This is a genomic window from Paraburkholderia sp. JHI2823 (assembly GCF_038900695.1).
Lineage (GTDB): Bacteria > Pseudomonadota > Gammaproteobacteria > Burkholderiales > Burkholderiaceae > Paraburkholderia > Paraburkholderia mimosarum.
In genome coordinates, this window is record NZ_JAYMRY010000002.1 from 225,511 (window position 1) to 283,181 (window position 57,671).

General features: G+C 66.0%; 47 protein-coding genes and 1 pseudogene (2 of these 48 only partly in view). 17 read left to right on the forward strand and 31 right to left on the reverse strand.

What is annotated here, in order from left to right; all coding sequences use genetic code 11:
* On the reverse strand, positions 1 to 740 hold the 5' portion of the coding sequence (locus VSR34_RS03575; protein WP_342961875.1) for a MurR/RpiR family transcriptional regulator. Its footprint begins 175 nt before the window's first position; 740 of the gene's 915 nt are visible here — the first part of the coding sequence; its start codon is at positions 738 to 740; the stop codon falls past the left edge of the window.
* 127 nt (positions 741 to 867) lie between these two features.
* Here VSR34_RS03575 and VSR34_RS03580 point away from each other — a divergent pair, with 127 nt between their 5' ends.
* Positions 868 to 2,148: an amino acid deaminase gene (locus VSR34_RS03580; RefSeq protein WP_342961876.1), complete on the forward strand. Its 1,281-nt coding sequence runs from the start codon at positions 868 to 870 to the stop codon at positions 2,146 to 2,148.
* Positions 2,149 to 2,245: 97 nt separating this feature from the next.
* Here the strand turns inward: VSR34_RS03580 and VSR34_RS03585 are convergent, their stop codons facing one another.
* Entirely contained in the window at positions 2,246 to 2,731 is a 486-nt protein-coding gene (locus VSR34_RS03585) for a MarR family transcriptional regulator (protein WP_028209371.1), read from the reverse strand.
* 65 nt (positions 2,732 to 2,796) lie between these two features.
* A complete protein-coding gene (locus VSR34_RS03590; protein ID WP_342961877.1) occupies positions 2,797 to 4,392 on the reverse strand; it encodes an MDR family MFS transporter in 1,596 nt (531 codons plus the stop codon).
* A 130-nt stretch (positions 4,393 to 4,522) separates the two neighbouring features.
* On the opposite strand from VSR34_RS03590, the gene VSR34_RS03595 reads away from it, so the two are divergent.
* On the forward strand, positions 4,523 to 5,410 hold the full coding sequence (locus tag VSR34_RS03595) for an EcsC family protein (RefSeq protein ID WP_342961878.1): 888 nt from the start codon (positions 4,523 to 4,525) through the stop codon (positions 5,408 to 5,410).
* Here the strand turns inward: VSR34_RS03595 and VSR34_RS03600 are convergent.
* The 3 genes from VSR34_RS03600 to VSR34_RS03610 all read right to left on the reverse strand — a co-directional run bounded on the left by VSR34_RS03600 (position 5,380) and on the right by VSR34_RS03610 (position 8,312).
* Positions 5,380 to 6,348, reverse strand: a complete 969-nt coding sequence (locus VSR34_RS03600) for an alpha/beta hydrolase (protein ID WP_342961879.1) — start codon at positions 6,346 to 6,348, stop codon at positions 5,380 to 5,382. The genes VSR34_RS03595 and VSR34_RS03600 overlap by 31 nt on opposite strands.
* A gap of 141 nt (positions 6,349 to 6,489) precedes the next feature.
* On the reverse strand, positions 6,490 to 6,924 hold the full coding sequence (locus tag VSR34_RS03605) for a CHRD domain-containing protein (protein ID WP_028209367.1): 435 nt from the start codon (positions 6,922 to 6,924) through the stop codon (positions 6,490 to 6,492).
* Between the two features lie 242 nt (positions 6,925 to 7,166).
* Positions 7,167 to 8,312 carry a porin gene (locus tag VSR34_RS03610; protein ID WP_342961880.1) on the reverse strand — a complete coding sequence of 382 codons (1,146 nt, stop codon included), beginning with the start codon at positions 8,310 to 8,312 and terminating at the stop codon, positions 7,167 to 7,169.
* 449 nt (positions 8,313 to 8,761) lie between these two features.
* Between VSR34_RS03610 and VSR34_RS03615 the strand changes: the two genes are divergently transcribed.
* Positions 8,762 to 9,706 (forward strand): LysR family transcriptional regulator, encoded by a 945-nt coding sequence (locus tag VSR34_RS03615; protein ID WP_342961881.1) that lies wholly within the window; start codon positions 8,762 to 8,764, stop codon positions 9,704 to 9,706.
* A 160-nt stretch (positions 9,707 to 9,866) separates the two neighbouring features.
* Here the strand turns inward: VSR34_RS03615 and VSR34_RS03620 are convergent, their stop codons facing one another.
* The 6 genes from VSR34_RS03620 to VSR34_RS03645 all read right to left on the reverse strand — a co-directional run bounded on the left by VSR34_RS03620 (position 9,867) and on the right by VSR34_RS03645 (position 18,832).
* Positions 9,867 to 14,414 carry a transporter substrate-binding domain-containing protein gene (locus tag VSR34_RS03620; protein ID WP_342961882.1) on the reverse strand — a complete coding sequence of 1,516 codons (4,548 nt, stop codon included), beginning with the start codon at positions 14,412 to 14,414 and terminating at the stop codon, positions 9,867 to 9,869.
* Between the two features lie 27 nt (positions 14,415 to 14,441).
* A complete protein-coding gene (locus VSR34_RS03625; RefSeq protein ID WP_342961883.1) occupies positions 14,442 to 15,161 on the reverse strand; it encodes an aquaporin in 720 nt (239 codons plus the stop codon).
* A 269-nt stretch (positions 15,162 to 15,430) separates the two neighbouring features.
* Positions 15,431 to 15,571, reverse strand: a complete 141-nt coding sequence (locus VSR34_RS03630) for a hypothetical protein (RefSeq protein WP_342961884.1) — start codon at positions 15,569 to 15,571, stop codon at positions 15,431 to 15,433.
* A 258-nt stretch (positions 15,572 to 15,829) separates the two neighbouring features.
* Positions 15,830 to 16,633, reverse strand: coding sequence for a response regulator transcription factor (locus VSR34_RS03635; RefSeq protein WP_342961885.1), 804 nt, complete (start codon positions 16,631 to 16,633; stop codon positions 15,830 to 15,832).
* On the reverse strand, positions 16,630 to 17,271 hold the full coding sequence (locus tag VSR34_RS03640) for a response regulator transcription factor (RefSeq protein WP_342961886.1): 642 nt from the start codon (positions 17,269 to 17,271) through the stop codon (positions 16,630 to 16,632). Before VSR34_RS03640 ends, VSR34_RS03635 begins: the two co-directional genes overlap by 4 nt.
* A gap of 238 nt (positions 17,272 to 17,509) precedes the next feature.
* A complete protein-coding gene (locus VSR34_RS03645; protein WP_342961887.1) occupies positions 17,510 to 18,832 on the reverse strand; it encodes an MFS transporter in 1,323 nt (440 codons plus the stop codon).
* Between the two features lie 126 nt (positions 18,833 to 18,958).
* On the opposite strand from VSR34_RS03645, the gene VSR34_RS03650 reads away from it, so the two are divergent.
* Positions 18,959 to 19,843 carry a LysR family transcriptional regulator gene (locus tag VSR34_RS03650; RefSeq protein WP_342961888.1) on the forward strand — a complete coding sequence of 295 codons (885 nt, stop codon included), beginning with the start codon at positions 18,959 to 18,961 and terminating at the stop codon, positions 19,841 to 19,843.
* 155 nt (positions 19,844 to 19,998) lie between these two features.
* On the opposite strand, the gene VSR34_RS03655 is transcribed toward VSR34_RS03650, so the two are convergent.
* From VSR34_RS03655 to hcp, 4 genes are all read right to left on the reverse strand, one after another.
* On the reverse strand, positions 19,999 to 20,970 hold the full coding sequence (locus tag VSR34_RS03655) for a threo-3-hydroxy-L-aspartate ammonia-lyase (RefSeq protein WP_342961889.1): 972 nt from the start codon (positions 20,968 to 20,970) through the stop codon (positions 19,999 to 20,001).
* Complete coding sequence (locus tag VSR34_RS03660) at positions 20,967 to 21,635, reverse strand: PAS domain-containing protein (protein ID WP_342961890.1); 669 nt, start codon at positions 21,633 to 21,635, stop codon at positions 20,967 to 20,969. The genes VSR34_RS03655 and VSR34_RS03660 overlap by 4 nt, the downstream gene beginning before the upstream one ends.
* 167 nt (positions 21,636 to 21,802) lie before the next feature.
* The gene (locus VSR34_RS03665) at positions 21,803 to 22,825 is read right to left on the reverse strand and encodes a 2Fe-2S iron-sulfur cluster binding domain-containing protein (protein ID WP_342961961.1); all 1,023 of its coding nucleotides are present in this window, start codon (positions 22,823 to 22,825) and stop codon (positions 21,803 to 21,805) included.
* A 17-nt stretch (positions 22,826 to 22,842) separates the two neighbouring features.
* Positions 22,843 to 24,510, reverse strand: a complete 1,668-nt coding sequence (gene hcp / locus VSR34_RS03670) for a hydroxylamine reductase (RefSeq protein ID WP_342961891.1) — start codon at positions 24,508 to 24,510, stop codon at positions 22,843 to 22,845.
* Between the two features lie 322 nt (positions 24,511 to 24,832).
* Between hcp and VSR34_RS03675 the strand changes: the two genes are divergently transcribed.
* Both VSR34_RS03675 and VSR34_RS03680 read left to right on the forward strand, forming a co-directional pair.
* Entirely contained in the window at positions 24,833 to 25,135 is a 303-nt protein-coding gene (locus tag VSR34_RS03675; RefSeq protein ID WP_028209360.1) for a type II toxin-antitoxin system HigB family toxin, read from the forward strand.
* Positions 25,136 to 25,140: 5 nt separating this feature from the next.
* On the forward strand, positions 25,141 to 25,545 hold the full coding sequence (locus VSR34_RS03680; RefSeq protein ID WP_042288227.1) for a transcriptional regulator: 405 nt from the start codon (positions 25,141 to 25,143) through the stop codon (positions 25,543 to 25,545).
* Positions 25,546 to 25,628: 83 nt separating this feature from the next.
* Here VSR34_RS03680 and VSR34_RS03685 read toward each other — a convergent pair whose 3' ends face one another.
* Positions 25,629 to 26,159, reverse strand: coding sequence for a single-stranded DNA-binding protein (locus VSR34_RS03685; protein ID WP_028209359.1), 531 nt, complete (start codon positions 26,157 to 26,159; stop codon positions 25,629 to 25,631).
* A 176-nt stretch (positions 26,160 to 26,335) separates the two neighbouring features.
* A complete protein-coding gene (locus VSR34_RS03690; protein WP_342961892.1) occupies positions 26,336 to 27,529 on the reverse strand; it encodes an MFS transporter in 1,194 nt (397 codons plus the stop codon).
* A gap of 228 nt (positions 27,530 to 27,757) precedes the next feature.
* On the opposite strand from VSR34_RS03690, the gene uvrA reads away from it, so the two are divergent.
* On the forward strand, positions 27,758 to 30,649 hold the full coding sequence (uvrA, locus tag VSR34_RS03695) for an excinuclease ABC subunit UvrA (protein ID WP_342961893.1): 2,892 nt from the start codon (positions 27,758 to 27,760) through the stop codon (positions 30,647 to 30,649).
* Between the two features lie 113 nt (positions 30,650 to 30,762).
* Entirely contained in the window at positions 30,763 to 31,848 is a 1,086-nt protein-coding gene (locus tag VSR34_RS03700; RefSeq protein WP_028209356.1) for an AI-2E family transporter, read from the forward strand.
* A gap of 30 nt (positions 31,849 to 31,878) precedes the next feature.
* Here VSR34_RS03700 and VSR34_RS03705 read toward each other — a convergent pair whose 3' ends face one another.
* From VSR34_RS03705 to VSR34_RS03765, 13 genes and pseudogenes are all read right to left on the reverse strand, one after another.
* Positions 31,879 to 32,601 (reverse strand): response regulator transcription factor, encoded by a 723-nt coding sequence (locus VSR34_RS03705; protein WP_342961894.1) that lies wholly within the window; start codon positions 32,599 to 32,601, stop codon positions 31,879 to 31,881.
* Positions 32,602 to 32,669: 68 nt separating this feature from the next.
* The gene (locus tag VSR34_RS03710) at positions 32,670 to 34,652 is read right to left on the reverse strand and encodes a type IV pili methyl-accepting chemotaxis transducer N-terminal domain-containing protein (protein ID WP_342961895.1); all 1,983 of its coding nucleotides are present in this window, start codon (positions 34,650 to 34,652) and stop codon (positions 32,670 to 32,672) included.
* Positions 34,653 to 34,959: 307 nt separating this feature from the next.
* Positions 34,960 to 35,643, reverse strand: a complete 684-nt coding sequence (narI, locus tag VSR34_RS03715; protein WP_342961896.1) for a respiratory nitrate reductase subunit gamma — start codon at positions 35,641 to 35,643, stop codon at positions 34,960 to 34,962.
* Entirely contained in the window at positions 35,640 to 36,362 is a 723-nt protein-coding gene (gene narJ, locus VSR34_RS03720; protein WP_342961897.1) for a nitrate reductase molybdenum cofactor assembly chaperone, read from the reverse strand. The genes narI and narJ overlap by 4 nt, the downstream gene beginning before the upstream one ends.
* Before the next feature lie 17 nt (positions 36,363 to 36,379).
* Complete coding sequence (gene narH / locus VSR34_RS03725) at positions 36,380 to 37,933, reverse strand: nitrate reductase subunit beta (RefSeq protein WP_342961898.1); 1,554 nt, start codon at positions 37,931 to 37,933, stop codon at positions 36,380 to 36,382.
* Positions 37,930 to 41,667 (reverse strand): nitrate reductase subunit alpha, encoded by a 3,738-nt coding sequence (locus VSR34_RS03730; RefSeq protein WP_028230032.1) that lies wholly within the window; start codon positions 41,665 to 41,667, stop codon positions 37,930 to 37,932. Before VSR34_RS03730 ends, narH begins: the two co-directional genes overlap by 4 nt.
* Before the next feature lie 216 nt (positions 41,668 to 41,883).
* Positions 41,884 to 43,258, reverse strand: a pseudogene (locus VSR34_RS03735) (NarK family nitrate/nitrite MFS transporter).
* Between the two features lie 64 nt (positions 43,259 to 43,322).
* The gene (locus VSR34_RS03740; protein WP_042288233.1) at positions 43,323 to 44,654 is read right to left on the reverse strand and encodes a nitrate/nitrite transporter; all 1,332 of its coding nucleotides are present in this window, start codon (positions 44,652 to 44,654) and stop codon (positions 43,323 to 43,325) included.
* Between the two features lie 238 nt (positions 44,655 to 44,892).
* A complete protein-coding gene (gene purU, locus VSR34_RS03745; RefSeq protein ID WP_028209355.1) occupies positions 44,893 to 45,762 on the reverse strand; it encodes a formyltetrahydrofolate deformylase in 870 nt (289 codons plus the stop codon).
* A 74-nt stretch (positions 45,763 to 45,836) separates the two neighbouring features.
* Positions 45,837 to 46,706: an NUDIX hydrolase family protein gene (locus VSR34_RS03750; protein ID WP_028230029.1), complete on the reverse strand. Its 870-nt coding sequence runs from the start codon at positions 46,704 to 46,706 to the stop codon at positions 45,837 to 45,839.
* An 18-nt stretch (positions 46,707 to 46,724) separates the two neighbouring features.
* Positions 46,725 to 47,339, reverse strand: a complete 615-nt coding sequence (locus tag VSR34_RS03755; protein WP_028230028.1) for a LysE family translocator — start codon at positions 47,337 to 47,339, stop codon at positions 46,725 to 46,727.
* A gap of 32 nt (positions 47,340 to 47,371) precedes the next feature.
* Complete coding sequence (locus VSR34_RS03760; RefSeq protein WP_028209352.1) at positions 47,372 to 47,938, reverse strand: adenine phosphoribosyltransferase; 567 nt, start codon at positions 47,936 to 47,938, stop codon at positions 47,372 to 47,374.
* A 99-nt stretch (positions 47,939 to 48,037) separates the two neighbouring features.
* On the reverse strand, positions 48,038 to 50,053 hold the full coding sequence (locus tag VSR34_RS03765; RefSeq protein ID WP_342961899.1) for a cation:proton antiporter: 2,016 nt from the start codon (positions 50,051 to 50,053) through the stop codon (positions 48,038 to 48,040).
* 197 nt (positions 50,054 to 50,250) lie between these two features.
* On the opposite strand from VSR34_RS03765, the gene kdsD reads away from it, so the two are divergent.
* From kdsD to hprK, 9 genes are all read left to right on the forward strand, one after another.
* Complete coding sequence (kdsD, locus tag VSR34_RS03770) at positions 50,251 to 51,237, forward strand: arabinose 5-phosphate isomerase KdsD (protein ID WP_028209350.1); 987 nt, start codon at positions 50,251 to 50,253, stop codon at positions 51,235 to 51,237.
* Positions 51,237 to 51,791, forward strand: coding sequence for an HAD family hydrolase (locus tag VSR34_RS03775; RefSeq protein WP_028230026.1), 555 nt, complete (start codon positions 51,237 to 51,239; stop codon positions 51,789 to 51,791). The genes kdsD and VSR34_RS03775 overlap by 1 nt, the downstream gene beginning before the upstream one ends.
* Positions 51,788 to 52,387 (forward strand): LPS export ABC transporter periplasmic protein LptC, encoded by a 600-nt coding sequence (lptC, locus tag VSR34_RS03780; protein WP_028209348.1) that lies wholly within the window; start codon positions 51,788 to 51,790, stop codon positions 52,385 to 52,387. Before VSR34_RS03775 ends, lptC begins: the two co-directional genes overlap by 4 nt.
* A gap of 31 nt (positions 52,388 to 52,418) precedes the next feature.
* On the forward strand, positions 52,419 to 53,114 hold the full coding sequence (gene lptA, locus VSR34_RS03785) for a lipopolysaccharide transport periplasmic protein LptA (protein WP_028230025.1): 696 nt from the start codon (positions 52,419 to 52,421) through the stop codon (positions 53,112 to 53,114).
* Between the two features lie 20 nt (positions 53,115 to 53,134).
* Positions 53,135 to 53,902, forward strand: coding sequence for an LPS export ABC transporter ATP-binding protein (gene lptB, locus VSR34_RS03790; RefSeq protein WP_154671141.1), 768 nt, complete (start codon positions 53,135 to 53,137; stop codon positions 53,900 to 53,902).
* Between the two features lie 285 nt (positions 53,903 to 54,187).
* Positions 54,188 to 55,705 (forward strand): RNA polymerase factor sigma-54, encoded by a 1,518-nt coding sequence (locus tag VSR34_RS03795; protein ID WP_028230024.1) that lies wholly within the window; start codon positions 54,188 to 54,190, stop codon positions 55,703 to 55,705.
* Between the two features lie 173 nt (positions 55,706 to 55,878).
* The gene (gene raiA / locus VSR34_RS03800; protein WP_028209344.1) at positions 55,879 to 56,235 is read left to right on the forward strand and encodes a ribosome-associated translation inhibitor RaiA; all 357 of its coding nucleotides are present in this window, start codon (positions 55,879 to 55,881) and stop codon (positions 56,233 to 56,235) included.
* A 341-nt stretch (positions 56,236 to 56,576) separates the two neighbouring features.
* Positions 56,577 to 57,032, forward strand: coding sequence for a PTS IIA-like nitrogen regulatory protein PtsN (gene ptsN / locus VSR34_RS03805; protein WP_028201860.1), 456 nt, complete (start codon positions 56,577 to 56,579; stop codon positions 57,030 to 57,032).
* A gap of 195 nt (positions 57,033 to 57,227) precedes the next feature.
* A protein-coding gene (gene hprK, locus VSR34_RS03810; RefSeq protein WP_028209343.1) for an HPr(Ser) kinase/phosphatase crosses the window boundary here: on the forward strand, positions 57,228 to 57,671 show its 5' end (the start). 525 nt of this gene lie beyond the right edge of the window; the window shows 444 of its 969 coding nt (coding positions 1-444); it begins with the start codon at positions 57,228 to 57,230; the stop codon falls past the right edge of the window.

Consider the following 57,671-nt stretch of genomic DNA (forward strand, 5'->3'; position numbering starts at 1 on the left):
GTCTCGCTCGCGACGATCGGCACGAGCCAGTCGGCGAGCGCGGCGAGCGGCGAGGCGGGCGCGGTGAGCGCGACGAGCTTCGCGCCGTAGTCGCGCGCGATGCGGCAGGCGTCGAGCAGCTCGGGCACGCGCCCTGTTACGGATAGCGCGACGACCACGCTCTCAGGTGACACCGTGCTCGCCACCATGCGCTGCAGCAGGCTGTCCTGGTAGGACGCCACCGGACGACCGAGGCGCACGAGGCGAAAGCGCATTTCGTCGGCGAGCGCGCTGGACCCGCCGCCCATGCCGAATACGTAGATCATGCGCGCGGCGCCAAGCGCTGCGGCGACCTGCGCCAACGGCGCCTGGCGCAGCAGTTCGTGGTTGCGCGCGAGCGCAGCCTCGATTTCGTCATAGACGCGCGTCGCCAGCGGCTCCGGGGCTGCGTGCGCGGCGCCCGCGCCTTGCGTGGAATCCGGGCCGCCGCGAAGGAAGCGCTCGCCCACCGTGGCCGCCTGGGCAAGCCGCAGCTTCAGTTCGCGCACGTCGTGGCAGCCCACCGCCTTCGCAAAACGCGTGACGGAGGCGACGCTCACGCCCGCGCGCTGCGCCAGCTCGCCGATGCTCGCGCGCGCGGCGCGGGCAAGATCGTCGAGGATGAGCGCGGCCACGTCGCGCTCGGCCGGACGCAGATCCGGCACGCGTTGCGCGATACGCGCGACGATGTCGAAGCGGACCGGATCGGCGGCGGTATTCATCGCAGGGAGTCTGTTAATAAATAACAATTCACGTGGCGATGTTACTTTGTGTACTATCTCCGAGTCAACGCTGGTCGCGTGAGTGCCGGCGCAGCGGAGCCGCATGACGCAAATGGAGCAAAGGGAAATGAAAGTTACAAACTATCAGAGTGCGACGATCGACCCCAACAGCAAAGGCCTCGGCAATGTGCCGGGCGCAAGCGTGCCGCTCGGGGATGCCGGACGCCTCGAATGGAATCTGCTCGAAGAGGACGTGAGCCTGCCGGCGGCGGTGCTCTACGCCGATCGCGTCGAGCACAACCTCAAGTGGATGCAGGACTTCGTCACGCGCTATGGGGTGAAGCTCGCCCCGCACGGCAAGACGACGATGGCGCCGCAGCTCTTTCGCCGCCAGATCGAAACGGGCGCGTGGGGCATCACGCTCGCCACGGCGCACCAGACGCGCGCCGCTTACCGCGGCGGCATCTCGCGCGTGCTGATGGCGAACCAGCTGGTGGGGCGCCGCAACATGGCGATCATCGCGGAACTGCTGAGCGATGCGACCTTCGAGTTCTTCTGCCTCGTCGATTCCGTGGACGGCGTGGAGCAGCTGGGCGAGTTCTTCCGCGCGTCGGGCCGCACGCTGCAGGTGCTGCTCGAACTGGGCGTGCCGCGCGGCCGCACGGGCGTGCGCGACGCCGATACGCGCAACGCCGTGCTCGCCGCCATCGCGCGCTACCCCGACTCGCTCAAGCTGACGGGCGTCGAGATCTATGAGGGCATTCTCAAGGAAGAGAGCGAGGTGCGCACTTTCCTGCGCGACGCGCTGAACGTCACCCAGGAGCTGGCCGCTGCGGGACGCTTCGCGCGCGCGCCCGCGCTGCTGTCGGGCGCCGGATCGGCCTGGTACGACATCGTCGCGGAGGAGTTCGCGCCGGCCACGCAGGCGGGCACGATCGACGTGGTGCTGCGCCCCGGGTGCTATGTGACGCACGACGTGGGCGTCTACAAGCAGGCCCAGTCACAGATCCTCACGCGCAACCCCGTGGCGCGCGAGATGGGCGTGGCGCTGCTGCCCGCGCTGCAGCTGTGGGCCTATGTGCAGTCGATTCCGGAACCCGGCCGCGCCATCATCGGTTTCGGCAAGCGCGATGCCGCCTTCGATGCGGGTTTTCCGGAGCCGTCGCGCCACTATCGCCCCGCGAACGGCGGCATGCCGCGCGAAGTGGCGGCAAGCGAAGGCTGGGAAGTGTTCCAGATGATGGATCAGCACGCCTACCTCAAGATACCGGCGGGCGCGGACCTCAAGGTCGGCGACATGATCGCCTTCGACATCTCGCACCCCTGCCTCACGTTCGACAAGTGGCGCCAGGTGCTCATGCTCGATGCGAAGTATCGCGTGACGGAAGTGATCGAGACGTTCTTCTGAGCGCGGCGCGCGCCGGCCGTCTCGTGAATGCTGTGCGGCGGCGATGTCGTGAACGTCGCACGCCGCCGCGCGCATCGACGACGCTCAGGCCGCCTGTTCAGCCCGCTTCGGGTTCGGCTTCCTGAGGCTGTGCGGGCGCGACGGCAACGGTCGCCGCAGTCGCCGCCTCGCCGAGGCGCTCCTCCATCATCTTCAATGCGCCCGATAGCGCCGCGAGCGCGTCGTCGGGCAGCGACATCGTCATGTTCAGGAACGCGTTGCGGCGCGGCAGCCCTTCTTCGATGACTGCGCGGCCCGCCGCGCTCAGGGTCACGTTGGTGATGCGGTTATCGCGCTCGTCGGCACGGCGTGCGATCCAGCCGAGCGACTCCAGCGCCTTCAATTGCCGCGTGAGCGCGCCCGGATCCACGCGCAGCCGCTCGACGAGCCGCTTTTGCGACGACTCGCCGTTCTGGTCATAAAGCGCGAGCAGGATGCGCCAGCGCGGCAGCGGATGCCCGACCTGCGCCTCGAACGCCGACATGAACGCGCGATAGGTCCGTCCAAACTGCTGCACGATGGCGATGCGATCCTGAATTTCCATGTTTTGTTTTCCTGCAGGCCTCATTGCCGCCTTCATGACCCGTATCTGCCGCGCGCCGGAGCGACTCAATCCGCGTGAATCACGGGCTCCATCTTGCGATGCAGCTTGACCGGCGGCACGCGCCGGGTTTGCCAGACCGCCACCACAGCGATCACAGCCGCCACGGCAATGCCCAGATGAATCGCCCCCACCAGCGCCTCGCGGGCGGCTTCGAGCAGCGGCGCGCCATTATGCCCGGCGTGCGTGAGATCGGCGATGAGCGCAGCCTGCGCGTCGCGGTTGATGAGGATCTGCGGATCGGCAAGCTGCGGCAGCCAGTGCGTGGCGTGATCGGCCTCGAGCGCGCGCTGCACACCGCTCGCATAACGCTGCGTGACCATCGTCCCGGTCAGCGCCGTGCCGATCATGCCGCCGATCATCCGCAGTGACTGCAGGAGCGCCGTGGCGATGCCCAGGTGTTCGCGCCCGGCGGTCTGCTGCGCGAACACGGTGAGATTGGGCATGACGAAGCCAAGGCCGATGCCCGCCGTGATCATGAGCGCCATTAGCAGGCCCCGTGGAGTCCCGCGCGTGGCGATCGCAACGGCGAAGCATGCCGCCGCGAGCATCGCGAAGCCGATGTAGAGCATCAGGTTCGGATTGCGGATGCGCGAGACGATGCGCCCGTTCGCGATGCTCCCGATCGTGATGAACACGACGAGCGGCGTGATGACGACGCCCGCTTCCTTCGGCGTCATGCCGAAGCCGCCCTGGAACAGCAGCGGTGCGTAAAAGAGCAGCGAGAACATCGTGAAGCCGCCCAGCACGGCGAGCGTGAAGAGCGCGTTCAGGCTCGCGTTGCGGAACATGTCGACGGGCAGGATGGCCTGCGGGAAGCGCCGCTCCCATTGCCAGAGCGCCCAGCCAGCCGCGAGCGCGAGCGCGAGCAGGCCGATGGCCGAGGCGCTCAGGCCATGCCCCGGCAAACGCTCGACGAAGAGCTGCAAGCTGCCCAGCGACACCGCAATGAGCAGCGCGCCGGGCCAGTCGAGCCGCATGCGCGCCTCGTGCGCGACGTGGCGCAGATGCGGCAGATACTTCCAGACAAAAAACAGCGACAGCATGCCGACGGGCAGATTCACATAGAACACCGAGCGCCAGCCGCAGTACTGCGTGAGAAAGCCGCCGAGCGAAGGCCCGACCGCGTTGGCGATGCCGAACGCGGAACTCATCAGCACCTGCCAGCGCAGGCGCACTACGGAATCGGGAAAGAGATCGGGAATGCAGGCGAACGCCGTGCCGACCAGCATGCCGCCACCAATGCCTTGCAGCCCGCGCGCGATCACGAGGAACAGCATGCTGTGGGCCGCGCCACACAGCACGGAAGCGCCCGTGAAGACGACGATCGACGCGATCACGAAGGGCTTGCGGCCGTAATAGTCGCCGAGCCGCCCGAAAATGGGGACGGTGATGACGGACGTGAGCAGATAGGACGTGGCGACCCACGCATACAGCTCGAAGCCGCGCAGTTCGGAGACGATGGTCGGCAGCGCGGTGCCCACGACGGTCTGGTCGAGCGCGACGAGCATCGTCACGAATGAGATACCGAGCATCGCGAGGAGCGATTCCCGGAACGGCAGAACCTGCCCGCTCGAGTGGTGGGCGGCGGTATGAACGGCCATTTTTGATCCAGCAACGGTTGACGCGTCAAAGATTAGCATCTTAGCACGGCGCGATCCACTACACTGGGGCGTCGAACGGTGGCGATGCCGCCTTTGCTGGAAACCGACGTCGCCGAAATTCGGGAGCGCAATGAAACCCACAATCGCAGATCCTGCCCACGAGGATGCCGCAGCGCCCTTCACCGAAGCGGATTGGGACGCGCTGCGGCGCGCCAAACATCAGCTCGAAACGCCACCGCTCGGCATCAAGCTCGCGGCGATCGTGGGCGCGCCGGTGGAAAAGCTGATAGCGCGGCTGCCCGGCGTCGCGAACGACAAGGTGACCGACGCGACGCAAATCGCACTGCGCAAGTGCCTGCAGCTCGCGTTGAAGACGCTCGGCAAACCCGGGGCGCCTGGCGCGAGCGATGGCGCTGAGCCCATGCGCGGCGCGTTGCGCGAACGCGCGAGGCCGAGCAATCTGCTGCACAAGTTCGCGGTGGCGACCACCGGCGCCGCGGGTGGCGCGTTCGGCCTTTTCGCGTTGCCAGTCGAGCTGCCCGTCACGACCACGCTGATGTTCCGCTCGATCTGCGACATCGCGCGCAGCGAAGGCGAGAATCTGTCCAGCACCGACACGCAGCTGCACTGCCTGACGGTGTTCGGCATGGGGGGCCGCTCGGCCGCCGACGACGAAGCCGATTTCGGCTACTTCATCGTCCGCGGGGCGCTCGCGAAGGCCGTGTCGACAGCTTCGTCGGAGATGGCGACGAAAGGCTTCGCCGCGCATGGCTCGACCGCGCTACTCAAGCTCATGCAAACCGTGGCCGCGCGATTCTCCGTACAGGTGAGCGAGCAGGTGGCGGCGAAGTCGATTCCGGCCATCGGCGCGGTGCTCGGCGCAATGGTCAACACGGTCTTCATCGACCACTTCCAGCAGGTGGCGCATGGGCACTTCACCGTGCGCCGGCTCGAGCGCCAATACGGCGAGGCCGCCGTGCACGCCGCTTACGAGGCAATCGACGTCGCGCTCGATTGAGGCGGCTCGGGTCTCTCGCCGCCGCGCCCCGCCGCGGCGGTCACGCTGCGCACGAAGCCCGCGGCGACGTCGAGTGTGCTGCGCGCTTCGGGCATGAAAGGCGCGTAGATCGGCCAGATATGCGGCATGCCGCGCGCGATTTCGCACTCCACCGCCACGCCGGCGGCGCGCGCGCGTTCGGCTACGCGGCGCGTGTCGTCGAGCAGCGTCTCAGTGCTTCCCACGAAAAGGCTCAGCGGCGGCAGGCCGTGAAAGTCGGCGTAGAGCGGCGACACGTACGGATCGGTCGCGCTCGCCGAACCGACGTAGAACGGTGCGATGCGCGCGAACACTTCGCCGCAGAACATCGGATCGCGCCCGTCGTTCTCGCGTATCGAGGCCCCCGTGACCGCGAGATCGGTCCACGGGGAAAACAGGACGGCGCCGGCCGGAAGCGGGTCGCCCGCGTCGCGCAACGCCACGAGCGCGGCAAGCGCGAGGCCGCCGCCCGCCGAATCGCCGGCAATCACAATGGAGTTCGCCCGCCTTCCGCTTGCCAGCATGTGGCGGTAAGCAGCCAGCGCGTCTTCGAGCGCCGCGGGAAACGGATGCTCGGGCGCCAGGCGATAGTCGAGCGAAAACACATCGGCGTCCGCACGCTTGCCAAGACCAAAAGAGATCGCGCGCTGCGAACGCGGCGAGCAGAAGTAATACCCGCCGCCGTGCAGATAAAGGAGCGCGCGCTGCGCGCTCGAGCGCTCGCGGACGAGCCACTCGCCGCGCATCGGGGAATCGGTGGTGCCGTACTGTTCGCGCAGGCGCCAGCCCACTGGGACGCCTGGCGTCCAGATGCGCCGCGCTGTCAGCATGCGCACCCGCGCGACGTTGATCTTCCTGCGCGTTTGGGGCAGAAAGGTGCGGCGCAAAAACCTGCAGATCAGCGTGCTTTGCCAGCTCATCGGCTCCCCCATCGCGGCGATTCATCGCCGGGCAATCAGCGCTCGGCCGGCGCGCCAGCGAGCGCGTCCCGCAATCCGACCGCGACTGCGGGCAAGGCCGGCACGCTCAAGACCACGAATCAGGCCGACGACCCGCGCCGCTCAGTTGGCGGGCAGCACCTGGCCGCGAATCTCGCCCGACGGGTTCTGCGCCGTATGAATGTTGAAGTACCACTGGCCGCCCATCAACTGGGTGACCTGCTGCTCGTTGAGCGTGGCAGAACCCTTGATGGGGCTCGCCAGCTCGCTCTTCGGAATCGGCACCTGCGGGTTCGCGTTCTGGCCGACCGGAGCGGGGCCGTGGAAGTGCGCGGCAACAGCCGGGCCCGAGAGGCCTTCGTAGGTGACGGTCCAGTTCAGCGTTTTCGTGGATGTATCGAACGTCGCGTTGAGCATGCCGTGGCCCTGGCTCACTCGCGGCGGCACTTCGCTGGAGGGTTCGAGATCGGCCTTCAGCGCGACGGTGTCGGCGAAGGCGGCGCTGGAGGCGACCATGCAGAAAGCGAGGACGAGTTGCAACGGACGAATCACATTCATGGGATTTCTCCTGTTCTTGTGGCGCGCGGCACCAGAAGGCGGCCGTGCTCCCACATGCTAGAGCAAATCCGTCGGGCGTGTCCGTTGCCGCAATGTCGGCGCAACGTGAACTGCATGCAACAAAAAAGGACGCCGCAAGCGGCGCCCCTCAACCCAGGTACTCCCTTCTTGCCATTCGGTTCTGCGCGCTCCCGTTCGCGACGCCCTGGCGGATCGAAACCGGGAACGCGATGCCCGAATTCCTAGAATCGGTGACGGACACCCGTCGTAACGATGCCCTGGTTCTTGCTCGACGAGAAGTTGTTGCTGCCCTGGAAGCCCACTTGCGTGATGCCCACGGCGTTCTGACCGGCGCCCCACATGCCGACGCCTTCGAGGTACACGTCGGTACGCTTCGAGAGCGAATAGTCGGCTTGCAGCGCGAACTGATGCCAGTGCGCCGAGTTGCTGCCGCCCGCGTCGAGCATCGAATTCGAGCCGTTCACGTTCGTGTACGTGTACATCGCGCCGATGCCGAGCGCCGGCGTGAGGTTGTAGCGCAAGTTGCCTTCGATGTTGTTGAAGCGCACGGCGTTGCCCGACGTGTCGTCGATACGCGACTGCGTGAACACCACGCCACCGATCATCGGCCCGAAGGCGTAGCTTGCGCCTGCGCCCCAGTTGCGCTGACGGCTCTCCGCGCCAAACGCACCCACCGCACCCGGTGCGCCGAACGTGCTCACGAGCGGCGAACCCTGGACGGCGCCGCTGGCGTTGGCATTCACGCCATTGATTTGCGTGTAGGCCGCGCCAAAGCGCAGACCCTGGTTCGCATAGCTCAAACCGGCGCTATACGCACGGTTGACCGCGAAGCCCGATGCCTGGTTCGAAAATGCGTACAGGCCGCTGAACTGCAAGCCGGAGAAGTTCGGGCTGGTGTACTTGACCGCGTTGTTGAGCGAGAACGTGCCGTTGAGGTCGTCGTTGTCGATGATGTGCGCCATATAGGTGCCGCCCCAGCTGCCGACGGCGGTGAGCGGACCGACGTAATCCATCATCGAGTCGAACTGACGGCCGAACGTGATCGTGCCGAACTGGTGTTGCGTCAGGCCGACGAACGACTGGCGATTGAACAGGCCGCCGTTCTGCTTGCCGTTCGTGACGTCAAAACCGCTTTCGAGGGTGAAAATCGTCTTCAGGCCACCGCCGAGATCCTCGACACCGCGCAGACCCCAACGGCTTGCCTGGATATTGCCGCTCGTCAGCGCGTAGTTGGCGTTACCGTTCACGTTCGTCGTATACGTAAAACCGGCATCGACGATACCGTAGAGCGTGACGCTGCTTTGCGCGTACGATGCCGATGCAAAAGTCGCGGCGACGGCCGCCGCGATAGCCAGTTTCATTTTCATATGCTTCCTTCGATGCAAGGCCTTTCGGCAGATGTGAGCGCCGTTGCCGGCCTCACGCCGGCATTGCGTTTCCATGGCGCGGTGAACGCGGCACGGCATTGATTTGCATCGCGAAGTTTATGGGTGTCGCCTTTTGAGCGACCACCCGGAAGCTGTACAAAAACGTTTTCGAATAAATCGAATTCTCCGGCAGTCAAGCCTGAAACGCTTGCCCCGCAATGTCCGCGACTTATCTCGCTTTTTCTCGAAAAACGCGACTCGTCAGGTATCCCAATAAAGCGTTGTCACAAGGCAACAGATCCGATTCGGGACACGCCGTCGATTCGGACGATTCCCATTCCGCCTGACCGACCCTCGTCGGTACTATCCGACAGGCACGCGTTAGCGCCCCTCCTTCCTTGTCCCATCTTTTCGCCCCGATCCGCTCCATGCCCTCGCGCCCGAAAAACATGAATCAGCTCCAGGCCATGCGCGTGTTCGTGAGCGTGGCGGACCACGGCTCGTTCGGCCGCGCGGCGACCAGCCTGAACATGTCGAACGCCGTAGTCACACGCTACGTGGCACTGCTCGAAGCCCATCTTGAAACGCGTCTCATCAACCGCAACACGTGCAGCACGTCGCTAACCGAAGCCGGCGCCGAGTACGCACGGGGCTGCCGCCAGCTGCTCGACGATCTGGCGCGCATCGAAGCGCGCATCACGCATGGCGTTTCGGTGCCGTCGGGCACGTTGCGCGTCGTTGCCCATGCGTCGTTTTCGTTGCACGACCTCACGCCGATGCTCAAGCAGTATCTCGACGCGTTCCCGAAAGTCCGTCTCTCACTCACGCTGCTGCACCGCCCCGTCGACCTGATCGAAGAGGGCTTCGACGCGGGCATCGTCGCGCCGCGCCAGGTGAGCGGCGGCACGCTCATCCGCCGGCCCCTCGTGAGCATCGCGCCGATTGCGGTCGCCTCGCCCGCCTACCTCGCCTGTCATCCGGCGCCGCAACGCCCCGCCGATCTCGCGCGGCACACGCTGCTTACGCCCACCGCCGATATCCACGGCAACGAATGGCACTTCCAGAGCCCCGGCGGCGCGAGCGAGCCGGTGCTGATCGAGCCTGCGTACGCTGTGAATAACTCAATGATGCTGCGCCAGGCTGCGATCGCGAGCATGGGCATCACGATCCTGCCGGCGAACCAGGTGGCTGCGGATCTCGCAATGGGTCTGCTCACACGCGTGCTCGGCGAGTGGGACATCCGCGATGCCGACAATGCGCTATCGCTCGTCTATCCCGGCCGCCGCCACGTGCCAGCAAAAACACGCTCGTTCGTGGATTTCACCGTCGAATGGTTTCGCAAGCACGACGCCGCAACGGCGAGGGCGATTACGAGAACTTCGTGCAACAGTTAATTGATCGAATTTATCTCGATTTCTTTTTGCGCGCCGACTAAGCTTTCCTATGCGAGAAGTGACTCTTCATCGAAGGGTCTCCAAGCTTGAACGCGGCTTCGGCCGCGTTTTTTTTCGCCTGTTCTCCCGGCGCGCCAGACGTTTTCCTGATGCGCATCGTTCATGCGAGCAGCGCGGCCTGCTGCTCGATTCCGCCAAGCATCGCCTGGCAGGTGCGTATAAGCGCGTAGCCCTCCTCGCGCAACTGCTCCGCTGTATGACTGTTCATGTGACGCCTGAACGTCTCGAGCTCGGCGAGCAGCGCCGGATATTGCAGCACGCCCACCGCCCCGGCGAGCCGGTGATGCCACTCGCGCAGCCGCGCGACATCCGCTTGTTCGAGGAGCGGCGGCAATGCGTCGAGGTCGTCCCGCATTGCCGAGACGAAGGAGCCGAGCAGCGTCTTCACGGTCGCCTCGCCGCCCCACACCCGGATCATCTGCGCGAGATCGAGCGGTTCGAAAGTCCGTGCTTTCCCGGGCCTCGGGGGGAGCATTTGCGCATCCCCAACCTCGGCGGAAGCGGCGCCCCTTGACCTGGGCCCGATGTCCTCGCCTGCCGCTGCGGCCGCCCGACCGGGCTCGTGCTGCGCGGTGCGTTGCATGCCCTCTGCGCCGAACCAGCGCGCGAGATGCTCGCGCAGCGTGGCCACGCGCGTCGGCTTGATGAGGCAGTCGTCCATCCCCGCCTCGCGGCATTGGCTCATATTCTCGGGCGCCGTGTTGGCCGTGATGCCGAGTATCGGCAACCGGCGGCCACCGCCCGCTTTCTGCTCCGCCTCGCGCACGCGCCGCGCGAGATCGTAGCCCGATACATTCGGCATATGACAATCGGTAATCAGGCAGCCGTATTCGCGTAGGCGAAGCGCATCGAGCGCCTGCGCGCCGTCGTCGACGACGTCGCAGGCGAAACCGATCAGCGCAAGCTGATGACGGATCAACTCCTGATTCACCGGATGGTCCTCCGCCACGAGAACGAGCCGGCCGGCGGCGAGCTCCTGTTCGCGATCCGGTGCCGGAACCATGTTCGCCACATCGGCGGCGGGTCGCGACTGGCTCGCGGCCTTGGGCGGCAGGCCCTCCAGGGCCGTGACACAAGCGGCGCTCAAGCCGCGCCAGGACAACGGATTGACGCTCACGCGCACGCCGCTTTCCGCGACGCGATAGCCACTCGGTTTGGGATTTTCCGTCAGGCGGATCACTGGCGCCCCAAGCTTGCGCAGCCGCCCGGCAAGCGCCTCTGACGCAAACACGAGGTCCACCTTGCCCACGCCTGCCGCGTGCGCAAAATCCGCTGGCGCGACGCGGCGCATCTGCATGCCGAGCGCGGCGCCAAAGTGGATGAGTGCGGCGGCGGCGCTCGCGTCGCTGCAAGCAACGAGGGCTCGCTTGCCGCGCAACGCGTTCGCCGGGCAGTCGCGCACCTCCACGGGCAATTCGATGTGCAGCGCGAGGCAGGTTCCATGGCCGGGCTCGCTCTGCAACGCCAGCGTGCCGCCCATCAGCGCCGCCAGCTTGCGGCAGATCGTCAGACCGAGCCCCGTGCCGCCAAAGCGCCGCGTCGTGGAGGTCTCTGCCTGCACGAATGGCTCGAAGAGCTGCGCATGCGCCTCCGGCGCGATGCCGATGCCGGTGTCTGCCACCGAGATCGTGAGCCGCTGGCGCGCGCTCGCGTTGCTACCGCCCGCAAGGTCGAGCGCGCGTACGTGCACGCTCACCTCGCCCTCCAGCGTGAACTTGATCGCGTTGCTGAGCAGGTTGAACAGAATCTGCCGTAGCCGCACGCTGTCGCCGCGCAACAGCGCCGCGACCTCCGGCTCGACATCCACGCGCACCTTGAGCCCCTTCTCGTGCGCCCGGGCAGCCAGCAATCCGACCGCATTGTCGACGAGCTGGCGCACGTCGAACGGCTGCGAGTCGATAACCAGGTGGCCGGCCTGGATCTTCGAGTAGTCGAGCAGATCGTCGAGGATCTGGAGCAGCGCCCCGGCCGATTCGTGCACCATGCCGACCATCTGCGCCTGGTCGGCATTGAGCGGCGTGCGCTCGAGCACTTCGACGAGACCGAGCACACCGCTCATCGGCGTGCGGATCTCGTGGCTCATCATGGCGAGAAAATCGTCCTTGGCGCGGGAGGCCGCCTCGGCGATGTCGCGCGCGTTCTCCAGCTCCTTCGCGCGCGCGTGCTCGACGTTCGCGTCCACCGCGTAGCCGCTCCAGACGATCGCACCGGCTTCGGCGCGGCGCGGCGCAAGCTCGGCACGCACCCATACGAGCCCGGCGGCACCCTGAAAGCGGAATTCGGCGTGCACCGGTGCAAAGCGGCGCGCGGAGCGTTCGAGCCGCGAGACGAGGCGCGCGCGATCCTGGCGCGACACGCGCGAGAGGTCGACGGAGCTGGACAGTCGAAGCGCGTCGACGGTCGTGCCCAGTAGGCGCTGCGTGTCGCCGCCGATGTACGGCAACGAATAGCGGCCGTCTGGCGCGCGGCGCAACTGGAAGACGATTGCCGGCACCGAACCCGTGACTTCCGAGAGCAGCCGTTCCGACTCGCGGGCGCGCAGCTCGGCGCGGCGTATGACGGTGACGTCGATCATCGTGCCGAGCACGCAGAACGGCGCGCCCTGCGGGTCGCGGCACAGGCGCGTCCAGAAAATGCCGTGACGGGCCTCGCCCGCGGCATTCTCGAAGATCAGCTCGACGCGCTGGCTCTCGCCTTCGGTGATCGTGAGCCGGTAGAGCTCGTCCATGCGGCGGCTGTTTTCCGGCCCCCATGCCACGACGGCCGCGCCCGTGCGCCCGATCACCTGGGCGCGCTGGCGGCCCGTCGCCTCCTCGTAGGCGCGATTGACGGCGAGGTAACGGTCCTCGAGATCCCGCGCGCAAAGCGGATACGGGATCATTTCCATCATCGTGTTCTGCAGTTCCACCTGGCGCGCAAGCACCTGCTCGGCGCGCCGCCGCCTGCGCATCTCGCGTTGCAGCAGCACGTATGCGCGCATCGTGACGAGAAGCAGCACGCCGAACACGATCAGGAGCGGCAAAAGCCGCAGCGCGTTGACGCTCCATCCGCCGGTGCGGGTCGAAGCGGCTGCGGTCCAGCGGTTGCGCAGACGTTGCTGCTCGACCGGCGACATCGCGCTGAGCGCGCGATCGATGAGCCGCGCGAGCGGCACGAGGTCGCATCGTACGGCGTAGGCCGTCGAATCGTCGACGCCGACCGCGCCCACGACTTTCAGCGTGTCGAGATAAGCGCCGCTGAGCGGCGCATCGAGCGCGGCTGCGTTGCCTACCAGCACATCGGCTTCGTGGCCGGCAACCATCGCGAGCCCCGCATCGAGGCTCGCGGCGCGCACGACCTGCGCCCCCGGCAATCCGGCCAGTTCCGGGGTGTGAGGCGCCAGCACGATGCGGCGCCCCGCGAAATCGGCGAGCGAGCGCGCCATCGGCTCCTCGAGGCGCCCGACCATCACGAGCGGATAGTGTTCGAAAGCGTCCGTATAGAGCACGTCCGAACCGAGCGCGCCGTCGTTGACGGAGGTCTCCGCGAGCGCAATCTCGCCCCGCCGCATGGCGTCTGCCACGTTTGCCCAAGGGGAAATCGGCACACGCTCGAAGGTGATGCCGAGTACGCGGCCGAGATAGTCGAGGTAGTCGTTGGCGATGCCCGACGCCACTCGAGCCTGGTTCTTGAAGCTGAACGGAAGCCAACTGCTGTCGTAGCCCACTTTCAGCGGCGGCAGAGCGGCGAGCCATGCACGCTCGTCGGCGCTCAGACTGAACGCAGGCGACGACGCGTCGCCGTTCACGCCGCCATCGAGCCAGCGCGCGCGCACGGCCGCCGCCGCGGCCGGCCGCACGCCAGCAAGCAGCAGATCGAGACGATCGCGCAACACCGCTTTCGCGAGCGGCACGGCAAAACGCAGCTCGCTCATGCGAACGCGCTCCGCGAAGGCGACGCGCAGATCGCCGAATCCGCCGAGCGTGAGCTGATAGTTGGCCACCGGCGCGAAGCCGGCATAGACGTCGGCCTTGCCCTCAGCAACGGCGCGCAGCGCCGCGGCGGTATTCGCGAACGTTTCGAATCGCGCCTGCGCAAAGCGCTTGCGCAACTCGGAATCGAGCAGATACCCGCGCTCGACGGCGAACTTCGCGTGCGCGAGGCTCCCTGGCCCGGTCGCCAGCAGCGCCTCCCCGGCACGCGTGACGAATGCCGTGGCGCCGGTCAGGTAAGGCACCGTGAAAGCCAGGCAGCGCTCGCGCGACGGCGTGCGGGCAAGGCTCATCACGATATCGATCTCGCCCGCGCAGGCGGCCGCGAGCAACGCCGGCATGTCCGGGAAAACGCGCGGCTCGAGCCGCACGCCCGCGCCGGCAATGAGATGCAGATAATCGGCGCTGAAACCGGTGAGTGTTGCGCCGTCCACGATTTCGAGCGGCGCCCAGCCCCCCGCCACGACGCCCACGACGAGGCGCGGCGGCAACGCCGAGGCGCCCTCGCGCGAAAGGTCGGCGGCCTCGCTGGGCGGCGCGCACGCCGGAACGGCGCTCGCGGCCGCCGTCGAACACGCGAGCGCCACGGCGAGCGCGAGCACGCACGCGAACCCGCGCAGGAGGCAGGAAGCCGCAAGGCGCGCGCACAAACCGGAAATGCGGAGAATCGACGTCATCGCCAGGCGGCATACCCGGTGCGGGACCTACGCGCTGTCGCCAGGGTCCGGGCGGCGGCGGCCCATGAGGCGATAGACGATGCCGGCCGCGGCGCCCCCTGACAGCGGCGCCGCCCAGAAGAGCCAAAGCTGGTCGAGCGCCCACTCGCCGACAAAAATCGCGGGAGCGGTCGAGCGCGCCGGATTCGCGCCGCCGTTGCTCACGGGAATGGCGATGAGATAGATCGAGGCGAGGCATGCCCCGACGACCAGCGCCGCCGCCTTGCGCCGAGCGGCCGTGCTGGACATCAGCAGGTGGACGAAGACGAACGCGAACGATGCGGCCAGTTCGAGCGTGAATACTGCGGAGAGGATGTATTCGCTTGGCGAATGCTCGTCGTAGCCGTTGCTGGCGAAGTCGGACACCGCGACGGAAAAGCCCGGACGGCCGCTCGCCACCCGGACGAGCAAGGCCGCGCCGAGAATTGCCCCGATGGTTTGCGCCGCGATGTACGGCCCGACGTCGCGCACGGGAAAGCGTCCGGAGACCGCATAGCCGATCGTCACGGCAGGATTGAAGTGGGCACTCGCTGCCCGGGCAGCGGCATAGCTTGCCACCGTGAGTGCGAAACCGAACGCCGCAGCCATTTCGAACACATTGCAGCCCTGCGAGGGAGGGCTCGCGTTGAGCGCCGTGGCTGCGCAACCGGCGAATACGAGCCACGCGGTGCCCGCGCCCTCGATCGCCAAACGCCTACCGAGCTTCATCGTTTTGGTCTCCTGTCCACAGGGAATTCGCACATGAGCTGTCGGAGCGCCGCACAGCTTCCTGGACCGATTCCCACTGGGCCGCCCATCATTCGCATCACCACATCAGCAACAATCTGACGGCCCATGCTTCGAGCTTGGGATTATGAGGAGACGTACTTCGCAATCAGATAGGACAATTCTTAAAACGCGCTAGGCATCGCAGTGGAAAAACAGGACGAATTCCGACAGACACAGAGAGAATTCCAAGGCCGGTGTCCCGCGATGCATCAGGTCAGTCCCGACGGCGTCGCGAAGTCGATACGATCCCGCTCCGTGACGAGACCCTGCTTGCGCATCGTGCTGTGCTTAAGTGTGCTGACCGTCTTGCGGCTACGCTGAAACCGACAGGCGATCTGACGGACAGACATGCCCTAACGCCTGGAGCTGGGAGACTTCCCATGCGTGCGCGCCTGGCTCGTCGCGAGCCGGCTGGCGAGCGTTAGCGTGTAACAGGCTTCGCCGACAACACTGGCGCGCCCCCGCGGTGTGCAACAGCTTCGCCCCGCCGAGCCGGACGCACGCAGGGTCGTCGGCAACGATCACGCGCAGCGGCCTGCCCACGCGAGGGATGCCGTTCTGAACGACGCGGCTCTCTTGCATGGGAGTTCGTGCGCGCGCAGGCCCGTTCAGACCGGGTCCGCCCGCGTCACGCCGCATTCGAGCGCGAAGCGATAGAGCTCGATATCGTTGGTGAGCGCGAGCTTCTTCATGGCCGCGCACTTTTGCGCGCTGATCGTCTTGACGCTGCGTCCAAGCAGGCTGGCGATTTCGGTCACGCCGAGCCCCGTTGCATAGTGAGTAATCACCTCGAATTCGCGCCGCGTGAGGATGCGATGCACCTCTTCGCGCCGCTCGGCGCGCTCGGCCTGCGCCAGCAGGTCGCGCACGACGGGGCCGACGTAGTGCTCGCGCGCCATCGCCGACACGATCGCAACGGGGATCAGATCGAGGCGGTCTCGCTTGCTCAACACCGCCCCCACGTCGAGATTGATGGCCTTGCGCAACACCGAGGCTTCGCTTTCCATCGTGAGCACGACCACGGCCTTGTGCAGGAACTCGCCGCGAAAGGCGCGGATGGCTTCCGGACCATCCAGTTCGCCGGGCAACGCCATGTACAGATCCATCAGGACGAGATCGAACGGGTGCTGCGCCGCGACCTCGAACAGTTCAGGCACGCTCCGCGCACGCGCGACGACGTGCAGGTTCGGGTGGTTGGCGAGCAGGCTTTCCAGGGCATAGAGCACGACCGGATGATCGTCGGCGATGATTACGCGCACCGGCGACGCGGTGTCGGCGAGGTCGGCCTTGTTGGGCGCCGCCCTGGCCGCGCCGGACAGGGCGACGCGCGGATCGCCGCGCCCGCTTGCGGCAGGGCGATGAGCCGCTGCCGTTACGGCGCCATCCGCCAGCGGCAAAGAAGACAGATTCATAGGAGTCCGTGCGCTCTAACAAAAGCGAAGAGGCCAGCGTCGCTGCTCACGCCGAGCTTCGCCATGGCCTCGCGCTTTTGACTGCTCACCGTGCGCACGTCGCGGCCAAGGGCGCGCGCAATTTCCGTAATCGAGTTGCCGCTTGCAAACTTGCGAATCACCTCGGACTCGCGCGGTGTCAAACGCGGAACGCACAGGAAAAGTGAGTCATCCGCAGCCGCGACCTCCCGCTCGATCGACGGGCTGATATGGGCACGCCCCTGCGAGGCGCCCCGCACGATCGCCGCGAGATCGTCCAGCGGCTCGCGCTTGCGCAGCATGGCGGTCACGCCCGCGTGCGCCACCGCGCGCAGAATGGTCGCGTTCGCCATGCTCGTCAGGACGACTACGCGAATGGCGGGCCAATCACGACGCAAACGCTGCACGAGACGCAAACCATCTTCGGCGATGCCGGATGCGGCTGGCATGCTCAAGTCCGTCACCACGACGTCGCATGAAACCGTTTCAAGCGTTTCGAACAGTTCGCTAGCGCTGCATGCTTCACCGACGATCTCGACATCGCCTTCAGCCGCGAGTGCGGAGCGAACGCCCAGCAAAACGAACGGATGATCGTCCGCCAGGACGACACGTAACTTCACAGTGACTCTCCTTCGAGGTGGATCCGCGATGACGCACTGCGCGGCTGAGGCCGGGCCATCCGCAAGGTCATTTATCTGACCATTGAAATCCTGCCGTCGAAATCGGAGATTTCCGAAACGTTAAATAATTCTGAATGCAGGTTTCCGCGATAATCATGCGAAATTCAGTGGGAATCAGAGAAGAAATCCTACGTGACATCCGTCCCCTTGAGAGGAATCTGATTCGCGCGCGTCCGAGTCAAGCCGCGGCACGAGAGCGCGCTCGTTTCCCGCTGTCACTGGCACGCTCGCTGCTGCCATGCGCGCGCGGAACCGCGAAGGCAGGCCAGGCCATGGCTGCGCAAAGCGCAGCCGCAACCCAGACGCCGGGCCATCCGAACCATGACAGCAATAGCGGGATCGCCGACGGCGCGACGAAGAACGCGATGAATGCCCCGGTGTTACCCATTGCGAGCGCGGTTCCTGCACGGCCCGGGCCAGCCAGCGTCGCGAGTTCGGTGAATGCGACGCCATGCCATGCGGAAGCGGCAATGCCGCCGAGTACGATCACCGAGGCAAGCAGCACGACGAATGCGCTACTTGCACGATGCGTTTGGGGCACGAGTGCGGTCAGCATGGCGAGCACGGAGAAAATGGCGACGGTGAGCGCCGTACAGCCGCGCAACCAGACGCGCCGGTCACCGTGCCGATCGGTCCAGCGACCGCCGTAGACACGCATGAATGCCGCGCCGCCTTGCACGGCGGCAAGCGTCGCACTGACAGCCGCCGTGCCCGCATGTCCGACGTCATGCAGGAAGATGCTGGCGAACGAAAGCACGGCCACCTGGGGAATGCATAAGACGCCGATGCCCGTCACCGTGCGCCACACCGTCATCGAGCGCAGCGGCGATAACGCGCGTTCGCTCAGCGCGCCGGGCTCGCGCGAGGCAAGCGGCGCGGGCGCGGCATCGTACTCGTGCTCCGGCTCGCGCAGCCAGACGATGGTGAGCACGGCTGACGCCGCGCAGATTACGGCAAGCGCGCCGAACACGGCCGCGAAGCCCGCATGGTCGGCAAGGGCGGGCAGCGCGAGCGCGCCGAGCCCGCCGCCGGCCGGCACGGCGGTTTGCCGGATGCTCATCGCAAGGCCGCGCTCCTGCGCGGAGAACCACGCCATCACCGCGCGCCCGCTCGATCCGTTCACACTGCCGCCAAAGAGGCCCAACGCGAGCAGGCCCGACGCGAGCAGCGACACGCCCGGCACGTGCGCGCCCACGGGCGCGCACCAGACCGCCATCGCGAGGAGCGCGAGCGCCGTCGCACAGAGCCCCGTGAGCAGCACGCGCCGGTCGCCCCATCGATCCGTCAGGAGTCCCCAGGGAAGCTCGCTCAGCACAATGCCGAGCCCGAGCATGCCGAGCACCATGCCGAGCGCTGCCGTGCCGATGTGATAGTGCGCGCGAATCAACACGGCCGTCGCGGGAATGCCGCCGAGCGCCGCGGCGAAACTGGCGTTGGCCGCGACGCCCACCGCGAGCACCTTCCAGCGGTGTGCGGCGTTCCGTGTGGCTCCGTGTCCCATGATGACCTCCAGAAAGCGGTTGACTGAAGGCATCGTAGAGGCGCAGCATCTATCGGAAAAGCTGGATTTTCCGGACCGATGGTTCGGATTTTCCGAATCATCACCGGCGCCGCGCGAGGCAAAGTCATGAACGCACGTGGTTTCGATCTTGCGCAACTGCGCACGTTGATTGCCGTCGCCGAGGCGGGCAGCGTCTCGGCGGGCGCCGAGCGCGTGTTCCTCTCGCAGTCATCGGTGAGCGAGCAGCTCAAGAAGCTCGAAGAACGCATCGGCCAACCGCTTTTCGTGCGCAGCAAGCAGGGCATGTCCGCCACGCCGGCGGGGGCGAAGCTGCTCGATCACGCGCGCCGCATCGTCGCGCTGTGCGACGCCGCGTTCGACGACATGCTCGGCCGCACGCTCGACGGCGAGGTGCGCATCGCGATCACGGACTACTACCGCCCGCACGACATCGCCGAAATAATCCGGCGCTTCGCGAGTCAGCATCCGCGATTGCGTCTGCACGTGACCGTGCTGCCGAGCGCCGTGATCGACAGCAGCGCCGAAGGAAACGCGTTCGATATCGGCGTCTCGCTGCGGCTCGTGGAGGCAAGAAGCCCAGCCGCAGCGGCGCACAAAAGCACGGCGATACGGCGCGAGAAGCTCGTCTGGGTAAGCGCGGCGCAAACGCTGAGCGAGCGGCCCGCGCTCGCACCGCCGTGGCCGCTCGTGCTGCTGCCTTCGACCTGCCAGTTGCAGCGCCGCGTGGTGAGATTGCTCGATGAAGCGCGCATGCCTTACCTCATTTCGCATTCGGCTTCGGGTGTGGCCGGGCTGCAGCTCGCGCTCAGGGCGGGCCTCGGAATCTCGTGTCTGAACGAGTCGGCGATCGGGGAAGGACTGATGCCTTGCCCCGCTTCATTCGGCTTGCCCGCGTTGCCCGCGGCCGAATTCCATCTGCTGCCGGGCCAGCCGGGCGAGTCCGCACATGTGACGAACGCGCGCGCGGCGCTCGCGGAACTGCTCGGCTGAGGCGCCTGGTCCGGCGCCCTTGGGCTCGGCGCCCTAAGTTCGGCGCGGCGCCCCCGGCTCGGCGCCCCCGGCTCGGCGCCCCCAGCTCGGCGCCCCCCAGCCAGGCGCCCCCGCCAACTACATCCCTGCTCCCGGAACGTATCGGCCGCGACGTATCAGCCCGCCGCCTGCACGAGCTCCGCAAAGCGCAAAAGGTCCACGTTGCCCCCGGAGATGAGCACGCCCACGCGCTTGCCGCGCACATCCACCTTGCCGTGCAGCACCGCGGCCGCCGCGAGGCATCCCGTGGGTTCGACCACGATCTTCATGCGGCTCGCGAAAAACTGCATCGTGTCGACGAGTTCGGCGTCGCTCACCGTAACGATTTCGCTGACTCGCTCGCGAATCACCTCGAAGGTCAGATTGCCCAGATGCTGGGTCTGCGCGCCATCCGCGAGCGTCTTCGGTGTGTCGATATGGACGATCTTGCCCGTCTGCAGACTGCGCTGGCCGTCGTTGCCGGCCTCCGGCTCTACGCCGACCACCGCGCACGCGGGCGCGAGCGCATGCGCCGCAGTCGCGCATCCCGAAAGCAGGCCGCCGCCGCCGAGCGGCGTGAGCAACAGGTCGAGCTCGCCCGCTTCCTCGAACAGCTCCTTCGCTGCGGTGCCCTGCCCGGCCATCACGTGCGCATGATCGTAGGGCGGAATCAGCGTGAGGCCGCGCTCGGCCGCGAGGCGCTGCCCGAGCGCCTCGCGGTCCTCCGTGTAACGGTCATAGAAGACGATCTCGCCGCCATAGCCGCGCGTGGCCTCGACTTTGACGGCAGGCGCGTCATACGGCATCACGATCACGGACTTCACGCCGAGCAGGCTTGCCGACAGTGCGATCGCCTGCGCATGGTTGCCGGACGAAAACGTGATCACGCCGCCCGCCTTCTGCTCCGGCGTGAACTGTGCAATCGCGTTGTAGGCGCCACGGAACTTGAACGCGCCCATGCGCTGGAGGTTCTCGCACTTGAAGAAAAGCTGCGCGCCCGAGCGCTCGTTCGCGGTGCGCGAAGTCAGGACCGGTGTGCGGTGCGCGACGCCGCGCAGGCGGTCGTGGGCGGCAACGACGTCTTCGAAGGTAATGGGCAACGTGCTCATATTCGTTCTTCCACAGGCAGGTAGGTGTAGACGGTCGAGCGCGCGACGCCGAGCGTGGCGGCCACGTCGGCGAGCGCATGGCGCAGGTTCAGAAGGCCGCTCGCCGCGAGTTCGCGCACGGCTTCGCGACGCTGCGCGAGCGTCATGCCGATGGGCGTGGTATTGCGCGTGGCCGCGAAACGTTCGAGCGCCTCGCGCACGCAGCCGGCGGCGCGCGGCGCGAGCGTTTCGGCCACCGGCGCGGCGCTGCCGGTCTGGATCAGTTGGCCGAGGCCTGCCGTCACCGCGCTGAGCAGAGAAACATCCATGTTCAGGCAGATGGCTGCGACGTACTCGCCCGCGCTGTTTTTCAGGCCGATCGACGTGCTCTTGGCGGGACGCCCGTCGGGAAAGCGGTTCGGATAGTTGGCCACGACTTCGGGAAAACCGGGATCGGTGATGCGCGCGAGACCCATTTCGGTGGCGGCATCGCCGACCTGCCGCCCGGACAGGTTGTTCGCGATCGCCACGACCGACTGCTCGGGCCGCATGAGATCGTGCAGCACCACTTCCACGAGCGGCGCGAGAGACTGGCCGAGCGCCGCGACGATCTTCTCGCCCTCGCGCAGCAGCAGTGCGTTTTCCTCAGATGAACGGCTGGAGCGTCTTTGGCGGGTTGGCTTCATATTGGATATTTTGACAGTAAATGACGGAATGTCAATCAAGTGAGGCCAAGGCTTCGGTTCATCGCTTTGGCAACGCCGCCCCGGACCGCGCGATGCGTGAAAAAAACCCGCCCGAAGGCGGGTTCAACAGACACGAAGAAAGACAACACATTGCGCAGCGCCGTCACTCAGACGGTGAACCGCTCGCTGACGAACTGTGCGGACGGCACCCGCGCGCGCGCCGCCATCGCCTGCGCCGCGCTCACCATGGCGGGCGGCCCGCACACATAGAGGTCCGGCGCCGGGCCGCCGGCGGCGAGCGCGGCGGCGAGCGCGTCGACCGGCGTGCCGTGCGAGCCCTGCCCTTCATCGGTCGCTTCGCGAACGCAAACTTCGACGCGCAACTGCGGCAACGCCGCCTGAAGCTCGTCCAGCGCATCGAGCATGAAAAGCTCGCTTGCGCGATTCACGCCGAAGAAGAGCCGTGCATCGTTCATCTCCTGATACTCGGCCATGCGGCGCAGCATCGACAGCACGGGCGCGAGGCCCGTTCCGCCCGCCACGAACCAGCGCGGACGCAGGCTGTCGGCGATCATGCCGAAGCCGCCTTGCGGGCCGCGCACGGCAAGCATGTCGCCGGGCTGCGCGCGCTCGCGCAGATACGCCGAAAACTCGCCTTCCGGCCGCAGCCGGATCAGAAACTCGAGTCGCCCTTCCCAGTTGCTCGTGTTGGCGAGCGAGAACGGCCGCCGCACGTCGCTTCCGGGCAGGCCCAGCTCGACGAACTGGCCTGCTTCGAATTCGGCGGCGCTGCCGTTGGCATCGTCGGGTTCGAGCTGCAGTTCGAGGCGTCGCGTGTCGTCGGCGATCGTCTCCAGAGCAACGATGCGCGCCCAGCGCTCGGCCACCGGTTGCAGCAGCACCTTCGAGTGGTCGTACGGCGCGGCCACGCGCAGGTCGGCCGCAGGCGTCGTGCGGCACAGCAGGACCGCCCGCGGGTCGCCGGAAGGAAGCGCATCGGCGCTGTGATCGCCGAGCGTGTACGCACCTTCTGTCACGGTGGCATGGCAGGCGCCGCAGCTGCCGCGCTTGCACTGCGACGGCAGCGTGATGTCCGCCGCCGCCGCCGCGCTCAGCACGTCCTGGCCCGGCGCGCATGCGAAGCCGAACGCCTGGCCGTCGCGCGTGATGAGCTCGATCTGATAACTCATGGCGTCTTCACCCGCGCTCATGCGGCCTTGCATGCGAGCGCGGCCTCGAGGTCCGCTTTCGCCTCGCCGATCGGCGCGATGCCGAACTGCTTGACGAGGATGTCGAGGACATTCGGCGTGAGGAACGCAGGCAGCGTCGGCCCGAGATGGATGTTGCGCAGGCCGAGCGCGAGCAGCGTGAGCAGCACCGCGGCGGCCTTCTGTTCGAACCACGACACCACGAGCGTGAGCGGCAGATCGTTCACGCCGCAGTCGAAGGCCTTCGAGAGCGCAATCGCGATCTGGATCGCCGAGTAGCTGTCGTTGCACTGGCCGAGATCGAGCAGACGCGGAATGCCGCCGATGTCGCCGAACGGATGGCGGTTGAAACGGTACTTGTTGCAGCCGAGCGTCATGACGACGGTGTCGTCGGGCGCGCCCTGCGCGAATTCGGTGTAGTAGTTGCGGCCCGGCGCGGCGCCGTCGCAACCGCCGATCAGGAAGAAGTGGCGGATCTGGCCAGCCTTCACCGCGTCGATCACCTTGTCGGCGACGCCGAGCACCGTGTTGCGCGCAAAGCCGATCGTGATGGTCTCCTCGGCCGCCGTTTCGCGGAAGCCGGGCAGCGCGAGTGCAGCCTGCACGAGCGGCGCGAACGCATGATGCTCGAGATGGCGCACGCCGGCCCAGCCCACCGGCCCCGTCGTGAAGATGCGCTGACGGTACTGCGGCAGCGGCTCGATGAGGCAGTTGGACGTCATCAGGATCGGGCCGGGGAAGTTGGCAAAGTCCGATTGCTGGTCCTGCCACGCGCCGCCATAGTTGCCGGCGAGATGCGGATAAGCCTTGAGCTTCGGGTAAGCATGCGCGGGCAGCATTTCACCATGCGTATAGACCTGCACGCCGGTGCCTTGGGTTGCTTCGAGCAGCGCTTCCAGATCGCCGAGATCGTGGCCCGAGACGAGAATCGCCTTGCCCGCGACCGGCGTCACGCGCACGGTGGTGGGCTCGGGCATGCCGAAGCGGCCCGTGTTCGCGGCGTCGAGCAGTTCCATCACTTTCAGGTTGAGGTTGCCGAGCGCGAGCGCGTGCTCGAGCAGATCACCGGCCTGCGTGGGTTCGCTCGCGAGAAAAACCAGCGCATCCTCGACGCCTGCGTAGACCTCTTCACTCTCGTAACCGAGCACGCGTGCGTGATGCGCGTACGCGCACACGCCCTTGAGACCGTAAAGCACGAGGGCGCGCAGGCCCACAACGTCCTCGCCGACCTCCGCGAGCCCGGACCGGATGCCGACGAGCGCGGCCTGCGCCTGGAGTTCAGCCAGATCGTTGCCCGGCTGCCAGAGCGCGGCGCCGGATGGTTGCGCCGCGGCGGCGCCTTGTGCGAGCGCGAGCGCCTCGCAGGTCGCCTTGGCGCGATCGCGGTGTTGCGCGGCCTCGCGCAGCATCGCCACGAATCGGCTTGCATTGAAGTTGACGTTGGTGAGCGTTGTGAACAGCGCGTACAGAATGAAGCGGTCGGCTTCGCGATCGGGGCTGCCGAGGCTGCGCGCGAGCGCGCCATACTGTGCGATGCCCTTGGCCGCGTAGATCAGCAGGTCCTGCAGATCCGCCGTCGTGGCGTCCTTGCCGCAGTTGCCCCTGGCCGAGGCGCACCCCGGTGTGGCCTGGGTGCGGTCGGTCTGTTCACATTGATAGCAAAACACGGCTTTCTCCTTTTCCTTGTGGGGTGACGGCGCGAGCTGTCATGTAAGATGCAAAATAAATGCATCTTTTAAATGGTGACGCGCCGGCGGGAGTTGTGCCGTGACAAAAATCAGGAAAAGTGGCGCTTCAGGCGCAAATGCGGTGACGTGTGCGAAAACGCCGCAGCGCTGCCGGCGGGTCGTGCTAATCGACAACACCGCTTCCCGGTGCCGCTCCGTCTTGAAAGGAGGGACATCCGAATTTGCAAAGAGGTACGACCTTTCGCCAACAGCGATGCCACGACGCTTGCATTAGTCCCAATATGGGACTAATCTCTGCCCGATGAGAGTCGTTGCGAAAAAAGTCCTCCTGGCGTTCTGCGACAAGCATCCGGTCGCGCGGCAATCGATACTCGCATGGCACGAGGAAGCCGTTAAAGCCGTCTGGATGACACCGCAGGACATTAAGGCCAGATATTCGAGCGCGAGCTTCGTCGGACGCAACCGGGTGGTATTCAACGTCAAAGGCAACGACTACAGACTGGTCGTTGCAGTCGCCTACCGCATCGGCGTCGTCTACATCAAGTTCGTCGGAACTCATGGCGAGTACGACAGGATCGATGCTGAAACTGTAGAACTGGAGTAGCCACGATGGACATTCGCCCGATCCACAACGAACGCGATTACCACGAAGCGTTGCAGACCGTTTCGAGCCTGGTTGACGCCGACCCGGCTCCGGGCACGCCGGAAGGGGACCGCCTGGAAATCCTGGCTACCTTGGTCGAGCGCTACGAAACTGAACACTTTCCTCTCGATCTTCCCGATCCTGTCGAGGCCATCAAATTCCGGATGGAGCAGGCTGGGCTGTCGGCCAGCGACATGCAGCCGTATCTCGGCAATCTGAACAGAGTCTACGAAGTGCTCAATCGAAAACGTGGGCTAAGCCTGGCCATGATTCGTCGCCTGAATCGAGGATTGAATATCCCGGCCGAAGTACTCATCGGAGAGGAAAATTGCAGCCAGACTGCACGCGGGGAAATGAAGCGAACACAATGAAGAAGGCCGGATGGACCACACGTAACCGGTTGATTACGTCTGGTCTTCCGGCCAGCATTTGACAGGCAGCGAAAAGGTTCCGTTCAGAACGGAATATCGTCGTCCATCTCATCAAAGCCGCCGCCAGCCGGCGCGCTCGAACGGCCGCCACCGGCGCCGCCACCGCTCGAACGCGGCGCACCGCCGCCGCCCGCCGCACGACCGCCGCCGCGCGGTGCCGACGGCTCACGGCTGTAGCCGCCGTCATCGCCCGCGTCGCTGCCCATCGAGGCGCCGCCGCTGCGGCCGCCCAGCATCTGCATCTGGTCGGCGACGATTTCCGTCGAGTAACGGTCGGTGCCGTCCTGGGCCTGCCACTTGCGCGTGCGGATGCGGCCTTCGATATACACCGACGAGCCCTTCTTGAGGTACTCCGAGACGATCTCGGCCAGACGCCCGAAGAACGACACCCGGTGCCATTCGGTCATTTCCTTGAACTCACCGGACGCCTTGTCCTTGTAACGGTCCGTCGTGGCGAGGCGGATGTTCGCCACGGCGTCGCCGCTCGGCAGATAGCGCACTTCCGGATCGGCGCCGAGGTTGCCGACGAGGATCACCTTGTTCACGGATGCCATGAATTTCTCCTGTTTGATTCCGTTGCGAGGAGCGGCCGCGCGGCACGCGCCGGCTAGCGCTTAATGCGCCTTCGCCAGTCGCAAACCGCCTCCGCGAATTGCGTTGCTTGCTGTGAACCACTGGTTCGAATAAAGGCCCGCCGGGATCAAGCCCGCTGGGTTCAAGCCCGCTGGGTTCAAGCCCGCTTTGGCGGCGCCTTCATATTGGCCGCGATTATAAGCCAGCACAAGACGAGCCCCGAGCACGCATAGAACACGGCGCTCGCGCCGTCGTGCTTGAGCAGCCAGCCGCCCACCACGCCGCCGAGCGCGAGCCCGATCGACTGCGTGGTGTTGTACACGCCCGTGGCCGCGCCCTTGCGGTTGCCCGGCGCGAGCTTGGAAACCAGCGACGGCTGCGACGCCTCCAGGATGTTGAAGCCGAGGAAGTACACGAACAGCACGGCCGACACGATGACAAGTGTATGTGCCAGCGAGCCGAGCAACAGCTGGCCGATCAGGATAAGACCAATGGCCGATACCACGACGGCCTTCATCTTGCCCCGCTTCTCCGCGGCGATGATGGCCGGCACCATCATGACGAACGCAAGGCCCATGACCGGCAGATAAATCTTCCAGTGCGACGCGACCGGCAGGCCCGCATCCACGAGCAGGCGCGGCACGACGAGAAAGAGCGCAGTTTGCGTGGCGTGCAGCACGAGCACGCCGAAATTCAGGCGCAGCAGTTCGACGTTGTGCAGCACCTCGGCGAACGGGGCGCGCACGTGCACGGGCTTCTTCGGCGAATCGGGCACGACCCAGATCACCACGCCCACCGCGAGAATCGAGAACACGCCGACGAGCGCGAACAGGCCGCTCATGCCGACCCAGTGAAACACGATCGGCGCGCCCACGATGGCCACGGCGAACGAGATGCCGATCGAGCCGCCCACCATCGCCATGGCCTTGGTGCGGTTCTCCTCGGCGGTCAGATCGGCGATGAACGCGAGCACCGCCGAAGACACCGCGCCCATGCCCTGGATGACCCGGCCGACGATGATCCACATCATGTCGTGCGCGCCCGCGGCGACGAAGCTGCCAATCGCGAAAATGACGAGGCCGGTGGCGATGACGGGCTTGCGGCCCACCATATCGGAAGCCCAGCCGTAGAAGATATAGAGAAGCGACTGCGTCACGCCGTACGCGCCGAGCGCGATGCCGACCAGCAGCAGATTGTCGCCGCCGGGAATGGTTTTCGCGTAGACCGAAAACACCGGCATGATCATGAAGAGGCCCAGCATGCGCAGCGCGAAGATCGCCGCGAGCGATACGGTCGCGCGCAGCTCGGGCGCGCTCATGCGTGAGGAGGTAGCGGGTGAATTGGAGGACATCGGAGCGTTGTGTGTTTGGGCCGCAGTCAAATGCCGCAAGTACCCGCACGTTGGTAACCAGACTCAACCAGACGAAGCGCGGACCTGGCGGACGCCGCCTGACGCGCCACTTTCGGGGGCCTTGCATATGCCGCTCCGGGCCCCTTCGAAGACCGTCAGCAAGCCGTAACGGCGGTCTGGAAAAGTCGCTATAGTAGCAGGTTTGGTTTCCCTTTCTCGCGCAGGTTCATGGAACAGATCCGTATCCGTGGGGCCCGAACCCACAACCTGAAGAACGTCAATCTGGACCTGCCGCGCCACAAGCTCGTGGTGATCACCGGGCTCTCCGGCTCGGGCAAGTCCTCGCTGGCGTTCGACACGCTCTACGCCGAAGGCCAGCGCCGCTACGTGGAGAGCCTCTCGGCCTACGCGCGCCAGTTCCTGCAGCTCATGGAGAAACCCGACGTCGATCTGATCGAGGGTCTGTCGCCGGCAATTTCCATCGAGCAAAAGGCCACCTCGCACAATCCGCGCTCCACGGTGGGCACGGTCACCGAGATCCACGACTACCTGCGGCTGCTCTACGCACGCATCGGCACGCCCTACTGCCCGGATCACGAGATTCCGCTGGAATCGCAGAGCGTCTCGCAGATGGTGGACGCCGCGCTCGCCCTGCCCGAGGAAACGAAGCTCATGATCCTCGCGCCCGTGATCGTCGACCGCAAAGGGGAGCACGCCGAACTCTTCGACGACATGCAGGCGCAGGGCTTCGTGCGCTTTCGCGTGCGCTCGGGCGGCGGCACGGCCAACGAAGGGGAAGCGAAGATCTACGAAGTCGAGTCGCTGCCCAAGCTCAAGAAGAGCGAGCGCCACACCATCGACGTGGTCGTCGACCGGCTGAAGGTGCGCCCCGACATGAAGCAGCGTCTCGCCGAGTCGTTCGAAACCGCGCTGCGCCTCTCCGACGGCCGCGCCATCGCGCTCGAAATGGACACGGACAAGGAGCATCTCTTCAGCTCGAAGTTCGCCTGCCCCATCTGCTCCTACTCGCTGCCGGAGCTGGAGCCGCGACTCTTCTCGTTCAACAACCCGATGGGCGCGTGCCCCGAATGCGACGGCCTCGGCCAGATCACGTTCTTCGATCCGAAGCGCGTGGTGGCGCACCCGTCGCTTTCGCTCGCCGCGGGCGCGGTGAAGGGCTGGGACCGGCGCAACCAGTTCTACTTCCAGATGCTGCAGAGTCTGGCCGCGTTCTACGACTTCGACATCGACACCGCGTTCGAAGACCTGCCAGAAAAGGTGCGCAAGATCCTGCTGTACGGCTCGGGCAAGCAGGAAATCCCGTTTTCGTACATCAACGAGCGCGGCCGCACCTCGGTGCGCGAGCACGTATTCGAAGGGATCATCCCGAATCTCGAGCGCCGCTACCGCGAAACCGACTCGGCCGCCGTGCGCGAGGAGCTTTCGAAATACCAGAACAACCAGGCCTGCCCGCACTGCGAAGGCACGCGCCTGCGCCGCGAAGCGCGCTTCGTGCGCATCGGTGCGAACGAGGACGCGCGCGCCATCTATGAAGTGAGCGGCTGGCCGCTGCGCGACACGCTAGGCTACTTCCAGACGCTGCGCCTCGAAGGCGCCAAGCGCGAGATCGCCGACAAGGTGGTCAAGGAGATCGTTGCGCGCCTCATGTTTCTCAACAACGTCGGGCTCGACTATCTCTCGCTCGAACGCAGCGCCGAAACGCTCTCCGGCGGCGAGGCGCAGCGCATCCGCCTCGCCTCGCAGATCGGCTCGGGCCTCACGGGCGTGATGTACGTGCTCGACGAGCCCTCCATCGGCCTGCATCAGCGCGACAACGACCGCCTCATCGCCACGCTCAAGCACCTGCGCGACCTCGGCAACTCCGTGATCGTCGTCGAGCACGACGAGGACATGATCCGCATGGCCGACTATGTGGTCGATATGGGTCCGGGCGCCGGCGAGCACGGCGGCATGGTGATCGCCCAGGGCACGCCTCAGGACATCGAGCGCGACCCGGCCTCGATGACGGGCCAGTACCTCTCGGGCGCGCGCCGCATCGACTATCCCGACGAACGCATCGAGCCCGGCGAGCGCCGCCTGCGCATCGTCGAGGCGCACGGCAACAACCTCAAGCACGTGACGCTCGACCTGCCGGTGGGGCTGCTCACCTGCGTGACGGGGGTTTCCGGCTCGGGCAAGTCCACGCTCATCAACGACACGCTGTATCACGCCGTGTCGCAGCATCTGTATGGCTCGTCGGCGGAACCGGCGCCGTTCGAGGCCATCGAGGGCCTCGAGCACTTCGACAAGGTCATCAACGTCGACCAGTCGCCGATCGGCCGCACGCCGCGCTCGAACCCGGCCACCTATACGGGCCTCTTCACGCCCATCCGCGAGTTGTTCGCGGGCGTGCCGGCGGCCAAGGAACGCGGCTACGAATCGGGCCGCTTCTCGTTCAACGTGAAGGGCGGCCGCTGCGAAAGCTGCCAGGGCGACGGCGTGCTCAAGGTGGAAATGCACTTCCTGCCGGACGTCTATGTGCCCTGCGACGTCTGCCACGGCAAGCGCTACAACCGCGAGACGCTGGAGATCCAGTACAAGGGCCGGAACATCAGCGAAGTGCTCGACATGACCGTCGAAGCCGCCTACGAGTTCTTCAAGGCCGTGCCGGTCGTGGCGCGCAAGCTCAAGACGCTGCTCGACGTGGGTCTGGGCTATATCCGCCTCGGCCAGTCGGCCACCACGCTTTCGGGCGGCGAGGCGCAGCGGGTGAAGCTTTCGCTGGAGCTTTCCAAGCGGGACACGGGCCGCACGCTGTATATACTCGATGAACCGACCACGGGCCTGCACTTCCACGACATCGCACTCCTGCTCGAAGTGATTCACCGGCTGCGAGATCAGGGCAATACGGTGGTCATCATCGAGCATAATCTCGATGTCATCAAAACCGCCGACTGGATCGTGGACATGGGCCCCGAAGGCGGCGCGGGCGGCGGCCAGATCGTGGCCCAGGGCACGCCCGAGGAGGTGGCGAAGTCGAAGGCGAGCTTTACGGGCCGCTATCTCGCGCCGCTGCTCAAGCGCCAGATAGCCGCGCTCGACACGGCCTCGGGCAAGTAAACAGGTAACCGGGCCGGCAACGGAGCCGGAAAAATTAGCAGTAGAAATGGCTGCGGCAACAACGGGCCGGGGACGCCAGCGTTCCCGGGGCCTGGAGACGGAATACACCCAAAATGGTCAAGCGCAACGAAGCGACCGAAGATAAACAGGTGCGCGACCTGCGGCCAAGGACGGTCAGGCTCACGAGCGACATGAGCCTGCCGAAGCTTTCGGCAGTGGAGATCGGCAGCTATGTGGCCGCGCTCGCCGGCATGTTCGCGGTGCTGCACTTGAACCTGCTCGGCGCGCTGCTCGCGGGGATGCTCGTGTTCCAGCTCGTCCACACCATTTCGCCGCTCATCGAGCGGCGCATGTCGAGCAGCCGGGCGCGCTGGCTTTCGGTGGTGCTGGTTTCCATCGTGATCGTGGGCGTCCTGACGGGGCTCACGGTGGGCGTGATCGAGCAGTTCGAAAGCGACGTGCCGAGCGTGCAGAAGGTCATGGCGCAGATGATGACGTTCGTCGACCAGGCGCGCGGGCGCATTCCCGAATCCATCGCGGCCTACCTGCCCGTGGATGTCGCCCAGATGAAGCTCAAGGCGCTCGCGCTGATGCACGAGCACGCCACGCAACTGGGCCAGGGCGGCAAGAGCGCCGCGCGTGTCTTCGGGCATATCGTGATCGGCATGATCATCGGCGCGATCATCGCCATTGGCGCGCAGAAGAACGCCACGCGGCTGCCGCTTTCCACGGCGTTCGTCGCGCGCGTCTCGCGTTTTGCCGACGCATTCCGCCGCATCGTGTTTGCGCAGGTGAAGATTTCGGCGATCAACACGACGTTCACCGGCCTCTTCCTGCTGGTCGGGCTGCCGCTCTTTCACGCACCGCTGCCGCTCGCGAAGATGCTGGTCGTGGTGACCTTCGTGGTGGGTCTGTTGCCCGTGATCGGCAATCTGATCTCGAACACGCTGATCGTCGCCATCGCGCTCACCGTGAGCCTGCCCGCCGCGGTCACGGCGCTCGTCTTCCTGATCCTGATCCACAAGCTCGAATACTTCCTGAACGCACGCATCGTGGGCGGCCAGATCGAGGCGCGCACCTGGGAGCTGCTCGTCGCGATGCTGGTAATGGAAGCCGCGTTCGGCATTCAGGGCGTGATCGCCGCGCCCATTTTCTACGCGTATATCAAGCGCGAACTCATCTATCTGCGGCTCGTCTGAGCCGCTTTACCGGATGCCCGCGCGCGGCGCTCAACGCCCGCGCGGCTCGCCGCCCGCGTCCGTCATGCCGTCCTGCCCCATCGCATAGATCGCCACTTGCACCCGGCTCGTGAGATTGAGCTTGCGCAGGATGTTGCGCACGTGAATCTTCACCGTGCTCTCGGCCAGGTCGAGCGTTCGCGCAATCTCCTTGTTGCTCGCGCCGCGCGCCAGCTCGCGCACGATGTCGCGCTCGCGCGCCGTGAGCGCCTCGGCGCCCGGACGCGCGGCGCCGGGAGCGCTCGCCACGCCGGCCGCGCCGCTCGCGCCGATCCCACCGGTCGAATGGACGGGCTTGCGCATCTGCTCCACGAGCTTCGCCGTCATGTGCTCGGTGATGACCGGCTGGCCGCTCGCGGCCTTGCGGATCGCAGCCACCAGCGCGTCCGCGTCGATGCTCTTGAGCAGGAAGCCGCGCGCACCCTCGCGCATCGCGGCCGTGAGTTCGTCGGCGTCTTCGGAGACGGTGAGCATCACGACCGCCGTCTCCGGCAGATCCTCGACCAGCAGCTGCAGCGTTTCGAGCCCCGAGAGGCCGGGCATGTTCAGGTCGAGCAGGATGACGTCGGGCAAGTGCTGCTTGGCGCGCTTGACGCCTTCCACGCCGTCCGACGCCTCGCCCACCACTTCGAGGTCGGGCTGGCGCTGCAACAGCGCGCTCACGCCCGAGCGAAAGAGCGTGTGATCGTCGATCAGCAGGATGCGTATGGTCATGGAATCGTTATCGGTCGTAGCGTTGAGTCGAGGTCTTCCGGTTCCGGTCGGGATGCCCGCCGCCCCGTTCATGCGGCCATGCGGCTCGCGGCCGGCAGCACGAGTTCGACGCGTGCGCCGCGCCCCGGCGCGCTGTCGAGCGCGAGCACGGCGGCAAGGCGTCTCGCGCGCTCCTGCATGATGTGAAAGCCGACATGCGATTCGCCGCGTGAGGCGATCTCGGCGGGATCATAGCCCACACCATCGTCCTCGATCGTCAGGCGAAAGTCGCGTCCGTTCACGACGCTCACGTGCACGTGCAGCGCCTCCGCATGCTTGCGCGTGTTCGAGAGCGCCTCCTGCAGCACGAAGAGCACCTGCAGTTGCTGGTCGGGCGGCAGCGGCGGCCCGTCTTCGTCGCGATAGTCGAGCACCAGCTCGGCGTCCGACTGGCGCCGAAAGCGTGCGACGGTGTCCTCGACGGCGAGGCGCAGCTTGCCCGGGGCGAGCTTCGTGCGGAAATTGAGCAGCAGCTCGCGCACGTCGTCGTAGCTTTCTTCCACGCCGCCCGCGAGGAGCGGCACGATCTCGCGGATCTCGTCGAGGTCGCCGCGCCCGGTGGCGCCATCGAGCAAATGCACCTGCATCTTCAGGAAGCTCAGGCCCTGGGCGATGCTGTCGTGCAGCCCCTGGGCGACGAGATTGCGCTCCTCGGAGACGGCGAGCTGGCGCCCGAGCGCCACGAGACGCCGGTTCATGAGCGCCACGCCGAGATGACGGCCGAGCGTCTGGAGCAGTTGCACGCCGGAAGGCGCAATCTCGCGCTCGCGCCGGAAGTGCAGGGAAAACGTGCCCAACGTCTCGTTCTGCGCGACGATGGCCGACACCACGACACTCACGAACCCCGCCTTCAGGCAACGCTGCGCGAGCACGCTGTCTTCGCGGATGCCCGCGCCCGAGCCCTGCGGCGCCATCAGACCGAAGACGACCGGCGCCTCGGCCGAAGCGCCGCCACAGGTGCAATCGGCCGCGGGCATGCAGTGCTCGGCGCGTGTAATCGCTTCGGGCATGCCTTCGGACACCAGCAGATGCAGATTGCCGTCGTCGGGCGAGACGACGCGCACGGTGCCGCCGTCGGCGTCGAATTCGCGCATCACGCGCGTGAGGAAATCGCGGCAGACGTCTTCCGTAGCCCCCGGCGTGTTGAGGAACGCCGCCATCTCGTAGAGCGTGGCGAGTTCGCGGTTTTGCGCCGCCAGCTGCGCGGTCTTGGCGTCCACGCGTTCGGCGAGATCCCGGTACAGCGCCTGCAGCTCCGCGACCATGCGATTGAAGCCTTGCGTGAGGTGGCCGAACTCGTCGGACGTCTCGACCGGCAAACGCGTGTCGAACTCCTGCGCCTCGATGCGCGCGAGCCCTTCCTGCAAACGCTGCACGGGCGCCACGAACCATTGGTAGAGCAGATAGACGATGGCCATCGTGCCCACGCAGGAAAGCGCCGCGAGCGCGACCTGCGAGATGCGCAGCCACGCGGTCTTGCGCGCGTTCTCGCGCTCGATCAGGCTGACGAGCCCGTTTGCCTCGTCGATGAAACCGGGCAGGAGGCCGATGTACGTCGAAGGCGCTCCCGCGCCGGCGGCGAGCTCGCGCAGCGCAGCGGGCTTCAGTTGCTGGCTCCACGCCGTTGCGACGCGCTCGAACTGCGCGTGGATGCCGGCATCCGCGGGAAGGAAGAGCGGCCGCGCCGGATCGCCGTCGCGCAAGGCGAGCAGCGTCGCGTCGAGCTGGCGCATCTGCGTGTCGACTTGCGCGGGTTTGCCGGTGCGGGCCTCCCATAGCGCGATCGCCACCGCGTTGGCGCGCATGCGCAGGCTCCCGGCGTCGTTGATCGCGGCCCCGCCGCCTTCGAGCTGCCACGAGAGCCACAGTGTGCCGCTGATCATCGCGAGCACGAGCGCGAGGGCGACCGTGGAGAGCACGACGATGCGCGTGGAGAGCCGCCGCGGGAACGGCGCGGCCTGCGCGCCGGCGCTTTTGGCAGAACCTGTTGCGGAATCGGAAGACTCGGTCATGGCGGGTTAGGGAAAGCGGCTGCGCGGAAACGTCGGCGCTTGCACCTGGCACTACCTCGCATCACCAGGCATTATCTGACGGAGCACGGCGGATGGCTCGCAATGTCGTATATCGGCAGACGGCTGCGACACTATGCGGCAGGTCATCCGTCTTCCCCGGCAAGCTCAAGCCGTTGCCGTTGCGCGACCCGGTCCATGTGCATCGTAAAAGTGCGGGGAATGCGAGCGCGGCTCGCTCCCCGCGAAAGAACGGCCATCCCCACGGCCGTTCACAGGCAAGCACAGCCCGCCGCGCCCGCGCCGCTTGCTAGCGGCTACGCACGAGCTGCCAGGCGCGCGACAGATAAGTGATCGAGGCAAAGCCGCTCCACACGTGCACGAGGCGCGTGAACGGGAAGATCACGAACAGCGTCATGCCCATGAAAAGGTGCAGCCGGAAGACGAGCGGCGCGCCAGCCACATGGCTCGCCGCGTCGCCGCGGAACGTGACGATGTGCTGCGCCCAGGTCATGAGCCGCACCATCATCGCGCCGTCCATGTGGGTCGCCGATTCGCCGATCGTCGTGAGCCCGAGCAGCAGCGTGACGAGCAGCCACAGCAGCAGCACCTTGTCGCCCACGCGCGTCACGGCCGAAACGCGTGCGTTCGAAAGCCGCCGATGCAGCAGGATGGCGAGGCCCACGAGACACATCGACCCCATCACGCCGCCCGCGACCATCGCCACGAGCTGCTTGACCGCATGCGGCACGCCGAGCCAGTCCCACACCGCGACGGGCGTGAGGAGCCCGAACAGATGGCCGAAGAAGAGCCCGAGAATGCCCACGTGGAAGAGAATGTTGCCGAGCCGCAGATGCCCGCGATAGAGCAGCTGCGAGCTGTCCGCCTTCCATGTGTACTGCTCGCGCTCGAAGCGCGCGAGGCTGCCGAACAGGAAGATGGCGGTGGCAATGTAGGGATAGATGCCGAACAAAAACGGGTTGAGCGTGTTCATGGCGATTCCTTTGCGCAGGCAGCCGAGGCGGCCGAGGCAGCGGAGGTGGCTGCGGCGGTCACGGCGGCAGACCCCGCTCGCGGGTGAAAATGAACGACCTGCGGTGAATGGCTCGCGCCGAATGTGTGCATGAGCGGCTCGACGCCGTCCGCACCGGTGCCGAAGCGCTCGAGCGCCTCGTCCATGTCGCGCACGGGCGCGCCCGCGAGCGGCAGCGGCTCGACGTCGCTCAGCTGGCACAGCACCGTGAAGATGCCCGCATAGGGGCTTTCGTTCTTCTCGAGCTGATTGCCGAGCGCGGCAAGGACGTGAATCGCCTCGCCAAGCAGCGCGCTCGCCTCCTTTTCACCTATCAGGCCGAGCACTTCGAGAAAGAGCGGTACGTAGTCGGGCAGCTCGTTTGTCGCCACGTCGAGCCCATGGCTGCGGTATTCGTCGAGCAGATCGACCATCGCCTGGCCGCGCGCGCGGCTCTCGCCGTGCACGTGCTCGAAGAGATGCAGCGAGTGGCGCGGATTGCGGTCGAAAGTCGCCACGTAGTCTTCCTGCGACGCGACGAGCGAGCGAGCGCGCAGCGCCGCGATGAGCGGCGCGAGCTCGCGCGTGGCCATTGAGCCGTTCGGTGCGGCGTCGAGCGCGGCCTCGATGTCGGCGAGGGCGTCGAGCAGGGGCTGCCCGGGATAGTCGAGCAGCGCGGAAAGCACGGAATAGAGCGACATGATCGAAGTCCTCCCGCTCAAGCTTCCGAAGGCGTCTTGCGACGCGACTTCGGCATGTCGACATACACCACGCTGCCTTCGACCTTCGAGCCGAAGAGCGAGCCGTCCGAAACGCCGCCCGAGCAGCCGTTGCCGAACGAGAAGCCGCAACTGCCCTTCTCGTTGAACGAGTCCTCGACCATCTCCTTGTGCGACGACGGCACGACGAAGCGGTCTTCGTAGTTCGCGATCGCCATGATGCGGTACATGTCCTCGACTTGTTGCGCCGTGAGGCCCACACGCTCGAGGACGGCGTCGTCGTTCACGCCGTCCACGGTCTGCGTGCGCTTGTAGGCGCGCATCGCCAGCATGCGGCTGAGTGCGCTGACCACGGGCTTCTCGTCGCCGGCGGTGAGCAGATTGGCGAGGTAGCGCATTGGAATGCGCAGGCTCTCGACGTCGGGAATCACGCCGTCCATGCCGGTATGGCCCGCGTCCGCTGCCGACTGGATCGGCGAAAGCGGCGGGACGTACCAGACCATCGGCAGCGTGCGGTACTCGGGATGCAGCGGGAACGCGATCTTCCACTCGACCGCCATCCGATACACGGGCGAGCGCACGGCGGCGTCGAGCCAGCTTTGCGGCACGCCCTGGCGACGCGCCTCGGCCTGAATCGCGGGATCGTGCGGATCGAGAAACACGTCGAGCTGCGACTGATAGAGATCCTGTGTCGATTCGACCGAAGCCGCCTCACTGATCCGGTCCGCGTCGTAGAGCATCACTCCGAGATAACGGATGCGGCCCACGCACGTTTCCGAGCACACGGTCGGCTGTCCCGCCTCGATGCGCGGATAGCAGAAGATGCACTTCTCGGCCTTGCCGCTCTTCCAGTTGAAGTACATCTTCTTGTACGGGCAGCCCGAGATGCACATGCGCCAGCCGCGGCACTTGTCCTGATCGACGAGCACGATGCCGTCGTCTTCGCGCTTGTACACCGAGCCCGACGGGCACGACGCCACGCACGCGGGGTTCAGGCAGTGCTCGCACAAACGCGGCAGATACATCATGAAGGTGTTCTCGAAGCTCGAGTACATCTCCTTCTGCACGTTCTCGAACAGCTTGTCGCGGCTGCGCTTCTCGAACTCGCCGCCAAGATCGTCTTCCCAGTTAGGACCCCAATGGATCTTGTCCATCTTCTTGCCGGTGATGACCGACACGGGGCGCGCGGTGGGCGGCGTCTGCGAGAGAGGCGCCTTCTGCAGATGCTCGTAGTCGTAAGTGAACGGCTCGTAGTAGTCGTCGATGCCGGGCAGGTTCGGGTTGGCGAACAGGTTGGCCAGCACCTTGAGCTTCGGACCCTGGCGCGGCTCGATCTTGCCTTTCGGGTTACGCACCCAGCCGCCGTTCCACTTCTCCTGGTTCTCCCATTCCTTCGGATAGCCGATGCCGGGCTTCGTCTCGACGTTGTTGAACCACGCGTATTCGACGCCATCGCGCGAAGTCCACACGTTCTTGCACGTGACCGAGCACGTGTGGCAGCCGATGCACTTGTCGAGGTTCAGGACCATCGCCACCTGGGCGCGGATTTTCATGATGCGGCTCCTTCCTCTGCTCGTTCATCGAGCGGCCCTTCGAGCCACTCGACCTTCTTCATCTTGCGCACGATCACGTACTCGTCGCGATTGCTGCCAACCGTGCCGTAGTAGTTGAAGCCATACGCGAGCTGGGCATAGCCGCCGATCATGTGCGTCGGCTTGAGCACCGTGCGCGTGACCGAGTTGTGAATGCCGCCGCGCATGCCGCTCGTTTCCGCGCCCGGGACGTTGATGATCTTTTCCTGCGCGTGGTACATGAGGCACATGCCGCGCGGCACGCGCTGGCTCACCACCACGCGCGCGGTGAGCGTGCCGTTCACGTTGAACACTTCGACCCAGTCGTTGTCGACCAGGCCCGCCTCCTTCGCCTCGGCCTCCGAAACCCACACGTGGGGGCCGCCGCGCGAGAGCGTGAGCATGCGCAGGTTGTCCGTGTAGGTCGAGTGGATGCCCCACTTCTGGTGCGGCGTGATCCAGTTCAGCACGAGCTCGTGCTCACCGTTGGGTCTCGCGCCAAGCATCGGCGAGATCGTCTTCGTGTCGATGGCGGGCTTGTAGTTGCATAGGCCTTCGCCGAAGTCGAGCATCCAGCGGTGATCCTGATAGAACTGCTGACGGCCCGTGAGCGTGCGCCAGGGAATCAGCTCGTGCACGTTCGTATAGCCGGCGTTGTAGCTCACCTCTTCCGATTCGAGCCCCGACCACGTGGGCGCCGAGATGATCTTGCGCGGCTGCGCCTGCACGTCGCGAAAGCGGATCTTGTCGTGCTCGCGGCCTTCGGCCAGATGCGCGTGGTCGCGGCCCGTGATCTTCGAGAGTGCATCCCACGCCTTCACCGCAACATGGCCGTTGGTTTCCGGCGCGAAGGTGAGGATCATCTCGGCGGCGTCGATGGCCGTCTCCAGACGCGGGCGTCCCTCGGCTGCGCCACGGTTCTGCTGGATGCCCGTGAGCTGCGCGAACTCGCCCACCTCGTGCACGGTGTTCCAGTTGATCCCCTTGCCGCCGTTGCCCAGCTTCTCGAGCAGCGGCCCGACGGAGGTGAACTTGTTGTAGATCTCGCCATAGTCGCGCTCCACGAGCGTCATCGAGGGCGCGGTCTTGCCCGGAATGAGATCGCATTCGCCAAGACGCCAGTCCTTCGGCTCGAAGGCTTGGCCGAGTTCGCCGGGCGTGTCGTGCATGAGCGGCGTGCAGACGAGGTCCGTGCGCTTGCCCAGATGCGCGCCGCCGATTTCGGAGAACTTTTTCGCGATGGCCTTGTAGATCTCCCAGTCGGTCTTGCTCTCCCACAACGGCTGCACTGCCTCCGAAAGCGGATGGATGAACGGGTGCATGTCCGACGTGTTGAGGTCGTCCTTCTCGTACCACGTGGCCGAGGGCAGCACGATGTCGCCGTACAGGCACGTGGTGCTCATGCGGAAGTCAAGCACCGTGAGCAGGTCGAGCTTGCCTTCGGCCGCTTCGCGCACATTCACCTCGGCAGGCCTGATCGCATCGGCTTCGTCGCCGAACAGCGCGTGCTGGGTGCCGAGCAGGTACTTGAGGAAGTACTCGTGTCCCTTGCCCGAGCTGCCCAGAATGTTCGAGCGCCAAACGAACATGTTGCGCGGGAAGTTCGCGGGATTGTCGGGGTCGTCGCAGGCGAAATTCAACGCACCCGACGTCAGCTGATCGACGGTGTACTGCACCGGTGGCACTCCCGCGCGCTGCGCGGCTTCCACCACGTCGAGCGGATTCGCGCCCAGTTGCGGCGCCGAGGGCAGCCAGCCCATGCGCTCGGACTTCGCGTTGAGGTCGAGCATCGAGAGCCCTTCGTAGCGCGCGCGATCCGCGCCCGGCCCGAGGATCTCGTCCACGCTCACCTTCTCGTGACGCCACTGGCTCGTGTGGTTGTAGAAGAACGACGTGCCGTTCATCTGGCGCGGCGGGCGCGACCAGTCGAGCGCGAACGCGAGCGGCGCCCAGCCGAACTGCGGACGCAGCTTCTCCTGGCCCACGTAGTGCGCCCAGCCGCCACCGCTCTGGCCGATGCAGCCGCACATCATCAGCAGATTGATGATGCCGCGGTAGATCATGTCGTTGTGGTACCAGTGATTGAGCGCCGCGCCCACGATCACCATGCTCTTGCCGCGCGTGCGGTCGGCGTTGTCGGCGAACTCGCGCGCCACCTGGATCACGAGCTTGCGCGGCACCGTGGTGTGCTTCTCCTGCCATGCCGGGGTGCAGGGGATGTCGTCGTCGTACGAGGACGCCACGTTCGGGCCGCCCAGGCCCTGATCGACGCCGTAGCTGGCCATCTGCAGGTCGTAGACGGTCGCCACCAGCACGCTCGTGCCGTCCGCGAGCGCCACGCGCTTCGCGGGTACGCGGCGCGCGAGCAGTGCGCCGTGCTCGCCGCCGAAGTACGGGAAGCTCACCTCGACGACTTCGTCATGCCGATCGATGAGCGACAACTGCGGATCGATTTCGCGGCCACTGCCGCCGTCCTTCATCTCGAGGTTCCAGCGGCCCGCCTTCCTGCCGCCGTCGTGCTCGCCTTCGCCCCAGCGAAAGCCGATCGAGCCGTTCGGCGCGACGATGTCGCCCGTCGTGGCATCGATGGCGAGCGTCTTCCATTGCGGGTTGTTCGCTTCGTCGAGATTCGCGGCGAGCTGCGAGGCGCGCAGGAACTGGTCCGGCACGAGCGCGCCGTCGCGCCGCGCGAGCGTGACGAGCATCGGCATGTCGGTGTACTGCTTCACGTAATCGCGGAAGTACGTAGACCTGGCCGTAGCGTGGAACTCCTTGAGCACCACGTGGCCCATTGCCAGCGCGAGCGCAGCGTCGGTGCCCTGCTTCGGCGCGAGCCAGATGTCGCCGAACTTCACCATCTCGCCGAAATCCGACGACACCGCCACCGTCTTCGTGCCCTTGTAGCGGACTTCGGTGTAGAAGTGAGCGTCGGGCGTGCGCGTTTGCGGCACGTTCGAACCCCACACCATGAGATACGTGGAGTTGTACCAATCGGCCGATTCCGGCACGTCGGTCTGCTCGCCCCAGATCTGCGGCGAAGACGGCGGCAAGTCGCAATACCAGTCGTAGAACGACAGACACGCGCCGCCGATCAGGCTCAGATAGCGCGCGCCCGCGGCATACGACACCATCGACATGGCCGGAATGGGCGAGAAGCCCACCACGCGATCGGGGCCGTACTTGCCGATGGTGTAGGCGTTGGCCGCGGCGATGATCTCGCTGGCCGTGTCCCAGTCCGCGCGCACGAAGCCGCCCTGCCCGCGCGCACGCTTGTAGCGTGCCGCCTTCTTCGGGTCCTCGACGATATCGGCCCACGCCGCTACAGGGTCGAGCGTCTTGCGGGCCTCGCGCCACATCTCGATCAGGCGGCCGCGGATCATCGGGTACTTCACGCGCTGCGCGGAGTACACGTACCAGCTATACGATGCGCCGCGCGGGCAGCCGCGCGGTTCATGATTGGGCAGATCCGCGCGCGTGCGCGGGTAGTCGGTCTGCTGCGTTTCCCACGTGATCAGGCCGTTTTTCACGTAGACCTTCCACGAGCACGAGCCCGTGCAGTTCACACCGTGGGTCGAACGCACGATCTTGTCGTGCTGCCAGCGGCTGCGATAGCCGTCTTCCCATTTGCGGTCCTCGTTCACCACCGCGCCGTGGCCGTTCGAAAACGTCGACTTCACGCGCGACATGAACTTCAACCGGTCCAGAAAATGACTCATCAGGTTCTCCGGGACTGCTGCTGGAATCGTTCGATCGAGCCCGTCGCCGCACCATGTATTGCCTGCGCGGCGCCTGGCGCTCGTATCGTTCCGAGTATGGCGAGCAGGCGCTTGCCTGCCCATTCATCGAGCGGAGGGTGCGCGCAGCGCATCGGGAGGAGTCCCGTTGCGCCGCGCTACGCCTAAAGGACTAGTCCGCTGTCGTCTCCGCTCGCTTCAGCAAGGCATGGAAGCGTTGCGGCGCGCGTAGAACAGCCACGTCACCGCGGCGCATACCACGTAGAAGCCGATGAAGCAGAGGAGCGCGCCGACAGGCGAGCCCGTCAGGTCGAGCGAGGTGCCGAAGCTCTTCGGAATGAAGAAGCCGCCGTAAGCGCCCATTGCACCGGCGAAGCCGAGCACCGCCGCGGATTCCTTGCCGGCCTCGGCAAGCGCGCGCTGCTGCTCGCCCGCGCCGCCGGCCTTCGCCGCGCGCTGGTGTTGCGTGAGGAAGATCACGGGAATCATGCGGAAGGTCGAGCCGTTGCCAATGCCGGTGAGCGCGAAGAGCACGACGAACATCGCGAGGAAACCGCCGAAGCTGCCCTGTGTGCCGCCCAGCGCGCCGCCCGGCAGGAAGGCGATCACGCCCGCCACGGCCGCGATCATCGCGAGGAAGGTCCAGAGCGTGACGCGCGCGCCGCCCAGCTTGTCCGAGATCCATCCGCCAGCGGGGCGGGTGAGCGCGCCGGCGAGCGGCCCGAGGAAGGCCCATGCAGTGGGGTTGATGGCGGGAAATTCCGCCTTCGTGAGCAGCGCCAGGCCAGCGGAGAAGCCGATGAACGAGCCGAAGGTGCCGACATAGAGAAAGCACATGATCCAGTTGTGCGCGCGGCGGAAGATCACGGCCTGCTCGCTGAACGACGCTTTTGCATCGGCGATGTCGTTCATGCCGAACCAGGCGGCGAACGAAGACACGACGATGAGCGGAATCCATACGAAGCCCGTGCTCCACGCCGTCCTTCACCCAGCTCTGCCCGTCGCCGAGCAGGCCCGCGAATACGGCCGTCGAGATGACGATCGGCGTGACGAACTGCACGAGCGAGACACCCAGGTTGCCGATGCCTGCATTGAGGCCGGTGGCGAAGCCTTTGCGCGACTTCGGGAAGAAGAAGCTGATGTTCGCCATCGACGAGCTGAAGTTCGCGCCGCCGAGTCCGCACAACAGGGCGAGCACGAGCAGCGTCGCATACGAGGTCGACGGATCGCGCAGTGCGAAGCCCATGCCGAAGGCCGGGATCAGCAGGCTCGCCGTGGAGATCGCCGTGAAGCGGCGGCCGCCGAATATCGGCACGAGGAACGAATAGAAGATACGCAGCGTGGCGCCCGAAAGCGCGGGCAGCGCCGTGAGCCAGAAGAGCTCGTTCTTCGTGAAGTGAAAGCCGCCTTTATCGAGGTTGACGACCGTGACGCTCCACAGCGACCACACCACGAATGCCAGCATCAGCGCCGGAATCGAGATCCAGAGGTTGCGGGTGGCGATCTGTTCGCCGGAAGCTTGCCAGAACTTCCTGTTCTCGGGCTCCCATTGGGTCAGCAAATATTTGGACATGATTGTGCTCTTGCATCAGGTGCCGCACGCGCGGCGCGGGTTGATTCGATTAACCGACCATTCATCAGGGTTGCGAAGTTTCTTTCACCAGAGCGCTCCCTTCGGGCGTCTTGCCCGCGAGCTTTGCGCGGCCGTTGACGAGCGCTTCGGGGCGGAACGAGAAGTGCATGAACAGCAGGCTCACCGCGGTGGCGCCGAACATCAGCATGAAACAGGTGGTGCGGACGCCGGTGAGATCCACGAGGAAGCCGAACAGGATCGGCAGGACGAACCCGGCGAGGCCGCCCGCCAGCCCCACGACGCCGGAGACCGCGCCGATGTTGGCGGTGTAGTCGTCGCCGATGAACTTGAAGACCGAGGCCTTGCCCACCGCCATCGCGATGCCGACGACGAACATCAGCACCGTGTAGAAGACCGGTCCCGTGCTGATATGCAGGCCGAGCGGGCCATGCGCGCTATGGATCACGAAGTCGGTAGGCGGGTAGCTCAGCAGGAAGAAGCACGCGAGCGAGACCCACATCACGGCCCATGTCGTGCGATACGCACCGTAGCGGTCCGACAGCCAGCCGCCGAACGCGCGCAGCACACCGCCGGGCAGCGAGAAGCACGCCGCGAGAAACGCCGCATGCTCGATGCCGAAGCCGTACTGGTTCACGTAGTACTGCGGCATCCACAGCGCAAGCCCGACATAGCCGCCGAACACCACCGAGTAGTACTGCGCATAGCGCAGCACGCGCGGGTCGGCGAGCACGCGCATCTGGCCCGCCACGCTGGCGGAGTCCCCGACGCGGTGCGCCGGATCGGTCGCGGAAAACAGCCAGAACAGCAGCGCGGTCACGAGCATGGCGACCGCGTAGATTTTCGGCACGATGGTCCACGTACCGGCCGCGACGATCAGCACCGGCGCCACGAATTTGTTGAGCGCGGCGCCCGAATTGCCCGCGCCGAAGATGCCCATCGCGAGGCCCTGGCGCGACTTCGGGAACCAGCGCGCGACATAGGGCGTGCCGACCGAAAACGATGCCCCCGCGAAGCCCACGAACAGGCCGAGGACGAGGAATTGCCAGAATTGCGTCGCGTACGAGACGAGCCAGATCGGCACGATCGTAGCGAGCATGGTAAGGAAGAAGACGATGCGCCCGCCGAAGCGGTCGGTCCAGATGCCGAGCGGCACGCGGGCGAGCGAACCGGTGAGCACCGGCGTTGCCGCGATCAGGCCGAATTCGGTGTCGGTGAGGTGCAGCTGTTGTTTGAGCGGAATGCCGAGGATCGCGAACATCATCCAGACGGCAAAGCAGATCGTGAACGCGAAGGTGCTCGAACCCAGCACGCGCCATGCACGACTATCGGCGACAGGATCCGCGCGCGGGGCCACGCCAGCTTGCTTGCCTTTCATGATTTTCCCTCTTGTCGTTTTGTTGACGTGACAAGCGTAGGAAAGACGAAAGGTGCGGGCTATTCTCCGCAGGGAGTGAGCGACGATGCGCCGCTAGATCTTAAGGAGTAGTACCGGGGATGTGACGGCGCGGAACAAAAGCCGCAGGAATGCGCTGGGGTCAACAAGAACAGATGGGAAAGCCGTAGCGCGTCATGAAACGCGCTACGGCATGGTTCGCAGTGGCATCAACGCAAGATCAGCGGAACACCACCGTCTTGTGCCCGTTGAGCACGATGCGATGCTCGACGTGCCACTTCACCGCGCGCGCGAGCGTCACGCATTCCACGTCGCGGCCGATCGCCGTGAGCTGGTCCGGCGTCATGTTGTGATCGACACGCTCCACTTCCTGCTCGATGATCGGGCCTTCGTCGAGATCGGACGTCACGTAGTGCGCCGTTGCGCCAATGAGCTTCACGCCGCGGTCGAACGCCTGGTAGTACGGCTTCGCGCCCTTGAAGCTCGGCAGGAACGAGTGATGGATGTTGATCGCGCGGCCTTCGAGCGCCTTGCACAGCTGCGGCGAAAGGATCTGCATATAGCGCGCGAGCACCACGAGATCGGCGCCTTCGCGGTTCACCACTTCGAGCACGCGCGCTTCCTGCGCGGCCTTGTCGGCATCGGTGCCGCCGAGCAGCGGGAAGTGATGGAACGGAATGTTGTAGCTCGCCGCGAGCTGATAGAAGTCCTTGTGGTTCGAGATGATCGCGGGAATCTCGATGGGCAGCTGGCCGGTGCGGTAGCGGAACAGCAGGTCGTTCAGGCAGTGGCCGATCTTCGAGACCATGATGACGACGCGCGGCTTCACGTTCGCGTCATGGAGCTCCCAGCGCATGCCGAACTCCTGCGCGAGCGGCTCGAACGCTTCGCGCAGGCCGTCGAGGCCCGGGTCGCCGCCCACCTGCTGGAAGTGCACGCGCATGAAGAACTCGCCCGTATGGCTGTCGCCGAACTGCGCCGAGTCGAGAATGTTGCTGCCGCGCTCGAACAGAAAGCCCGACACGGCATGCACGATGCCCGGCCGGTCGGCGCACGATAGTCTGAGAATGAAGCTGTGATCGGTCGACATGACCCTGGTAACTCCCGTCTATACCTGGTGATTCAAAAGGGCTTTGGGGCTTTCCTAAAAGAACCGGCGCCCTTTCACAGCGTCGGCGCCTCGAAGATCGCGGCAATGCCCTCGCACGCGTCTTCGTCTATCCATTGGCGGCGCAGCAGGCAGTCGAGCGTCGCGAGGCTCGCGTCCACCGTCATCGCGCCTTCCTCGATCCAGCGCGCGGCTTCGTCGATACGTGCGAGGCGGTGCTCGCCGACTTCGCCGTCCTGGTTGTGCGGCACGAAGTCGGCCGGAAGCACGAGATCGTAGACGAAGATCTGCTCGGCCTGCGTGCCTTCGGGCAGCGACTGCAGCACGTGCACGGTGCGGCCGGCACGCGCCTCGCGCGCGAGATCCGCGCCGATGCCCGCTTCTTCCCAGCATTCCTTCACGAGCGTGGCCTCGATGTCGAAACCCCAGCCGATGCCGCCCGCCACGACGTTGTCGAGCATGCCCGGGTCGGTGGCCTTGGTGTGGCTGCGCCGCGCGATCCATAGCTGCGGTGCGCCGGGCGACAAGGAATGCGCGTATTCTACGACGCCGTTCAGATGCACCGCGTACGTCATCGTGCCGAAGAAGCGCGAGGCCGCGCGTTCGATGAAGGCGAGCGGCGGTGCTTCGAAGGCGTTGCGGATCGCGTAGGTTTCGTTGCGCCAGCCGGGAATGCGGCCTTCTGCCGCCAGCGCGCCGATCACCGAGCCTAGCGCCGCGCTGCGCGCCGGCACGCTGTCGAAGTGCCCAGCGAGCGTCACGCGCGCGCTTTGCGCGTCGCCATCGATCTCGAACACGTCGGGCCAGCGCGCGAGCAGCGCGACATCGTCCTCGCGGATCCAGCCCACGCGCTCGTCGCCGATATGAAACGGCAGATGCGCAGCGACGTCGAAACGCCGCGCGTCGATAATGCAAGGCAACGTCATCGATCAGGACTCCGTAGATCAGTCACGCAGGGCGATTCGAATGCCAATAGCGATAAAGGTGAGGCCCGCAAGGCGATCGAGCCACACGCCCGCGCGCGGGCGGCGCTTGAGCCAGCCGCCGATCGTGCCCGCACAGAGCCCGAAGATCGAGAACACCACGACCGTCTGCGCCATGAACACGAGGCCGAGTTCGAGCATCTGCAGGGTGACGCTCTGTGCGCCGTGCGCGTCGACGAACTGCGGCAGGAACACGACGAAGAACAGCGTCACTTTCGGATTCAGCATGTTGCCGAGCACGCTCTGGCGAAAGATCGCCAAAAGCGGCTGGCGCGGCCGGTCGCCCGCGGCGGCGAGGCCCTGGCTCTTGAGCGCCTTCACGCCGATCCACACGAGATACGCGGCGCCCGCGAGCTTGAGGATCTGGAACGCGAGTGGCGACGCGCGCAGGACAGCGGCCACGCCGAGGGCGGCGAGCGTGGTATGGAACGTCACGCCCGCGGCGAAACCGAGCGCGGCCACGAGACCAGCGGCGCGGCCCTGCGAAATGCCGCGCGCGAGCACCTGGAGGTTGTCGGGGCCCGGCGCGAAGGTAATGGCGAGGGACGTGGCGAGAAAGAGCGCGAAATTCGGCATGAGATCGACTCGTAACGGTGTGCGTTCGGGTTTCAGTGGCCGCCGAAGGCGGTGACGGTGAAGAGCGGCAGGCCCGCCTCGGTCAGCAGCTTCGAGCCGCCCAGCTCCGGCAGGTCGATGATCGCGGCGCCCTCCACCACGGACGCGCCGAGGCGTTCGAGCAGCAGCTTGCCGGCCATCATGGTGCCACCGGTGGCGATCAGGTCGTCGACGATCACGACCCGGTCGCCCTTGCCGCAAGCATCCTCGTGGATCTCGACGGTCGCTTCGCCGTATTCGAGCTTGTAGGTCTCGGAGACGGTCTTGTACGGCAGCTTGCCGATCTTGCGGATCGGAATGAAGCCCACGTTCAGCTCGTACGCGACGATCGGCCCGATGATGAAGCCGCGCGCGTCGAGCCCCGCCACGTAGTCGAGCTTCGCGTCCACGTAGCGCTCGACGAACAGGTCGATCAGCACGCGCAGCCCCTTCGGGTCGCCGATGAGCGGCGTGATATCGCGGAACTGCACGCCGGGCTGTGGCCAGTCCGGCACCGTGCGGATCAGGCTGTTCACGAACTGGGCGGCTTGCGCGCTCGGATTCGCAGGTGCGTTGGACATGATTTCTCCGGGTATTGACGGGATAAAGAACAGTAGGGCGTATAAACGGGGCAGGACCTTTGCATGGGCGGTCGCCAGCCAGCGATCCTGGCGGCCGCGTCAGGCCGCCGCCGCGCCCGCACCAGCGGCGCCCGGCTTGCGGTGCCGGGAGAGCCGCTCCTCGGCCAGCGCGAGTTGCTCGGGCAGGCCGCGCAGCACGACGATGTCGGCTTCGCGCAGCTTCGTCGACGGGTCCGGCTCGACGCCGCGAATGCCGTGGCGGCGGATCGCCGTCACCTCGACACCGAGCTCGACAAGCCCCAGGTCCGCGAGCGTGCGGCCCACGGCGTCGGCGCGCTCGTCGACCGGTACGGATTGTAGCCGCACCTGCTCGTGACCGTCCTCGCCCACATCGTCGGTGCCGTGGAAGTAGCCGCGCAGGAGGCTGTAACGTTCGTCGCGCAGTTCCTCGACGCGACGCACCACGCGCCGCATCGGCACGCCCATCAGCACCAGCATGTGCGAGGCGAGCATCAGGCTGCCTTCCACGATCTCGGGAATCACCTCGGTCGCGCCCGCGGCGAGCAGGCGTTCGAGATCGGCGTCGTCGACGGTGCGCACGATCACGGGCAAGGTGGGCTCCAGTTCGTGAATGTGATGGAGCACGCGAAAGGCCGACTGCGTATTGGCATAGGTGATCGCCACCGCAGCCGCGCGGTGGATGCCCGCGGCGACGAGCGACTCGCGCCGCGCGGCATCGCCGAACACCACCGACTCGCCCGCCGCCCCCGCGGCCGCCACGCGGTCGGGGTCGAGGTCGAGCGCGACGTACGAGAGGCCCTCGTACTCGAGCATGCGCGCGAGGTTCTGCCCCGCGCGGCCATATCCGCACACGATCACGTGGCCGCTTTGCTTGATGCTTTGCGTGGCGATGCGCGTCATCATCAGCGACTGCTGCATCCATTCCGTCGAGGAAAGGCGCAGTACGATGCGGTCGGCGTTCTGGATCAGGAACGGCGCGGCGAGCATGGAAAGCAGCATGGCCGCGAGGATCGCCTGCAGGAGCGTCGGATCGACGAGATGCCGGTCGAGAATGAGGTTCAGCAGCACGAAGCCGAATTCGCCGGCCTGCGCGAGGCCGAGACCCGTGCGCATCGCCACGCCCGGCGAGGCGCCGAACATGCGCGTGAGCGCCGTGATGAGCACGGCCTTGAGCACGACCGGCCCGACCAGGAAGCCCGCCACCATGAGGGGGTGCTGCCAGATCACGTGCGGGTTGAGCAGCATGCCCGTGGTCACGAAGAAAAGGCCGAGCAGCACGTCGCGAAACGGCTTGATGTCCTCTTCCACCTGATGCCGGTACGGCGTCTCGGCGATCAGCATGCCCGCGATGAAGGCGCCGAGCGCGAGCGAGAGGCCGAACTTGTCGGTGATGAACGCGGCGCCCAGCGTGACGAGCAGCACGTTGAGCACGAACAGTTCCTGCGAGCGGCGCCGCGCGACCACGTTGAACCAGCGCGTCATGAACTTCTGCCCCACGATGAGCAGAATGCCGAGCGCGAGCACGATCTTCACGGCGGCCATGCCGAGCGACTCGAAGAGCGACGCCGAGGAGCCGCCGAACGCCGCGATCACGATGAGGAGCGGCACCACGGCCAGATCCTGGAACAGCAGCACGCCCAGAATGTTGCGGCCGTGCTCCGATTCGATCTCGAGCCGCTCGGACAGCATCTTGCTGACGATGGCCGTGGACGACATGGCGAGCGCGCCGCCCAGCGCGACGCACGCCTGCCAGGTGATATGCACCCACGGCTCCAGCACGAGCCCGAGCAGGAGCGCCACCAGGATCGTGCCCATCACCTGCGAGAGACCGAGGCCGAACACCGCATGGCGCATGGCGCGCAGCTTCGAGAGCGAGAACTCGAGGCCGATGGAGAACATCAGGAACACGACGCCGAACTCGGCCAGGTTCTGCGCGCCGTGCGTATCCGGCACGATGCCGAGCGCGCGCGGGCCCACGAGGATGCCGACCGTGAGGTAGCCGAGCATCGGCGGCAGATTCAGATAGCGGAACAGGACGACGCCGACCACCGAGGCGAGCAGCAGGAACAGCGTCATTTCCAGCGGGGAGATCATCGTGTGGAGCGTCCTCGTTCGTCAGCCGCGGTTTGCATGAGCGGCGATGCAAAATCTGCCCCGCGCCGTCTCAATGATCGACGCAAAGGCGGCTCAATGGGAAGGGCTGCGGGAGAAACTGCGGGGCGGCGCGCGCACGAGGTTTTCGCGCTGGGGGCGCCGGCGCGGCGCGCAGACGCCTTTGCTATACTCCGCGGATGATAGCGAAAATCAATGGCGATCGGGCACTGAAGCTCGCTCGCGACGTGCTCGACACCGAAGCCGACGCCGTGCGCGGGCTTCGCGACCGGCTCGACGACAGCTTCGTCAGCGCGGTCGATCTCATCCTCAGCTGCCGCGGCCGCGTGGTCGTTTCCGGCATCGGCAAATCGGGCCACATTGCCCGCAAGCTCGCGGCCACGCTCGCTTCCACCGGCACCCCTGCGTTCTTCGTGCATCCGGCCGAAGCCAGTCACGGCGACCTCGGCATGGTCACCGCCGAAGACGTGTTCATCGGCCTGTCGAACTCCGGCGAATCCGAAGAGCTCGTGGCGATCCTGCCGCTCGTCAAGCGCATCGGCGCGAAGCTGATCGGCATGACGGGCAATCGCCCGCAATCGACGCTCGGCAAACTCTCCGACGTGCATCTCGACGCAGGCGTGGAAAAGGAAGCCTGCCCGCTGAACCTCGCGCCGACCGCGAGCACCACGGCGGCGCTCGCCTTGAGCGACGCGCTCGCGGTCGCGGTGCTCGACGCGCGCGGCTTCGGCGCCGACGACTTCGCGCGCTCGCACCCGGGCGGCGCGCTGGGCCGGCGCCTCCTCACCTACGTGCGTGACGTGATGCGCACCGGCGACGAAATTCCAAAAGTGCGCGACGACGTAACCGTGCGCGACGCCCTCTTCCAGCTGACGGCCAAGCGTATGGGCATGACGGCGATCGTCGGCGCGGACAACCGCGTGGAAGGCATTTTCACCGACGGCGACCTGCGCCGCGTGCTGGAGCGCGTCGGCGATTTCCGCGACCTGCCGATCGCGCAGGTCATGACCCGCGCCCCGCGCACCATCGGCCCGGACCAGCTCGCAGTCGAAGCCGTGGAACTGATGGAGCGACATCGCATCAATCAGATGCTGGTCGTCGATGCCGAGGGCACGCTGATCGGCGCGCTCAACATGCACGACCTGTTCTCCAAGAAGGTAATCTGATGGCACTCCCCCTCGACGCGACCGCGCGCGCAGCGCGTGTGCGGCTCATGATCTTCGACGTCGACGGTGTGCTCACCGACGGCGGCCTGCTCTTCACCGGCGCGGGCGACACCATGAAGGCGTTCAACTCGCTGGACGGCCACGGCGCGAAGCTCCTGCGCGTGGCCGGCATCGACACGGCCATCATCACCGGGCGCCGCTCGGAGATCGTCGCCATGCGCGCGAAGGAGCTGAAGATCACGCACCTGTGGCAGGGCGTGGAAGACAAGCGCGTGGCGTTCGCCGAGCTGCTGTCGCAAACGGGCATCGCGCCCGAAGCGTGCGGCTACATGGGCGACGACTGGCCCGACCTCGGCGTGATGCTCCAGTGCGGCTTCGCGGCCGCGCCCGCGAACGCCCATCCCGACGTGCTTTCGCGCGCCCACTGGGTGTCCGACAAGGTGGGCGGCCACGGCGCCGTGCGCGAAGTCGCCGACCTGATCCTGCGCGCGCAGAACCGCTATGAGTCCATGCTCGCCGAGGCCTGCGCGCCGCTGTCCGGGATGCCGCGATGAACCAGAAGTTCCGCCTCACCTCGCTCGTGCCGCTCGTGTGCGTGGCCGCGCTCGCCGGCTTCACGTGGTGGCTGCTGCAGGCCGTCCAGCCGCGCGAAAAAGAGGCGGCGCCGCGTCCGCTCACGCATACGCCCGACTATTTCGCCGACAACTTCTCGGTCTCCGAGCTCGATCAGTCCGGCGCGACGCAGTACCGGCTCACCGCCACGCACATGGTTCACTACGAGGACGACGAGAACAGCGACCTCACGAATCCGGCCGTGCGCGCGTTCCAGCCGGGCAAGCCGATCGTGACGGCCACGGGCGAGCGCGGCACGGTCAATGCCGACGCCTCGATCGTGAACCTGTACGACAACGCGCGCATCCTGCGGGCGGCCGGCGCCGGCGATCCGGAAATGCAGGCTGACTCGGAGCATTTCAAAGTGCTGGTGAACGACGATGTGATCCTGACCGAAAAGCCGGTTAAACTTCGTCGCGGCCAGTCGGTCATGACGGCCACCAGCGGCATGAACTACAACAACGTCACCCGGGTCATCCAGCTCTTCGGCAACGTCCGCGGAGCCATCGCCCCGGCTGACTCCGGCGGCTCGTCCTGAGCGCCGGGCCGTCCACGCAAGGCATGATTGCATGAACGATTCGCTTCCCCGTCCTCTGAACGGCCGTTCGCCCGAAGCGCGCCGCGCCCTGTTCGCGGCGCTGTCGGCGCTCGCGCTGCTGCTCGGCGGCCTCGCGCCCGCGGCCCACGCCGAGCGCGCCGACAAGGACAAGCCGCTCAATATCGAAGCGGACAACATGACGTATGACGATCTGAAGCAGCAGACCATCTTCACCGGCCACGTGGTCGCCACCAAGGGTACGATTCTCATCAAGGCCGACAAGGTCGTCGTCACGCAGGACCCGCAGGGCTACCAGTTCGCGACGGGCACCGTCGCGCCGGGCACGCCGGCCGAGAAGCTCGCCTATTTCCGCCAGAAGCGCGAGGGCCTCGACGAATACGTCGACGGCACCGCCGAGCGCATCGACTACGACGGCAGGCAAGACCTCACCACGCTCACGACGCGCGCCACGGTGCGCCGCCTGCAGGGCCTCTCGACGGTGATGGACCAGGTCCACGGCAGCGTCGTCACCTACGACGGCCAGAACGACTTCTATACGGCAAGATCGGGCAAGGACGTCGCCGGCCCCGGCAACCCCGGCGGCCGCGTGCGGGCCATGCTCTCGCCGCGCACCACAGGAGCGCCGGCCGCCGGCGCGCAGCCGGGCGCGGGCGCCCCCGCCACGCTCACGCCGTCCACCACGCTGCAGGGAGCGCCGCAACAGTGAACACCGTCACCGCCCCCCAAATCCATGGCCGCCAGCTCGCCGGCAAGACGAGCTCGCTCGTCGTGCGCAACCTGAAGAAGCGCTATGGCTCGCGCACGGTCGTCAAGGACGTTTCGCTCGACGTGAAAAGTGGCGAAGTGGTCGGGCTGCTCGGGCCCAACGGCGCCGGCAAGACCACCTCGTTCTACATGATCGTAGGTCTCGTGCCGCTCGATGCCGGCGAGATCGATCTCGACGGCCAGTCCATCAGCCTGCTGCCGATCCACAAGCGCGCGGCGCTCGGCCTCTCGTATTTGCCGCAGGAAGCTTCGGTGTTCCGCAAGCTCACCGTGGAAGAGAACATCCGCGCAGTGCTCGAGTTGCAGGTGGACGGCAACGGCAAACGTCTGTCGAAAGACGTGATCAGCGAGCGCACGGATGCGCTGCTCGACGAGCTGCAGATCGCGCATTTGCGCGATAACCCGGCGCTCTCGCTTTCCGGTGGCGAGCGCCGCCGTGTGGAAATTGCACGCGCCCTCGCAACCGACCCGAGCTTCATCCTGCTCGACGAGCCGTTCGCGGGCGTCGACCCGATCGCCGTGCTCGAAATCCAGAAGATCGTGAAGTTCCTCAAGCAGCGCAACATCGGCGTGCTGATCACGGACCACAACGTGCGCGAGACGCTCGGCATCTGCGATCACGCGTACATCATCAGCGACGGCTCGGTGCTCGCGGCCGGCGCGCCCGGCGACATCATCGAGAACGAAAGTGTGCGCCGCGTCTATCTCGGCGAGCACTTCCGCATGTAAGCCCACGGGCGCGCCCCGCGCGCCCGCCCGCCGGCCCGTAGCCCGGCGCTGCTCACGAGGCGTGAGCGATCCGCTTTCCCGTTGTCAGGCAGGCGCCACGTCTGCTTTCCCCGCGTCATTCCGCCGTGCCCGCCGTGCCCCTAAAGAGTGCATGGCGCGACGTGCGCCGTCCCTCGTTTGCGCACCAAATTCCGGGGACCCGACGGCGCGGCAAACGCTCGTTTTTGCGAATGTCTCGTGGTTTCGCCCGCGTGGCAAACTCTTTACAATGGTTCGCACACCGCCATGAAAGCCAGCCTCCAACTCCGCCTTTCGCAGCATCTTGCGCTCACCCCCCAACTGCAACAGTCCATCCGGCTGCTGCAGCTGTCGACGCTCGAACTGCAGCAGGAGGTGGCGACGGCGATCGCGCAGAACCCGCTGCTCGAAAACGAGGACGACTGGATCGCGAGCCCGCTGCGCGTAGCCGCAGACGGCTCGGTCATCGCGCAGCCGCCCGCGCCCTCGGGCGCGGAGCCGATGCAGGGCGCGAACACGTCCAGCACGGCGTCCAACGGCAGCAGCGAAAGCAGTGAGAGCGAGCCGCGGGGCGTGGACGAATACGACGGCCTCGGCGGCGACGCGAACGGCGACGCCAGCCAGTGGAACCTCGACGACTACGGCCGCTCAGGCAACGCCTCCGACGACGACGACCTGCCGCCGCTGCAGATCCACGAATCGACCACGACGTTGCGCGATCATCTGATGGCGCAGCTGCGCGAAACGAATGCGAGTCCGCGCGATCGCGCGCTGATCACGTTCCTCATCGAATCGCTCGATGAAGACGGCTATCTCAGCGCGACGTGCGAGGAAATCCTTGCGGACATCCCCGCAGAGCTGGAGGTCGATGGCGACGAGCTCAACGCGGCGCTCGCGCTCCTGCACAGCTTCGACCCCGCTGGTGTGGGCGCGCGTTCGGCCTCCGAGTGCCTCAAGCTCCAGCTGCTGCGCGTCAATTCGTCGCCCACGCGCACGCTCGCGCTAGAGATCGTGTCGCATCATCTGGAACTGCTCGCCGCGCGCGACTTCACGCGGCTGCGCAAGCAGCTGAAGACGGGCGACGACGAACTGCGCGACGCGCATACGCTGATCCGTTCGCTGGAGCCGTTTCCGGGTGCGTCGTACGGCAAGGCCGAAGCCGATTACGTGGTGCCGGACATCATCGTGAAGAAGAGCGGCCAGAACTGGCATGCGGAGCTGAACCCCGAGGTGGTGCCGAAGCTGCGCATCAACCATTTGTACGCGAATATCCTGCGCAACAACCGCGGCGATCCGGGCAGCGGCTCGCTGCGCCAGCAGTTGCAGGAAGCGCGCTGGCTCATCAAGAACATCCAGCAGCGCTTCGAGACGATCCTGCGCGTCGCGCAGGCTATCGTCGAGCGTCAGAAGAACTTTTTTGCACATGGCGAAATCGCCATGCGCCCCTTGGTTTTGAGGGAGATTGCTGATACGCTGGGCCTACACGAATCAACTGTCTCGCGTGTGACAACCGGTAAATACATGCTGACTCCATTCGGGACACTTGAATTTAAGTACTTCTTCGGATCGCACGTATCGACGGACACCGGCGGCGCTGCATCGTCCACCGCCATCCGCGCTCTCATCAAGCAACTCATAGGAGCCGAGAACACCAAATCTCCTCTTTCAGACAGCCGCATCGCCGAACTGCTGGCGGAACAGGGCTTCGTTGTCGCGCGACGCACAGTCGCGAAGTATCGCGAAGCGCTGAAGATCCCGGCAGTTAATCTGCGCAAGTCTCTTTAGCCTGTTCCGCCTTTCACGGAGCAGGCGTTTTCCGGCCGCTACGCCCGTTGGCGGAAATGGCCGGCCGAGCTAGCCCGTCGTCGCAGGCCTTTCGGGGAGCCTCGCACAGGCAGACAGTCGACCGGCATTGCCGCGCTTCACGCGTCCCGCGGCCATCAGCCTGGAGAAGCACTATGAATCTGAAGATCAGTGGACACCATCTCGAAGTTACGCCAGCGTTGCGAGAATACGTGATCACCAAACTGGACAGGGTGCTAAGACATTTCGATCAGGTAATCGATGGCAATGTGGTCCTCTCGGTCGACAACCATAAGGAAAAGGATAAGAGACAGAAGGTCGAAGTGAACCTTCATCTGAAAGGCAAGGACATTTTTGTGGAGAGCGCGAACGGCGACATGTACGCCGCCATCGATCTCGTGGTCGACAAGCTGGACCGCCAGGTCGTCCGTCACAAGGACCGCGTGCAGGGACATCAGCACGAGGCGATCAAGCATCAACCCGCGCCCATTATCGAGGTCCCGCCGCAATGAGCCTCGTGGCGATTCTCGCCATGAGCCGGAGCCGGAGTCGATAAGTTCATCCTCCGTCCGCTGAAGCGAAGCCGCCCGAACCGGGCGGCTTTTTCGTGGATGTGTGCAACCTGTGTTTTTGCCGGCGGTGCAACCGGGGAACAAAGGTTGCGCTCATGCGTGGCGCATCGCACCATCGGCATGGACGCTTGTTCTATAATGGTCCAGTCGTTTTCGGGGTCTTACGCACGAACAAGTCCCCATGGTCCCGGCATCGGGCTTCGTAGCCGGATCCAATGCTTCCGCGAAGGCGGGCAGTTGCTGGGGTGAGGAGCATTCAGGCCACGTTTTCGCCTGCCAACATGAATCGTTTAGCCAAAATACTTCCCATCGAGAACGTCGTCGTCGGTCTGTCCGTTACCAGCAAGAAACGCGTCTTCGAACAGGCTGGCCTGATCTTCGAAAACCAGAACGGCATCGCCCGCAGCACGGTTACCGACAATCTTTTCGCGCGCGAGCGTCTAGGCTCCACGGGCCTCGGCGAAGGCGTCGCCATTCCGCATGGCCGCATCAAGGGCCTCAAGCAGCCGCAGGCCGCCTTCGTGCGCCTCGCCGAGCCTATCGCCTTCGAAGCGCCGGACGGCCAGCCCGTCTCGCTACTCATCTTCCTGCTCGTGCCCGAACAGGCCACGCAGCAGCATCTTGAAATCCTGTCCGAGATCGCACAACTGTTGTCGGACCGCGAAACGCGTGAACGCCTCCATACGGAAGAGGACCGCGAAACATTGCATCGCCTGCTCACCCAGTGGCAACCTTGATCTAAGCGCGGCGTCTCGCGGGCGCGCGAAACGCGGTTCGCGCGGCCGACGGGCGCGCTCGACACGCGTTGCATGGGTGAAGCGCAAGGCCCCGAGTGCCGTTAATCATCCAGGTCGCATGGTTTGTTCCGCCCGCAGCCTGAATCAGCAGTTCAGTCAGCCGTTAAGCGAGCCCTCTCGCGGAGTCACCGACTCATGGACACTTCCAGCATCAACGCCCAAAGCATCTTCGACGACAACGCCACCACGCTGAAGCTCAGCTGGCTGACGGGGCACGAAGGCTGGGAACGCGGCTTCTCCACGGAAACGGTGGCCACGGCCACGGCGAGCGCCGACCTCGTCGGCCACCTCAACCTCATCCACCCGAACCGCATCCAGGTGCTCGGCGACGCCGAGGTCCACTACTACCAGCGCCAGACCGACGAAGACCGCTCGCGCCACATGGCCGAGTTGATCGCGCTCGAACCGCCCTTCCTCGTGGTCGCCGACGGCATGACCGCGCCGCCCGAACTGGTGCTGCGCTGTACGCGCTCCTCGACGCCGCTCTTCACCACGCCGATGTCGGCGGCCACCGTCATCGACAGCCTGCGCCTCTACATGTCGCGCATTCTCGCGCCGCGCGCGACGCTGCACGGCGTG

What these genes read in the sequence shown, in the direction of transcription:
- VSR34_RS03580 (WP_342961876.1), top strand. Translation starts at nt 868, where the DNA reads ATGAAAGTTACAAACTATCAGAGTGCGACGATCGACCCCAACAGCAAA.
- VSR34_RS03585 (WP_028209371.1), bottom strand. Translation starts at nt 2,731, where the DNA reads ATGGAAATTCAGGATCGCATCGCCATCGTGCAGCAGTTTGGACGGACC.
- VSR34_RS03590 (WP_342961877.1), bottom strand. Translation starts at nt 4,392, where the DNA reads ATGGCCGTTCATACCGCCGCCCACCACTCGAGCGGGCAGGTTCTGCCG.
- VSR34_RS03595 (WP_342961878.1), top strand. Translation starts at nt 4,523, where the DNA reads ATGAAACCCACAATCGCAGATCCTGCCCACGAGGATGCCGCAGCGCCC.
- VSR34_RS03600 (WP_342961879.1), bottom strand. Translation starts at nt 6,348, where the DNA reads ATGAGCTGGCAAAGCACGCTGATCTGCAGGTTTTTGCGCCGCACCTTT.
- VSR34_RS03605 (WP_028209367.1), bottom strand. Translation starts at nt 6,924, where the DNA reads ATGAATGTGATTCGTCCGTTGCAACTCGTCCTCGCTTTCTGCATGGTC.
- VSR34_RS03610 (WP_342961880.1), bottom strand. Translation starts at nt 8,312, where the DNA reads ATGAAAATGAAACTGGCTATCGCGGCGGCCGTCGCCGCGACTTTTGCA.
- VSR34_RS03615 (WP_342961881.1), top strand. Translation starts at nt 8,762, where the DNA reads ATGAATCAGCTCCAGGCCATGCGCGTGTTCGTGAGCGTGGCGGACCAC.
- VSR34_RS03620 (WP_342961882.1), bottom strand. Translation starts at nt 14,414, where the DNA reads ATGACGTCGATTCTCCGCATTTCCGGTTTGTGCGCGCGCCTTGCGGCT.
- VSR34_RS03625 (WP_342961883.1), bottom strand. Translation starts at nt 15,161, where the DNA reads ATGAAGCTCGGTAGGCGTTTGGCGATCGAGGGCGCGGGCACCGCGTGG.
- VSR34_RS03630 (WP_342961884.1), bottom strand. Translation starts at nt 15,571, where the DNA reads ATGTCTGTCCGTCAGATCGCCTGTCGGTTTCAGCGTAGCCGCAAGACG.
- VSR34_RS03635 (WP_342961885.1), bottom strand. Translation starts at nt 16,633, where the DNA reads ATGAATCTGTCTTCTTTGCCGCTGGCGGATGGCGCCGTAACGGCAGCG.
- VSR34_RS03645 (WP_342961887.1), bottom strand. Translation starts at nt 18,832, where the DNA reads ATGGGACACGGAGCCACACGGAACGCCGCACACCGCTGGAAGGTGCTC.
- VSR34_RS03650 (WP_342961888.1), top strand. Translation starts at nt 18,959, where the DNA reads ATGAACGCACGTGGTTTCGATCTTGCGCAACTGCGCACGTTGATTGCC.
- VSR34_RS03655 (WP_342961889.1), bottom strand. Translation starts at nt 20,970, where the DNA reads ATGAGCACGTTGCCCATTACCTTCGAAGACGTCGTTGCCGCCCACGAC.
- VSR34_RS03660 (WP_342961890.1), bottom strand. Translation starts at nt 21,635, where the DNA reads ATGAAGCCAACCCGCCAAAGACGCTCCAGCCGTTCATCTGAGGAAAAC.
- VSR34_RS03665 (WP_342961961.1), bottom strand. Translation starts at nt 22,825, where the DNA reads ATGAGTTATCAGATCGAGCTCATCACGCGCGACGGCCAGGCGTTCGGC.
- VSR34_RS03675 (WP_028209360.1), top strand. Translation starts at nt 24,833, where the DNA reads ATGAGAGTCGTTGCGAAAAAAGTCCTCCTGGCGTTCTGCGACAAGCAT.
- VSR34_RS03680 (WP_042288227.1), top strand. Translation starts at nt 25,141, where the DNA reads ATGGACATTCGCCCGATCCACAACGAACGCGATTACCACGAAGCGTTG.
- VSR34_RS03685 (WP_028209359.1), bottom strand. Translation starts at nt 26,159, where the DNA reads ATGGCATCCGTGAACAAGGTGATCCTCGTCGGCAACCTCGGCGCCGAT.
- VSR34_RS03690 (WP_342961892.1), bottom strand. Translation starts at nt 27,529, where the DNA reads ATGTCCTCCAATTCACCCGCTACCTCCTCACGCATGAGCGCGCCCGAG.
- uvrA (WP_342961893.1), top strand. Translation starts at nt 27,758, where the DNA reads ATGGAACAGATCCGTATCCGTGGGGCCCGAACCCACAACCTGAAGAAC.
- VSR34_RS03700 (WP_028209356.1), top strand. Translation starts at nt 30,763, where the DNA reads ATGGTCAAGCGCAACGAAGCGACCGAAGATAAACAGGTGCGCGACCTG.
- VSR34_RS03705 (WP_342961894.1), bottom strand. Translation starts at nt 32,601, where the DNA reads ATGACCATACGCATCCTGCTGATCGACGATCACACGCTCTTTCGCTCG.
- VSR34_RS03710 (WP_342961895.1), bottom strand. Translation starts at nt 34,652, where the DNA reads ATGACCGAGTCTTCCGATTCCGCAACAGGTTCTGCCAAAAGCGCCGGC.
- narI (WP_342961896.1), bottom strand. Translation starts at nt 35,643, where the DNA reads ATGAACACGCTCAACCCGTTTTTGTTCGGCATCTATCCCTACATTGCC.
- narJ (WP_342961897.1), bottom strand. Translation starts at nt 36,362, where the DNA reads ATGTCGCTCTATTCCGTGCTTTCCGCGCTGCTCGACTATCCCGGGCAG.
- narH (WP_342961898.1), bottom strand. Translation starts at nt 37,933, where the DNA reads ATGAAAATCCGCGCCCAGGTGGCGATGGTCCTGAACCTCGACAAGTGC.
- VSR34_RS03730 (WP_028230032.1), bottom strand. Translation starts at nt 41,667, where the DNA reads ATGAGTCATTTTCTGGACCGGTTGAAGTTCATGTCGCGCGTGAAGTCG.
- VSR34_RS03740 (WP_042288233.1), bottom strand. Translation starts at nt 44,654, where the DNA reads ATGAAAGGCAAGCAAGCTGGCGTGGCCCCGCGCGCGGATCCTGTCGCC.
- purU (WP_028209355.1), bottom strand. Translation starts at nt 45,762, where the DNA reads ATGTCGACCGATCACAGCTTCATTCTCAGACTATCGTGCGCCGACCGG.
- VSR34_RS03750 (WP_028230029.1), bottom strand. Translation starts at nt 46,706, where the DNA reads ATGACGTTGCCTTGCATTATCGACGCGCGGCGTTTCGACGTCGCTGCG.
- VSR34_RS03755 (WP_028230028.1), bottom strand. Translation starts at nt 47,339, where the DNA reads ATGCCGAATTTCGCGCTCTTTCTCGCCACGTCCCTCGCCATTACCTTC.
- VSR34_RS03760 (WP_028209352.1), bottom strand. Translation starts at nt 47,938, where the DNA reads ATGTCCAACGCACCTGCGAATCCGAGCGCGCAAGCCGCCCAGTTCGTG.
- VSR34_RS03765 (WP_342961899.1), bottom strand. Translation starts at nt 50,053, where the DNA reads ATGATCTCCCCGCTGGAAATGACGCTGTTCCTGCTGCTCGCCTCGGTG.
- kdsD (WP_028209350.1), top strand. Translation starts at nt 50,251, where the DNA reads ATGATAGCGAAAATCAATGGCGATCGGGCACTGAAGCTCGCTCGCGAC.
- VSR34_RS03775 (WP_028230026.1), top strand. Translation starts at nt 51,237, where the DNA reads ATGGCACTCCCCCTCGACGCGACCGCGCGCGCAGCGCGTGTGCGGCTC.
- lptC (WP_028209348.1), top strand. Translation starts at nt 51,788, where the DNA reads ATGAACCAGAAGTTCCGCCTCACCTCGCTCGTGCCGCTCGTGTGCGTG.
- lptA (WP_028230025.1), top strand. Translation starts at nt 52,419, where the DNA reads ATGAACGATTCGCTTCCCCGTCCTCTGAACGGCCGTTCGCCCGAAGCG.
- VSR34_RS03795 (WP_028230024.1), top strand. Translation starts at nt 54,188, where the DNA reads ATGAAAGCCAGCCTCCAACTCCGCCTTTCGCAGCATCTTGCGCTCACC.
- raiA (WP_028209344.1), top strand. Translation starts at nt 55,879, where the DNA reads ATGAATCTGAAGATCAGTGGACACCATCTCGAAGTTACGCCAGCGTTG.
- ptsN (WP_028201860.1), top strand. Translation starts at nt 56,577, where the DNA reads ATGAATCGTTTAGCCAAAATACTTCCCATCGAGAACGTCGTCGTCGGT.